This is a genomic window from Bacillus sp. AFS023182 (assembly GCF_002560575.1).
GTDB classification, from domain to species: Bacteria; Bacillota; Bacilli; order Bacillales; family Bacillaceae_G; genus Bacillus_A; species Bacillus_A arachidis.
On record NZ_NTRO01000013.1, the window covers coordinates 1 to 57671 of the forward strand.

Consider the following 57671-nt stretch of genomic DNA (forward strand, 5'->3'; position numbering starts at 1 on the left):
ACTATAGAGGGGCAAGGGGAGGAAACAGAATCTAAAGAGCAGTGGGGAACAACGGAAGAGTTAGAGAAAAACCCAACTCCAGAAAACCCAAATGTAACGGAAGAAGAAAATAATTTACACGAATCAAAAGTAAAAGAACAAGAAAAAATAGAAGAACGTAAGAAAACATTACCACAGACTGATGGGCATGTGTCATACCTACCATATATAGGTGGAATGTTGTTAGTATTTGCTTTATTAATACTAGTAATAAATAAAAGAAAATGGAACTAAAATGATGTGACTATTTGAACGGGCTATTAGAAGATAATAGTCCGTTTTTTTCAATTCACTCTATCTATCATATCTTTCGAGAGGACTCCCACCTCTAAACATATGTGAAGGTGGTGAGGTGAATCAAATGGAGTGAATAGAGAATACGATTGCTGAGTGTGTAATGTTTTTATGCGAAGGGAATCAAAAAGTGACAATGAGACAAAAATGCCATTTATAAAAATAAAGAAATTGGTATCGTACCAGCTACTCCAAGAGTCTTTTTTTTCGTCAAAACAAATAGTGCTAAACCTACTACCATACCAATTGCTGCAACGCCAAAACCAACATGGAAGTTATATTGTTGACCTAATGTACCAACAACTAAAGGAGCTACAAGAGCACCTAAATTAATGCCCATATAGAAAATACTAAAACCAGAGTCTCGACGTGTATCTGATTCATGATATAAATTTCCAACGATGCTAGAGATATTTGGTTTTAATAATCCTGTCCCAAGTATTAAAAATACCATAGAAATAAATAAAGTAATGATACTACCCGGCAATGCTAGAATAAGGTGGCCAATCATAATTAAAACCCCACCCCAAAAGACTGTTTTACTTGAACCGAGTAAACGATCAGAAACCCAGCCACCGATAACACTAGACATGTATAATAGAGAGCCGTAAATTGCCATGATGGAAGTGGCAGTAGCTTGATCAATTCCTAATCCACCTTTTGCAATGGAATAGTACATATAGTAAAGTAAAATGGCTCTCATTCCATAATAAGAAAACCTCTCCCAAAACTCGGTGAAAAATAAAGTGAATAAACCTTTAGGGTGACCAAAAAAGCCCGTTTGAGGGATATTCTCCATCATTGTTTGTTTTTCTTTCATATCCATAACGCTTTCTCCTTCGTATATTTATATATTATTTTAGTATAACGTAAATGTTGAGGATTGAAAGCAGAATATTGAAAGGTATCTCGTACTTGAATTTTGTAATTACACTTGGAAATTAGAAATTCTGCTTATCGTGAAAGGGTTGAAGGATGAGCAATATAGCTCATAAAAGAATATTGCTGATGTATAATTTTTTTCTTATATAATGAATGATGTGCCTGTAGTCTTAAAAAATCGAATCATTTTGGTTTGTTAATTGTAATCATCCCTATGTAAGATTTTATGAATATGTTATTAAAAGCATCAGGATAAGATGCCTTGTTCATCAATTATCTGAAATAATTGGTGAATGCCACCTTGTTCTACTAAATGTGGAGCGTTTTTTTCTGCAACAACGAATGCTTCGCTAGGGTAAGTCCGTATAATAGAAAGTCTATCGATTTTATCGCCAGCGTCTTCGTATAACCGAAATAATATAGCTTTCGTATGTCTTGTTTCCTTCAATAATTCGTAGTCTATGCGTGCCTTTTTTACTGAGGATTCAGTTACTTTTATCATGGTAGCACCTCTTTCAAACTAATCGTAAACGCTCATAAAGAGACATTAGATTTTTCGAAATTCATTTAATAAGCATACGTATAAAAATCAACATTAAGAGCAGTTGAATTTACATTTAACCCTAAAAGTAGGTCGTATTGTTCATTTTGTAAAGACATCTTTAACTCGTAAAGATGTCTTTTTGGTGTTCGTATTTAATCAATCAGCGGCTAATACAAAATTTAGGATCTTCTAATTTTCATTGTGTAAGAGCTGAGTGGCTTTTGCTTCCTTTTTCTGTCCTTTTAAGAAAAACGATACAACGAGGGCAATAATTATAAAGATTAACCCGAGCATGAATGCCCCTTGGAATCCCGATGTTAAGCCGTTTAACTTTTCTACTGGATTCATTGGGTTTGTTGAGTTTTGCATATATTCAGTTGTACCTGAAGACATTTTAGATATAAATATAGCCGTACCAATTGCACCAGCTACTTGCTGTAATGTATTAAAGAGCGCTGTGCCGTGTGGGTAAAGCTCTGGTGTCAATTGATTTAAACCATATGTTTGTGCTGTCATCACAAACATGAGCCCAACCATTAATATGCTGTGCATTAAGATAATTTGTGTCAATGTTGTCTCTGGATTAATGCCCTTGAATAGCCACATTGCAATAGCTACTAATACAAGGCCAGGGATGATAATAGCCTTTGGACTAAATTTATCAAATAATTTACCTGCAATCGGTCCCATTATGGCGCTAATAATACTCCCCGGTAGCATGATGAGCCCTGATTTAAAGGCTGTAACAAGTAAAACGGTTTGTAAGAACATTGGTAATAAGGTCATTGTTGAAAACAGTGACATCATGACGATGACTATTAAACCAACTGATAAAGTAAACATTGGAAATTTAAATGCTCGTAGTTCTAAAATTGGATTATCGATTTTTAATTGACGAACAACAAAAATGAATAACGATATAATCCCGATAATTAAAGTGTAATAAACCTTCGGATCTGACCATCCTAAATCACCTGAAGAACTAAAGCTATATACAATACCACCGAAACCTAATGTTGATAAAAGAATGGATAAGTAATCAACTTTTGGTTGTGTTAACTCGGTGACATTTTGAAGGTACTTCATTCCAATTAATATGGAAATGATTACGATAGGAATAACAAGGTAGAATAACCAGCGCCAGCTAAGTGAATCAACGATCATTCCGGATAATGTAGGACCAATTGCTGGGGCAGACATCATAACAAGTGCGATTAAGCCCATTGTGGCACCGCGTTTTTCAGGTGGACAAATAATTAAAATCGTATTCATTAGTAATGGTGAAATTAAACCAGTAGCGATTGCTTGGACAATACGACCGATTAATAAAACGGAAAATGTCGGTGCGAACCCAGCGATCAATGTACCGACTAAAAATGTTAACATGGCCGTTAAGAACATTTGTCTTGTTGTGAACCATTGTTGGAGTAAGGCTGTAATTGGTACTAAAACTCCAACAACTAACATGTAAGCTGTAGAAAGCCATTGAATTGTTGAAGCTGTGACATCAAATTCTCTCATTAATACGGTTAAAGCATTACCGAGTAACGTCTCGTTTAATAATGCGACCATTGCACCTAAAAGTAATGCAATTAAAATGGGGGCATGTTTAATATTAGAAGTGTCAATTTTACTACTTGTAGAGCTAGTAGTTGTTATATTCATTTATTGATTTTCCTCTCACTTTCTTTATTTTTAATACATTTGTATACAAAAGATCACATGTAATATAATATACATGTGTAGATTAAAAGATAAAGAATCAATTTTCAGTAGTTGTATAATTAATCTACAGAAAAGGAGAAGTGTAGATGAAAAATAATGAGGAACAGCTGGATTTACGTGTTAGACGTACACATAAGCTATTGTGGGAGTCTTTATTTGAATTAATGACACAGTCAAAACAGAAATATAGTTCCATTACCATCAACCAAATCTGTGATCGTGCGATGGTGCATCGAACAACATTTTATAAACATTTTGAAGATAAAGATGGGTTATTGGCATTTGGATTTAAACAATATCAAGAGAAAGCTTTTACTATACCACTTTTAGATCGATTAACTAAACCGTTTCAAGTGATGGAACAGTTCTTGCAACATGAAAAAATTGGTAAAATATTAGAGTCACAAATGGATGATGAACAATTTATTAGCTTCATAAATTATCAAACTCGTGAAATGAAGAAACAGGAGAATCAAGAATTAAATCGGATTTGTAAAAATCATACGATACCAATGGAGTTAATTATCGAATTTTATTCGGGGGTAATTACAACATTAAGTGCATGGTGGCTTCAAAATAGAAAAAATGTTTCAGCAGAAGAAATGGATAGATACTTTCATGAAATGATTAATCAAGATATTTTTCAATTGAAAGAGAATGAATGAATACTCCCCCATTTAACTTCGTTTGAAGCAGGGGTACTCTTTCGGTAAAATCTGATAGAGACATTTCTGAGACAGGGGATGTATGGAAGTATGATTTAACACTTCTAAAATTTATATGTTAGGATAATTTTGCTATAATGTATGAGTATGAGTTACATATAGAGGAGTGCTAGAAAATGCGATCATTTAATGTCGATGAATTTATTGCCAGTGTCTTACAATGGATATTAAATATAGCCCTTATCATATTATCCATTGTTTTATCTATCTTTTTAATTAATGAAACGATCACATTTATACAATACATATTTTCCACAAAAAAATATACGTCCTATAAATTAGTTGAAAGTATTATTGTTTACTTTTTATACTTTGAATTTATTGCATTAATTATTAAGTACTTCAAATCGAATTATCACTTTCCGTTACGTTATTTTATTTATATTGGAATTACAGCGCTAATTCGATTGATTATCGTTTCTCATGAGGAACCACTTGAAACATTATTATATGCAGGTGCTATTCTTATTTTAGTTATTGCTTTATATATATCTAATATGAGGGATTTGAAGAAACATTAAATAAAGAAGTAGTGCAAGCCAAGCAGTTGGTTCGCACTACTTTTTTTATTATAGTGATGAAAAGAGACAAAACGCATATTTACTTCCTCCTTGACCTTCAAGTTACTTGAAGGATTAGAATGTGAGTAGAGAGCTGTAAAGGAGCGTTTTGAAATGAAAACTGTTAAGAAATTAAGTGGAAGAATGGAGATTGAAAAATGAGTCAAGAACTTAAACTGCGCCCATTAGAACGAGAAGATTTGAAATTTGTTCATGAACTTAACAACAATGCACATATTATGTCTTATTGGTTTGAAGAACCGTATGAAGCTTTTGTGGAGTTGCAGGATCTATATGATAAGCACATTCATGATCAAAGTGAACGCCGGTTTATAGTAGAAAAAGATAATAATATGATTGGGTTAGTTGAATTAGTGGAGATTGATTACATTCATCGAAGAACAGAATTTCAAATTATCATTGATCCAAAGTATCAAGGATATGGTTATGCAGCGTGCGCAACCCGTTTAGCGATGGATTACGCCTTTTCAGTATTAAATATGCACAAACTTTATTTAGTAGTGGATAAAGAAAATGAAAAGGCTACGCATATTTACAAAAAAGTCGGCTTTATCATTGAAGGTGAGTTGCAGGATGAATTTTTCGTTGATGGTGACTATCATAATGCGATTAGAATGTGCATTTTCCAACATCAATATTTAGAAATGAAATCATAAGTTTTAATGTATGATGAAAAATAAATATTTATTTCATGTACCGTTTTAAATATATAAAAGGAAGCATAACTTAGGGTTATGCTTCCTTTTTTGATTGTCCAAGGGTATGCTTCATCGTTAGTAATAAACAAAGAAGGCTCAATCTTTATAAAAAGATGGGCTTTTTTGTCTAATCATACATCCAATTATAAGTTTTTGATAGTAGAAGGCTAATATCAAAAAGAAAGTAATGATAAAGCTTTGAATGGATTAAATTTCCGTACATCAGACATAATAATGCTTAAGAAATTCCAATTAGGGTGAGAAATCGCAGTGTCAACTGCGGATATTGGGTGATTAAAATGTGGAAAACGCTTGTTTCTTATCTTCCAGATTGGAAAGTGTTTGTGCAAACTTTTATCGTATTTTTCGTTCCTTATGTGACCTCAAGAGTTTTTAGTTGGATCCGTACATTAGAGAAAGAGTGATGAGGATGAAAGAGAAGGAATCAAAGATGGAGCAACAAACCGATACATATCAGGATAAGCCTTTTCAAAACGTAACAGATTATTTTACAGGCGATTTTACCTTGGATCTAGAGCTTGTAAAAAAAGAAGTTAGTTATAACTCGGATGCCCACTTTCGAGAGTTTAACATAGGGGGGACAAATATTCGAGCGGCGCTTGTTTTTGTGGAAGGACTGTCGGATAAGGATCTCATTAATATGCATATTTTGAAGTCATTGATGTTTAATTTTTATGAAGAATATAAGAGTGCACCATCTTATGTGGAGGGTACCATTTCAAAAGAGTTTATTAAGAATCGCGTCCTTTCTATTAGTGAGGTAGAAGAAGTCTATTCTATAAAAGAGTTGATGGCAAAAGTGTTGATAGGTTCAACTGCACTTTTAGTTGATGGATTAGCAGGTGTATTAATTCTTGGTACAAAAAAAGGGAAAACACGCAATGTTGAAGAGCCCATATCAGAGGGATCAGTTAGAGGTCCACGGGTAGGTTTCACAGAAGTTTTGTCTGATAATACCGCTCTTTTACGGCTACATGGCGAAAATGAGGGATTGTCATTAACAAAATTTCATGTAGGAGAGCGGGCAAAAAAAGAGTTGGTTATTGCCTATATGAAAGAGATTGCTGATTCGGAATTGGTAGAAGAGGTTAAGAAAAGAATTCAGAAAATCAATATTGATAATGTGCCAGAATCAGGATATGTGGAGCAGCTCATCGAAGATAATTACCTCAGCCCGTTTCCACAAGCACAGAGTACGGAGCGCCCTGATCGCGTCATCGCAGCGTTGATGGAAGGGCGTGTTGCGATTTTATTGGATGGAACACCTTTTGCCCTGATTGTTCCAGTTACATTTAGCATGCTGATGCAATCGCCGGAAGATTACTATGAACGTTGGATTCCAGGTACGTTTATCCGTTTATTGCGCTTTGGAGCAGCTATTATTTCTCTTTTTGCACCTGCTTTGTACATTTCCTTTATCTCATTTCATCCTGGATTAATTCCGACCAAGTTGGCTATTTCAATTCTTGGGGGACGGGAAGGAGTTCCGTTTCCTGCAATTATAGAGGCATTATTTATGGAAATAGCCATCGAAATTTTGCGGGAAGCAGGGCTACGCCTGCCTAAGCCGATTGGTTCAGCGATGGGAATTGTCGGTGGATTAATCATTGGACAGGCTGCCGTAGAAGCGGGAATTATTAGTCCAATTATGGTAATTGTAGTAGCGGCCACTGCTATTTCTTCCTTTGCGCTCGCTCATTATAGTGCGGCAATTCCACTACGGATCCTTCGCTTTGTAGCCATGTTTTGCGCTGCCATATTTGGACTATACGGAGTCATTCTGTTTTTTCTCGTTCTATGCAGTCATATAGCGAGATTGAAGAGTTTCGGCGTACCCTATGCCAGTCCAGCTGTTGTTTATCATTTAAGTGATTGGAAAGATTTCGTGATTCGCATGCCACTTCAAATGATGAAACGCCGTCCCAAAATGATGAATATGAAAGATTCGATACGAAAAGGAAGTGAAGAGGGGTGATTACCAACTCTAAAGATCGAATTCCGACTTCGCAAGCGGCTGTCATTCTTATCAATTATATACTCGCAGTAGGAATTCTCACCTTGCCTAGAACAGCTGCTGAGAAAGTAAACACACCAGATGTTTGGATAACCGTTATTTTAGGCGGGTTAATTGCGATGGTTGCAGGGATAATCATGGTCAAATTAAGTCAACAATTTCCTGGAAAAACATTTTATCAATATAATCAAGAAATTGTAGGGAAATGGGTAGGAGCGATACTTAGTCTATTTATTGTAGGTTACTTTTTTATGCTTTCTTCATTTGAAGTCAAAACGCTGGAAGGAATAACAAGTTTCTTTTTACTGGAAGGAACACCTGGGTGGGCTATTATCATGCCATTTATGTGGGTGAGTCTCTATTTAAACCTAGGCGGAATAAACTCAATAGCACGTTTATTTGAAATTATATTTCCAATTACAGTCTTTATTTTCTTGCTCACTTCCTTTATGAGCATTGGAATATTTGAGATAGACAATCTTCGTCCTGTATTAGGGTTAGGGATTATCCCAGTACTAAAAGGTTTAAAAACAACAACGCTTGCATATTCAGGTGCCGAAATTATGTTGCTCCTTTTGGCATTTATGAAACAACCACGCCAAGCTGTAAAAGTCGTTCTAATCGGAACTGCTATTCCCTTAATTTTTTATGTCACTACAGTTGTGATGGTTATAGGAACGTTTTCTGTCGATGGGGTATTAATGAGAACATGGCCTACGATCGATCTTATGCGAAGTTTTGAACTCCCTGGTTTGATATTTGAGCGATTTGAGTCTTTATTACTTGTGGTATGGATTATGCAAATCTTCGCGACTTATACAATTTGCTATTATGCTGCTGCTTTGGGACTGGCACAGCTCTTTAATAAAAATATCCATTCCTTCTTGTATGGGTTACTCCCGGTTATTTATATCGTTTCTCAAATTCCGAAAAACATTAATGATCTATTTAAATTGGGAGATGTGATTGGTAATGCGGCGATGATATTGTTTGGTATCCTACCACTGCTTCTCCTTGTAATTTCAAGATGGAGGAAGAGAAAGAATGAATCGAAGTGTGAATAATATACGACTTCTTTTGGCTTTATCATCAGTTCTTTTGCTTCTGGCTCTTACAGGGTGTTGGAGCAGTCATGAAATTGAAGAGCAGGGGTTCGCGGTAGGGTTGGCATTTGATAAAGGGAAGGAGACGAAAGTTGAGAAAGAGATAGAAGAACATGGAGGAGGTTATCGAAAAAGAAATCTTATAACATCGACCTATCAGTTTGTTAAACCAGAATTATCAGGTAAAGGAAAGGGTGGAGGGGAACAACAAAAAGCCTACACGAATATTTCTGAAACCGGAGATTCTCTTCATCAATCGATTCGTGAAGTCGCATTAAGAAGGCAGCGTCCTATAATCTTTCATCACACGAAAGTGATTGTTGTTAGTGAAAGTCTTGCACGAATGTATAGTTTGAAGCAGTTACTGGATATTTATATCCGTGATAATGAGATGAGACCAAGTTGCCTCGTGTTAATTAGTAAAGGACGAGCTAGTGAGACATTGAAATCGAGGGAAGCAGGAGAAATTCCAGCGTTCATTTTGCTTGGAATTGCGGATAATCAATATAGATCATCACGGATTTTACCTCCCATGCCGCTTGCTAAATTACCAGGGAAGATAAAATCAGGGGCTAGTTTTCTTTTGCCAAATGTGATTTCGGTAAATGGAGAAGTGAAATATGCGGGGGCTGCCGTAATAAAAGGAAAGACAAAAAAGCTACGAGGTTTTTTGAATGAAAATGAATTAGAAGGCTTAACATGGATAACTGGAAAAGGAAAAAGCGGTTTGGTGAAAAGTTTTGATGAAAAGACAAGAAAACCCATCTTGTATGAAGTGAAATCTATGAAAAGCAAAATCCAACCCCACGTTAAAGGAAATAACATCTCTTTTGATGTGAACATCCAATCAGAGGGACGGCTATCTGAAAACTGGGTCCCTTCAGGAGAACCTTTTGAAAATAAATTTCTAAGAAGTGTAGAAAAATCTGCGGAACAAGAAGTGAATCGATTGGTGAAGCGGACATTAAAAAAAATTCAAAAGGATTATCAAGTTGATGTTGCTGGCTTCGGTAACAGATTAAAAATTGAGTACCCAAAAGTATGGAAAAAGGTTGAAAAAGACTGGGATAAAACATTTAGTAAGCTTCCAATCAAATATAGCGTAAAGTTAACTATTGAGGACTATGGTACGGAAGGGATTTAGAAGTGAGATTCTTTATTGCATGACATAGTATGAGATAAATGAAAAAATGTTGGTGGAATAGTGAGTGACCTTCCGCCAACATGTTTTATGTTTACAATTTCCTATATGAAAGTTGAAAATACGTATATATTCTCTTTATAAAGCTATTCTTATTTCTCTACATATTTTCTTCACGCGCTCTTTATAATGTAGTTCTTTCTCAGGTATTTTCAGCCGATCAATAAAAAGGTTAGCTAGCATCACTGCTGTGTCCAGTTGATAAAACGAGCGGACAATAGGAGAAAGAGATTTGAAAATGTCCTTGTTTCCATACCCTTCTTTAAATTCCTCCCAATTGAGTTCATTCGTTTCTAATATTCTCATTAAGTCTAATAGTGGATGACCAATCAAAGCATTATCCCAGTCAACGATTGCTTTTATTTCTCCGTTATAACCAATGAGGTTCACAGGTCGAATGTCCATATGTAGCAATCTTTTTAAGGAATCTCCTTCTTTTAATATTTGTTCAATTTCTGTTTCATTTGGTAACTGAATGTTATAATTCGCGATTCGATTGAATGCTTCTATTCTTGTTACAAGGCGTTTAGCGAGTAATTTACTACAAGACTCCTCATTTTCATTTTGATAAGGTAAATCCTGAATTGATATATTGTGGAGCTTGCGAGTGATTTCCCCAATTTTGCAGGCGGAAACAGGGGTAGAATCAGTTGCTACATAATTTGAAATTAAGAAATCTAATTCTGTAGAAAGGTGTAATCCATGAATTTCTGGTACCGAAAGGCCTTTGGAAAAGCAAAAATTAGAAAGTGTAGCTTCTTTTTGTAAGGAAATTCGGCTACTAAACACCCCGTCATTTAGGTTGTTCACTTCACGCTCCCAAGGTACACGGAAAGCTAATGGGCCTTTTTCAGAATCGCCCCGAAAAACAACGTTTTGTACACCATTTCCTATGATGTCTAAATGTTTTACTGCTAGGTGTGGATACGTGTCAGCTAATATAATGTATAACTTCTCCTTTAATTCCTCTGCCTTGGACTGCGTATGAATCATTTTATCCCTCCTTATTTGCAAGAATCGAGTTTGGAGTATTCTGTTAATTTCATATTATCATATATGGTCTTTAGAGGAATGGAATATAAGTATTAGATAAAAAGGAAAAATTAAACCAATTGATTTTCTTCTCATTATCTGCCAAGCTTAAGAAGACAAAATACTTCAGAGAAAGAAATGTATAGGTGACGAATATGATTGAAATCAAGACTTCCACATTGAGCGATGGAGAATTTAATAGAGGAGTATTTGCAACACGTGATATAAAAAAAGGTGAACTTCTACATGAAGCACCAGTTATCTCTTATCCGAATGAAGAACATCAATTTATAGAGAAAACACTACTTGCTGACTACGCATTTGAGTATGGGATAAATCATTCTGCAATCCTTTTAGGATACGGTATGCTATTTAATCATGCTTACAAGCCAAATGCGACGTATGAAATTAACTTTGATAATCATACATTTGATTTCTATGCTTATAAGGATATAAAAGCAGGGGAAGAGATTCTGATCAACTACAATGGTGACGTTGATGATGATGAGTTACTATGGTTTGATAAGGAGAAAGAAGAAAACGATAAGTAATTAAGTGTAAAAAGAGCACATTCAGTTGGATGTGCTTTTTTGCATGAAATAAAAAAAATTTTGAAACCAAGCTGGCTTTTTATCTATCTAATAAGTGAAAGGAGGGGATACAATGGATGAAATAAAATTAGTCAAAAAGGCAAGGAAAGGTGACGATGCAGCTTTCGAACAGCTCATTCATCTATATCAAGATCAGTTGTACCGCACTGCGTATCTGTATGTACAGAATAAAGAAGATGCACTGGACGTTGTGCAAGAAACGGTGTATAAAGCGTACTTATCCATAGAACAATTAAAGAAACCAAACTATTTTTTGACATGGTTGACACGTATTCTTATACATCATGCCTATCAGTTATTAGGTGAAAAGAAAAAAGTGAAGAAGCTAGAGGATGGAAGAGAAACAGATACATATGGCGGGATGCCAAACAAACTACATCAAATTGAACAAAATATTGATTTGCAGGAAGCGATTCAAAGGTTGGATGAAAATTATCAAACAGTAATCATTTTATATTATTATTATGATTTTTCAATTAATAAAATTGCTTGGCAAATGAATATACCGGAGGGAACGGTAAAGACGTATTTGCACCGGGCGAGAAAGTCTCTAAAAAAATTATTAGGGGGGAGTGATGAGAATTGGATAAGCAGTGGTTTAATGACGAAGTAAATAAAATTGATGTTCCGAAACAAGAATTGAATCTGGCTATACAAAAAGGGATTGTTAGGGCAAAGGCAGAAAAACCGGTTAAAAAGATATATAAGAGAAGAAAAATTGCTGTGTTAACTGCAGCTTCAATCTGTATAGGGATACTAGGCTCAGGATTTGTATTTCCACAAATGACTCGTGTATTAGCGGAAGTTCCGATTATTGGGAAAATCTATTCGCATTTTCATGATTCAATTGGTCAAAATCTGTCAGCAAGTAAGCTTGTAACCGAACTAAACCAGCAAGCGGTAAGCAATGGGATTAGTGTAACGATGAACAGTGTGTATTATGATGGTGGTAGAATTGGGATTACATTTAAAGTAGATAATCCAGATGAAGTAGAGTTAAAGAATACTGTTGCCAATGGTTTTTACTATAATTTTAAACTAGTTGATGGAAGCGAGAAATGGGGGCGTGCAGCTTCATTTGATGGGAAAATTACAAAAGACGGTTGGTTTGGGAATATACACATTAATTATCCAGAAAAAGAGCTTCCTAAAAATACTACATTACCAATTACGATTACATCGATTGGAGACACAAAAGGAATTTGGAAATTTGATATTCCCGTACAACAATTGGAGAATAAAATGATTCATCCTCAGCAATCCGTAAGTAGTGAAGATAAAGAACATACATTGAACTTTGAAAAGATTACAGTTGGAAAAGGGTCTGTTGCCATTGATTATAAAGCGATATATCCACTTGCTGGAGAGAATGATTTGGCAAGAATTGAGAAGGTGACGGATGATAAAGGTAATGAAATGGATTTTAAAACATCTGGGATTGAATTTGGAAGAGAAAAGGTTGGAAATCAGGTTGAATCTGATGAAAGGTCTATTTTTGGACAAGTTCCAGAGAACGCAGAATTTATTACGCTACATCCAAATGTGAGGTTATCTGAAAAGCCATCTATTCAGTCTTTAAATCAAAAGACACCATTTGAAATAAAAAGTGCTCGTAGTGATTTAAAGGTTGTCGTCAATAAAATTCAGCATAAAAAACAGCGATTAATCGTGCAATATACACTTCAAAATGCCGATACAAAACATAAGTCTATGGATGAATTGATCAATTGTGGGGAAGTTATGAATTTAATGGATTCTTCATATGTAGATAAGGAATTTGCACCAATTGGTCATGTGATAAAGGGAAGCGATGTGAAGGTATTGAATAAGGAAAAATTACAATTCCAAGCAACATTTCAGCTAGATGGGGAATATGGTGTGAAGAATTTTAGTTTAAAGAATTATGTATTAGAAGTAGAGATGTCACCATATCATCCTGAAAAATCATTACCGCCAGTCAAAATTCAATTAAAATAATCGAAAAAAGGATGCCCTTAACATATAAAGCGGCATCTTTTATATTACAACAGCCTTACATTTTTATAATGCCTATTCTTGATGTGACAAAATATCGACATTTTTATCAGTTTGAAAAGTTCCTTCTTTAATCATATTTTTTCACATTGACATGCGATATAATAGAGTTTTGTAAAGGAAGAGATTAGATTTCAAGTTTCTTTGTCTTAAACTTGGTTATACCGGAAAATTTTTGAAGCTAAAGTTTTCTTCTCGATTTTTTGATAAGATAGAGACGGAAGCTATCTTACTAAACTATTTAGGTAATCTATGTGGTGGCCGATTATCTACTTATTTTCAGCATGGCATTACATGTAGTGTAGTAAATGAACTTGTAAGCGGAATGAAAGAGAATAAGGAAAATGGTTTTAAGAATGCTGGAACTATCGAGAGGATAGGCCATTAATTATTAATAGAAATAGAGGAATCATAGAATGAATATGCAGGAAGTATATAAATATTTACGTACAGTATTACCAGAAGAACATGTAAAACAAGATGAAATGTTAAAGAATCATACGCATATAAAAGTAGGTGGAAAAGCAGATATATTTGTACAGCCTACTACCTATACTGAAATTCAACAAGTTGTACAGTATGCAAATGAACATAACATTCCAATTACGTTTTTAGGAAACGGCTCTAATGTGATTATAAAAGACGGTGGTATTCGCGGGATTACAGTAAGTTTAATTCATATTACAGATGTGACTGTGACAGGAACAAAGATTGTAGCACAATGTGGTGCGGCGATTATTGATGTATCACGAATTGCGTTAGATCACTGTTTAACAGGACTTGAATTTGCTTGTGGTATACCTGGTTCAGTTGGAGGAGCGTTATACATGAATGCCGGTGCATACGGCGGTGAGATTGCGTATGTGTTAACGGAAGCTATTGTAATGACAGGTGATGGAGAGTTACGTACTTTAACGAAAGACGACTTTGATTTTGGATATCGTAAAAGTACATTTGCTAACAATCATTACATTATACTTGAAGCGAAATTTGAACTTACAGAAGGTGTACGTGAAGAGATTAAAGAAAAGATGGATGATTTAACGTTTAAACGTGAATCCAAACAGCCTTTAGAGTATCCTTCATGCGGTAGTGTATTTAAGCGCCCGCCAAATAACTTTGCTGGTAAGCTTATTCAAGAATCAGGACTGCAAGGAAAGCGAATTGGCGGCGTAGAAGTTTCAATAAAACATGCTGGGTTTATGGTAAACGTTGATAATGGAACCGCGCAAGATTATATCGATTTAATTCATTTTGTACAAAAAACAGTTGAAGAAAAATTCGGTGTGAAGTTAGAGAGAGAAGTAAGGATTATTGGAGAAGATATACAATAATCTTTGAAATAAAGGCGCATAAAAATGCGAATTATTTCAAAATACCTTTTGGTTATTATTGACAATGAATTATAAATTCAATATAATGGCTAATAATTTAACATATGAAATACGTTGAAAGAGCCCAGTAGCAGTTTGTCACTGTTATCGAGAGAGCTAGGGGTTGCTGGAACCTAGCACAAACAAACTTGTGAATTACACTCTGGAGTATCTTAGGTAATGCTAAGCGGAGTAGCAATCGATATTATTGCTAAGAGTGGTATGAATAGTAATATTGGCGCTATTCGTGCAATCTGGGTGGTAACACGGTTCATAATCGTCCCTATGTCTAGTGTAGACATAGGGGCTTTTTGTTTTTTATAGGAAATTTAAATTAAAGGGGATGGAAAGACATGAACATTATTGATGAATTAGAATGGCGCGATGCTGTTAATCAACAAACAGATGCTGAAGGGTTACGCAAACTAGTAGAAGAGAAAAAGATTTCCTTATACTGCGGTGTCGATCCAACTGGTGACAGTATGCATATTGGACACTTAATTCCGTTTATGATGATGAAACGGTTTCAATTAGCTGGACATCAACCAGTTATTTTAATTGGAGGGGCAACAGGGACAATCGGTGATCCAAGTGGACGTCAAACAGAACGTCAGTTACAAACATTGGAACAAGTACAACATAATGTGGATGCATTAACAGCGCAAATGAAAAAGCTATTTGACTTCGGTGGCAATAGTGAAGTGAAAATGGTAAACAACTATGAATGGACACATCAAATCAATATTATCGAGTTCTTACGAGATTACGGTAAAAACTTTAGTATAAATAGTATGTTAGCGAAAGATATAGTGGCTAGTCGTCTAGATACAGGGATTTCATTTACAGAATTCACATATCAAATTTTACAAGCGATGGATTTCCATCACTTATACAAAGAAGAAGGTGTCCAATTACAGATTGGTGGTAGTGACCAGTGGGGGAACATTACGAGTGGTTTAGATTTAATTCGTAAATTAGAAGGGCATGAGGCAAAGGTATTTGGATTAACAATTCCGTTATTACTAAAATCAGATGGTACGAAGTTTGGTAAATCAGCAGGCGGAGCAGTATGGTTAGATTCTGCAAAAACAACGCCATTTGAGTTCTACCAGTTCTGGGTGAATACAGATGATCGTGATGTCATTAAGTACTTGAAATACTTTACGTTCTTAACGAAAGAGAAAATTGATCAATTAGCAGTTAAAGTTCAAACGGAGCCTCATAAACGCGAGGCGCAAAAAGTATTGGCTGAAGAAATGACAAAATTTGTTCATGGTGAGCACGCACTTTCGCAAGCATTAAAAATTACAGCAGCGTTATTTAGTGGGGATATTAAATCATTAACTGCTGATGAAATTGAACAAGGTTTTAAAGATATGCCAACTTTCCATACTTCAAAAGAAACAAAAAATATTGTCGAGTGGTTAGTTGATTTAGGAATTGAACCTTCTAGACGTCAAGCGCGCGAAGATATTAATAATGGAGCAATCTTGATGAATGGAGATAAAGTAACGGATGTGAATATAGATGTTACGGCAGAAAATTCATTCGATGGAAGATTTATCATTATCCGTAAAGGTAAAAAGAATTACAGCTTGGTGAAATTAGGAGCATAGAATTTGGATATAGGGTGGAAGTGAGGAGAGATCCTTGCTTCTACTTTTCTGTATACACAATTTCGCCACAAAAAAATCAGTATATTAGGACTATTAAAGAGGTTTATCTAGCCTTTTTGCCGAATAAACATAATATAGATAATTACGGACAAAAAACCCGAATCATGTTTCATCATGATTCGGGCTAGTAGTTGGATTAGTAAGCTAAGCTGAATAATCCTTTAATGTGTGATAAGTAACGAACGTTACTTGCTTCTTTCATTAATGATGCTGGTAGACCTTTAAGTGGAGTTGAGCTTGCTCCGATTGTAGCAACAGCATCTTTACGGCCTAGACTTGCAAGTGTTCCAGAGTTTACTGGTGCGAACTCTTCGAATGCCTTGCCTTCTAGTGCTGCGTATAAGTTGTATCCAATTAACTCACCCATTTGCCAAGCGATTTGTGCAGTTGGTGGGTATGGGCGACCTTCTGGACCGAAGACAACAGCGCTGTCTCCAGCAACGAATACATCTTTGTGAGAAGTAGATTGTAGGTATGCATCAACAGTTGCACGGCCACGGTTTACTTCAAGACCTGATTCGCCGATCAATGGGTTACCTTGTACGCCGCCTGTCCAAACGAATGTGTTTGCAACGATTTTTTGACCGTCTTTTAAGTCAATCTCATTGCCTGCAACGTTTGTTACAGGAAGACCTGTTAAGAATTTAACGCCGCGTGCTTCTAAGCTAGTAGTTGCACGTTCAATTAAATCATCTGGTAATACTGGAAGGATTTTTGGACCTGCTTCAACAAGAAGTAATTTTACTTCTTTAGGATTTACGCCGTGGCTTTTTGCAAGTTTAGGCATAATGTCAGCAAGTTCACCAACTAGCTCAACGCCAGTTAATCCGCCACCACCGATTAAGATTGTAGCATCAGCCTCATTTTTTGTTTTTGCGTATTCACGAATACGATCTTCAACGTGTTTGAAGATTTTGTTTGCATCAGCAGCAGATTTTAATACCATGCTGTTTTCTTCTAGTCCTGGAATACCGAAGTAAGCCGTTTTACTTCCTAAAGCAACTACAAGTGCATCGTAAGATAAAGTAGTGCCACCAGCTAGTTTTATTTCTTTTTTATCTACAGAGAATGACTCAACAGTTGCAATTTTAAGATCGATGTCTTTGCCTTTGAAAAGTTTTGTAAGCGGCATTGCAATTGCTTGCTCAGAAACGTTACCTGCTGCTAAGCGGTGTAGTTCTGTAATGATTTGGTGTGTTGGGTATTGGTTAATCACTGTAACTTGTGCTTCTGATTTGCTGTAATATTTACGTACATTTAAAGCGGCAAGAAGTCCGCCATAACCAGCGCCTAAGATGACAATTTGTTTTGACATAGTATGATATCCCCCGTCTTTACTAATTGTTGTTATAAGATAAATTATTTATTATTGCGTTCTGCACTAATTTGAAGATAAGCATTGATGAAGCGGAACATTTTTTGTGCTTGTGGATCTTTTAGTAATTTTAAAAGACCGAAAAGGCCGATAACTTCAGTGCTTTCATCAGCACGATCTTTTGCTTCGATAGCAGTTGCTGCCATGCTTTTCACTGTATCTTTGACAGGTTCTACAATCTCTTGGATTGCGCCAACAGTGTCGCTTTTTAATACTTCATCAGTAGCAACAGTTTGAGCAAAGTCATAAGACTTCGTTAAAATGTTAACAAGCTCAGTTAATTTTGGAAGCTGTTCTACTAGTGTAGTTAATGATTCTTGTACCTCAGGTTTTAACAATTGATCAAGTACATCAAGTTGTCCTTGGCTAGCAGAAATTTGTAAAGATTCTTGTTCAGGCTTTGTTTGAGTCATAGTTTCTGGCATCTCCAATTCTCCTTTACGATAGCAATACTCTTATTTTTTTAGGAATAAAACATTCCCCAGTAACAGGTAAGCGTTAGCAAAAATTTGCAAAACTTTATACAAAGCTTCACAAAACGCAATAAAATGCCTTTAAATTTATGATTGCAAGTAGTAGATAATCATAAATCCAAAACCATAATTCCTTACCTAATTATTTATGAACTGTCCGATACATGGCTTGTCCGCATAATGGAAAGTTCCTTTATCGGAAAGTGTATATAATATATATCTTATATTATATACTATATACACCCAGGTTAACATAAAAATGATTCCTAATTATTTGACTTTGAATCCGTAACCTAGTATTTGCAAGGGAAAAAAGCATATATTTTATTTTATTATTACTTAAAATGTACTTAAATATAGAGAAAAAAAGGAAAAAATGAGCAAATAAATACTCATTTTTTCCTTTTTTGATTAGGATTGGTCTACTTGCGAGATAGGCATGGATGAATTCCCATTCTTTTCGAGATGGCATTCTCCCCATGTGCAAAGAGAATCCAAAATCGCTTCTAAGGACCAACCATATTCAGTAAGTGAGTACTCTACTTTTGGTGGAACTTGATTATATACCTTCCTTTGAATAACCCCATCTTCTTCTAATTCACGCAATTGCTGTGTGAGCATCTTTTGTGTAATGCCAGGCATTAAGCGTTTTAATTCACTTGTTCGTTTTGTCCCTTTTGTTAAGTGGCAAAGAATAACGACTTTCCATTTTCCGCCGATTACTTCTAAGGTTGCTTCTACAGGAATGTTGTATTTCTTCATATATTACAACTCCTTTAATGAGTCTTTTATAGTCATATGTTACTTTTTAGTGCCTATAGTACTTGAAAGTACGTACTGTTTTTTATGTTGAACATGTTTCATAATAGCATATGTAAGAGGCAAATGAGTAGTACGTTACTAAAAGGTGCCTATGTTACTTTTTGGTACCTATAGTACTTTAAAGTGCGTTCTTCAAAAAAAGAATGAAACCATTCATAATAGCGTTTATAGGTATTAAATATATTTTTTAGAAGATAAAAGGGCCTTTTTATCATACTATTATGATTGGATTTCTTGTGATAAGGAGGAGTTCAATTGAGTTCATATACAGTATCATCTTCGGAAGTTCAGACGAATCGAAGAAGTATGTTTGCATTATTAGCACTAGCAATTAGTGCATTTGGCATTGGTACAACTGAATTTATTAGTGTCGGTTTATTGCCGTCTATTTCAAATGATTTACATGTTTCAGTTACAACAGCTGGTTTAACCGTTTCTTTATATGCATTAGGAGTAGCGTTTGGCGCTCCTGTATTAACGTCGTTAACAGCTAGTATGTCGCGAAAGACGTTATTAATGTGGATAATGATTATTTTCATTATTGGTAATGGAATTGCGGCAGTAGCAACAAGTTTTAGTGTCCTACTTATCGCGAGGGTTGTATCTGCTTTTGCACATGGCGTTTTTATGTCGATTGGATCTACAATTGCGGCTGCACTCGTACCAGAGAATAAACGTGCCAGTGCGATTGCTTTTATGTTTACTGGTTTAACTGTTGCGACCATTACAGGTGTACCAATTGGAACATTTATTGGTCAACAATTCGGCTGGAGAGCATCGTTCATGGTGATTGTAGTAATTGGAATCGTTGCTTTAATCGCCAACAGTATGCTAATTCCGTCTAATTTAAAAAAAGGTACGTCTGTATCATTTCGTGATCAATTCAAACTGATTACGAATGGAAGACTATTACTTGTTTTCATCATTACTGCATTAGGATACGGTGGAACATTCGTAACATTTACGTATTTATCACCACTATTACAGGAGATAACAGGGTTTAAAGCAAGTACAGTTACTATCATTTTACTAGTGTATGGAATCGCAATTGCGATAGGAAATATGATTGGTGGAAAACTATCGAACCATAATCCGATTCGTGCATTATTCTATATGTTTTTTATTCAAGCGATCGTGCTATTTGTACTCACATTTACGGCGCCATTCAAGGTGGCGGGGCTCATCACGATTATTTTAATGGGATTATTCGCGTTTATGAATGTTCCAGGATTACAAGTATATGTCGTGATATTAGCTGAACGCTTTGTTCCGAGCGCTGTAGATGTTGCATCAGCAATTAACATTGCAGCGTTTAATGCAGGAATTGCTCTTGGTGCTTATTTAGGTGGTATTGTAACGAACTCGTTAGGGTTAATTCATACAGCCTGGGTAGGTGGCATTATGGTAGTAGGCGCTGTTATTTTAACAGCGTGGAGTATGACATTAGAAAAAAGAGATCAAGTGAAATAAAGGAGAGAAAAATATAATGAAAAATTTACAAAGTAAAACAGTATTGCATAATGGTGTAGAAATGCCATGGTTTGGCTTAGGAGTATTTAAAGTAGAAGAAGGTCCAGAACTTGTTAATGCAGTGAAAACAGCGATTAAACAAGGATATCGCAGCATTGATACCGCGGCAATTTATGCGAATGAAAAGGCTGTGGGAGAAGGAATACGTGAAGGTATGAAAGAAGCAGGTATTTCTAGAGAAGACTTATTTATTACTTCAAAAGTATGGAACGCAGATCAAGGGTATGAAGAAACGTTAGCTGCATATGAAGAAAGTCTAAAAAAACTCGAGCTTGAGTATTTAGATTTATATCTTGTTCATTGGCCTGTAGAAAAGAAATATAAAGATACATGGAAAGCATTAGAAACGTTATATAAAGAAGGACGAGTACGTGCAATTGGCGTGAGTAACTTCCAAATCCATCATTTGAAAGATGTAATGGAAGGGGCCGAAATTAAACCGATGATTAACCAAGTGGAATATCACCCTCGTTTAACGCAAAAAGAATTACAAGCTTTCTGTAAAGAGCAAGGTATTCAAATGGAAGCATGGTCACCACTTATGCAAGGTCAATTATTAGATAACGAAACATTAAAAGAAATAGCTGATAAATATGGAAAAACAACAGCGCAAATTATTCTGCGCTGGGATTTACAAAATGAAATTGTAACCATTCCGAAATCAACAAAAGAGCACCGTATTATCCAAAATGCGGACATATTTAATTTTGAATTAGCAACAGAAGATATGGAGAAAATTGCTGCGTTAAATCAAAATCATCGCGTTGGTCCAGATCCGGATAATTTTGATTTCTAAAATGAACAAGAGAGAAGGGCACAAAAGAATTTGTGTCCTTTTTTTTAATTGGTAAAAACTAAATATTCAAACAAAATTATTTACTCCGTATATTGAATAGGATATCTTAAATTTATAATATGAATTTTTCTGGGGAGGCACATATGAATAATCATCGTACAAATCATTTTCGCATGCTAATTGTGACTGCACTATTTGCTGCTATTATTGGTATTTTGGCTCAAGTTACCATCCCACTGCCGCTTGTTCCGATAACAGGACAGACGCTAGCGATTGGTCTTACTGCTACAATTTTAGGTTCACGTTATGGCACTTTATCTGTATTATTATATGTTTTAATTGGTGCAACTGGAATTCCTGTGTATGCGGGGTTTAGTGGCGGTTTATCTGTTTTATTCGGTCCTACAGGTGGCTTCTTATTAGCCTTCATCCCAACTGCTTTTTTAATTGGTTTGTTAACGGAAAAAACAAAACTTACATTTTGGAACTCATTAATGGCAAATATTTTAGGGATGCTCGTGACATTAACAATTGGAACTGTATTTTTAAAGTATGTAGCATCACTAGGGTGGCAAGCGGCGTTCATGGGTGGTTTTGTTCCCTTCCTTATTGTAGGTGTAATAAAAGCTGCATTAGCAGCATGGATTGGAATTAAGGTGCGAGGAGCATTAGTACGTTCAAACCTACTTCTTCAAGAAAGTTGAATAATTTTGAAATGAAAAAGCATAGGGCAGCCTATGCTTTTTTATTTTGCAGGAATCTAAGTGAATGCAATGCATAAAAAATTTTTCTAACTAAATACTATGTAGTAGTAAATTTGTTATTTTATAAGGGGTTGTGAACATGAATATGAAACCATCGTATAAATTATTGGCTGTTTTCTTTGGTCTATTATTGGTATTTGCGAACTTATTATTCCCACTTCAACAAGCATTCGCAGTAGTTATGGATCATACAAAGTATCAAATGGATTGGAGTTATAGTAAATCAAAAAAGAAACCAATCCGAACAGAGCTTATTAAAACAGCAGATGGGAAAATTGCATTCTGCTTAAATGTAGATTTGAAATCACCAAGCGGTCAAGATTTACCTGAACTCGGTAAGGTGGATATTGGCGTGTATCGTGTATTGTTAAATGGATACCCACAAAAAAGTCCACAAGAATTGGGTGTGTCTGATTGGAGAGAGGCTCACTATGCGACGCAGCTCGCTGTATGGAATGCACTGGGACAAGTGGATATTAATGATTTAGATTTTCGTAATAAAAATGTAGAAAGAGTAATGAGAGATATTGTTGCGAGAGCAAAGAGCAGTGAAGAAGTGCAAGAGATTACGATGAGTGTTACACCATCAGAAAAGCAAGAAGCAGTATTGGAAGGGGAGTTCTTCCAAACAGATTTATATACGGTTCAAACAAATGCGAAAAGTGGAACGTACCAAGTACAGGCAACTGGTGCACCTGAAGGTGTTAAATTTGTGAATGAACAAGGTGAAACAAAAACACAGTTTAATGTAGGTGAAAAGTTCCGCGTCTTAATTCCAAAACAAGCGCCATCTGGTGAATTTAGCTTTAAAGTATTAGGAACTTTAACAAAGTTACAAGGTATCGCGCATAAGGGGACACCGAAAATTCAAGATGCGGTTGTTCTATTAGAACGTAGTGAAGAAAAAGCAAGCCCGGATTTAGCGGTAAGCTGGAAAAAGGCCGGAGTTCCGCAGAAACCGAATAAACCTTCTAAACGATAAAAAAGCGCTGGCGTTTGCCAGCGCTTTTTTACTCAGCTTCTGAAACAACTGTAAAGCGTTTGTTCACATGTTTTGGATTTTCAATTTCGTCAAGTGCAGCTACAGCGAAATCTTCGTAACTTACATAGCTGTTGCCTTTTGCGTTAACAAGAAGGTGATCTTTACCTGCTTTGTAAGAACCAGTACGTTTACCTAATGAAAATAGTGCAGAAGGGCTAATGAATGTCCAAGTGATATCATTTGTTTGTTGTAAAATTTCAAGGTTTTGGCCTTGATTTTGAGCTGTTGCAAGATATTCGTTTGGGAAACCTGGTGTTTCAAATACACGCGTTGTTTTTGCATCATCTACAAATAAGCTTCCAGCACCACCAACAACAAGTAATTTTGTGCTAGGTGCACCTTTCATCGCTTCGATTAATACGTTACCTGCATCTACATGGAGATATTCTCTTCCTGCTGGAGCGCCAAATGCATTTACAACCACATCAAATGCTTGAAGATCATCAGCAGTAAGATCGAATACGTCTTTTTCTAAAACTTTCACGTTATTTTCTGTAATTTTTGCTGCGTTTCTTACGATTGCAGTAACTTCGTGACCGCGATCAAGAGCCTCTTTTAAAATGCGACTTCCAGCTTTTCCGCTTGCTCCGATAATTCCAATTTTCATAATATATACCTCCGAATGTTTAATAGAATTAATGTTAAAAATATATGTGTAATAATGAATCGATATCGTTAAGCAGAGGTGACACCACCTGTTGTAACTAGTATAGTTACAACAGGTGGTTTTTGTCAATCGCTTTGTTTATCAAAAATATTTCTTCAAGTAGCATGTAGGCTTTTAAAAATAACGAGTCATATTTCTTAACAAGTGACATGGTTGTGTTATAAAACCTAACATTTGGAAGTAATAACCTGTCGAAAAATGTTGATTTTTGGATATTTTTTAAATATAATTCAATTTATGAGGAGAAAAGGGAGGGGACTAATCGTATGAACATTTTAGAACAGTTCGTTTCATCAACGAATACGATTCTTTGGTCATATATTCTTATCGCAATGTTAATAGGTCTAGGGCTTTATTTTTCTTTTAAATTGAAATTTGTACAAATTAGCCATTTAGGCGAAATGGTGCGTTTGATGAGTGATGGATTAACTGGAAAGACACGCAAAAAGGGCAGCGTATCTTCTTTCCAAGCTTTCTGTATGAGTTCAGCAGCCCGCATTGGGATCGGTAACTTAGCTGGTGTAGCGTTAGCGATTTCTATGGGAGGACCTGGCGCAGTATTTTGGATGTGGGTAATCGCAATCATTGGGGCATCTTCAAGTTTCGTAGAAAGTACACTTGCACAAATTTATAAAACAAAAGATGGCAGTGGGTTCCGTGGTGGCCCTGCTTATTATATGGAAAAAGGTTTAAATAAGCGTTGGATGGGAATTTGGTTTTCTATTCTTATCACAATTAGTTACGGTTTAATTTTCAATTCAGTACAGGCGAATACAGTTACATTAGCATTTGAGAATGCTTTCGGTTTAGAGCGCTATGTTGTTGGGTTTGTATTAGCTGCATTAGTCGCGGTTATTATTTTTGGCGGTGTTAAAAGTATTGCACGTATGTCAGAAATGATTGTTCCACCAATGGCAATTATTTATATTGGAGTGGCTCTTTTTGTTGTTATTAAAAACTTCTACTTGCTACCAGATGTTTTTACAGAAATCTTTAAAGGTGCATTTGGTTTAGATTCAGCTGTAGGTGGCGGTATCGGAGCGGCAATGAAGTATGGTATCCAGCGCGGCCTATTTGCGAATGAAGCAGGTATGGGTAGTGCACCGAATGCGGCTGCGACAGCAGATGTAACGCATCCAGCTAAACAAGGATTTATTCAAACAATTGGAGTTTTAGTAGATACATTCTTAGTATGTACATCAACAGCATTTATCGTATTATGCTCTGGTGCATATAAGGCAACAAATTTAGAAGGTATTGAATTAACGCAAATGGCGCTAAGCTCTCAGATTGGTTCGTGGGCAAGTAGCTTCTTAGCGATTATTATTTTCTTATTTGCGTTCAGTTCACTTCTAGGAAACTATTATTATGGTGAAACGAATATTGAATTCATTAAACAAAGTAAAACTTGGTTAATGATTTACCGTATTGCGGTAGTGGGAATGGTATTATTCGGTTCTGTTGCGACACTTCAAGTCGTATGGAATATGGCAGATTTATTTATGGGGCTAATGGTAATCACAAACTTAATTGCGATTACACTTCTTGGTCGATTTGCATATGCTGCATTGGCAGACTATGTGAAACAAAAGAAACAAGGGAAAGATCCAGTCTTCCATGCAGACTCTATTCCAGGTTTAAAAAACACAGAGTGCTGGGGAGATTCTAGGGTAACAAAAGAAAAAGAAGAACAAGCTGTATAATAAGGGAAGAGCATCAGAAAAAATTTGATGCTCTTTTTTTATTTAGAATGGTTAAGGCTTGTATGTGGTGCAACGTTAGTGAGTATTTTATCAGCACTTATTGTTGGTGTTATGTTATAAGCAAAAAAAGCAGTGAGCATACGCTCATTTCTTTTTTCTTTCAGAAGGGATAAATTAACATATAATTTATTGAAAAAATTATATTGCAATTCATTTAGATAACGCTTACAATTTGATTTATAGGTGGTATCATTTTCATACTTTAAATCGAGTAGAGAAGAAGAGACTACTAATAATAAATTGCAATTTGTGTAAACGCTTACTGATTTTAGGTTACATTGTAAAGTAAATAGTATTTAGGGGTTCTTATTTTTTTTAATATCAATGGTCAGACGTCATTCGTTGGACAACCAATAACTCATAGAAAGTGGAGGATTCACATATGAAACTAGTTATGTTTCTAGTCGGTTTACTTGCTGTATTTGTACTAGGTTTCCTTGTAAGTTCAGATCGGAAGAAAATTAAATATAAACCAATTGCAATTATGCTTGTTCTTCAATTAGCATTGGCATACTTCTTATTAAATACAAAGATTGGGTATGTGTTAGTAAAAGGGATTTCAGATGGTTTTGGTGCTATTCTAAAATACGCAGAAGTAGGGGTTAACTTCGTATTTGGTGGTCTAGCGAATGATGGACAAGCACCTTTCTTCTTAACAGTATTATTGCCAATTATTTTCTTAGCAGTATTAATTGGGATTTTGCAACACATTAAAATTTTACCAATTATTATTAAAGCAGTCGGTTTCGTATTAAGTAAAGTTAATGGTTTAGGAAAACTAGAATCATATAATGCAGTAGCAGCAGCGATTGTTGGTCAAGGTGAAGTATTTATTACAGTAAAAGATCAATTAAGCAAATTACCAAAAAATCGTTTATATACGCTTTGCGCATCTTCAATGTCAACGGTATCGATGTCAATTGTCGGTTCTTATATGAAAATGATTGATCCAAAATATGTAGTAACAGCACTTGTATTAAACTTATTTAGTGGATTCATTATCGTTCATATTATTAATCCTTATGATATTAGTGAAGAAGAAGATATCTTAGAATTAGAAGAAGATAAGAAGCAAACGTTCTTCGAAATGTTAGGCGAATACATTATGCTTGGATTCTCTATTGCAGTTACGGTAGCAGCAATGTTAATCGGATTCATTGCATTGATGGCAGCAATTAACGGTTTATTCGATTCTGTTTTTGGTATTACGTTCCAGGGTATTTTAGGTTATATCTTCTCGCCATTAGCATTTATTATGGGTATTCCAACATCAGAGATGCTACAAGCAGGACAAATTATGGCAACAAAATTAGTAACAAACGAGTTTGTTGCGATGCTTGATTTAGGAAAAGTAGCTGGCGATTTATCAGCTCGTACAGTAGGTATTTTATCGATCTTCCTTGTATCATTTGCAAACTTCTCATCTATCGGGATTATCGCAGGTGCAACGAAGAGTATCGATGGAAAACAAGCGAACGTTGTATCTTCTTTCGGATTAAAACTTGTGTATGGTGCAACGTTAGTAAGTATATTATCAGCGGTTATCGTTGGGGTTATGCTATAAAATAAGGAAAGCAATGAGCGAGATGCTCATTGCTTTTTTTGTTTAATTTACTTTCTTTAACTTACGTGTAAAAGCAGGCCTTTTAAAATATGTATCAAGACGCCATACGTATTCAACTGGCCCTATGCGATACCTTTGTAACCAATAGGTACTAGCGTATAATTGGATGACGTAAATGACAACTGTTAATATAATGCTAAAGAAGTAGCTGATTTCCCCATATAAGACATATACGTTAGTAAAGGCGATGCCTTTTTGTGATGAAATACTAGCATAATCGAGCTTCCGTAAAAAAGGGCCATGCTTATTGGTGTAACATTGTCTTTTAACATAATGAGAAGCGGTTGTTTTGTTAATAGTTCTAAGATCTTTACTGTGAAATAAATATCACCTTAACAAACTAGTTAAGGTGATAAGGATATTACTCAGCAGGAGGGGTAAATGTGCGTTTTTCCAATTCCGCATCTAACATAAATAAAGCGTTAGAATCATTTGTAATGCGTTTTAGTTTCTGGATGATGCTATCGAAAGAAGCTTCTTCTTCAACCTGTTCGTCAACGAACCATTTTAAGAACGTAATTGTCGCGTGTTCACGCTCATCCCAAGCGATATCGGATAAGTTGTAAATACGTTTTGTTACTTCACGCTCATGCTCAAGTGCGATTTCAAATGCACTTAAAACAGATTTGTATTCGTTGTTTGGGTTTTCGAATCCAGTAATAATGGCACGCTCTCCGCGGTCATTAATATAATTATAAAGTTTCATTGCATGGAAACGCTCTTCTTCTGCTTGAACAAGAAAGAAATTTGCAAACCCATCATAGCTTTCCGCCGTGCAATAAGCAGCCATTGCCATATAAACATGGGCAGAGTAAAATTCAAAGTTCATTTGATCATTAAGCGCGTCGTGTAATTTTGTAGATAACATAAATTCCCTCCTTTGTATCATGTCGGGAATATTATATCACAATTGATAAATATTCTCAGTTTGTTTCTTGAAAACGTTTAGACAGTTTCTCGACATGTGCGTTCATAATATCCTGTAAGTCTAAATCATATTTTTGAGAAAGAATAATGAGATTGGCAAGTACATCCCCAAGTTCTTCTTTTAATTCCATCTTTAGTTCTTCTACTTGCTTTGTTTGTTCATCTGGGCGATCGCGTCCAATTTCAATGGCGCGTACAACGCGTGAAACTTCGCCTACTTCTTCTGTTAAGAAATTTAGGCGAATAAAAGAGTTATATTGTGACCAGCTTCGTTTTTCGTAAAATTCCTCTACCCATCTTTGAAATTCGACTATATTCACTTCTTTTTCATCCCTCCAATATGTTGTACAATATTTATTGTATCATAACAATATATAGTTTCGGGGTGTAGGTATGAGAAAGATTTGTGTGTTCGCAGGTTCTAATTTAGGAGAGAGACCTGAATTTAGGGAACAAGCAATTAAGCTTGGCGAACTACTTGTTCAAAATGATTGTGAATTAGTATACGGCGGTTCATGTGTTGGTTTGATGGGGGAAGTAGCAAATGAAGTGTTACGTTTAGGCGGACGTGTCACAGGTGTTATGCCTCGTGGTTTATTTCGCGGAGAGATTGTTCATGAAGGATTAACGGAATTAATTGAAGTGGAAACGATGCATGAGCGCAAAGCAAAAATGGGAGAGCTTGCAGATGCATTTATTGCACTGCCAGGTGGGTATGGAACATTTGAAGAGCTATTTGAGGTTGTATGTTGGTCACAGATTGGTATTCATGACAAGCCAGTTGGGTTATTGAATATTAAAGATTTTTACGGTCCAATCTTGCAAATGGTTAATCGTGCAGCAGAAGAAGGGTTTATGAATCCATCGAATAAAGAGCTGATTGTTTCGGCGGATAATGCAGAAGAATTATTGCTCCACATGAAAAATTATAAGAGACCTGTTATGGGGAATAAGTGGAAGCAGTTATCATAATAAGATGAATAAAAAAGAGGCATTCCGTTCATTTCGGAATGCCTTTAGATTTATCTCTCATAGATTTTTTATATAAGTACCAGCCACTCCAACCACCAAGTATCGCGATACAGATAAGAAAAGGATAGCTTTCTACATCTAAGTTTATGCCTAAAATATTGGCTATTATGAAAGTAATTCCAACAGCTAATGAAGCGAAAAACACTCGGATCAAATAGTCTTTCAACTGAACCACTCCCGTCATTTGATGGTGATATTACCTAAATGATGAACTTGGAAAAGTATTGTTTAGACGTAACTATTAGAATGTTATTTTCTATATTTTAACATAAATATGGTTAGGATATATCGATATAATAATAAATCCCCTCAAGTGAATTGAGGGGATTTTATCCAATCAGAGCTAAACGAGCCACCTCTGCTTTTAATAGTATCCAGCTCCAGCGGCTAGAACAGTCGGTCGTTTCACTCCTTCATCTGAGGCAAAAAGCGCCTCTGAATCAGGAGTTCCAACGCCCTCCTATTCTGACCGAGCCGCTTGCGCTTTTAATAGTATCCAGCTCCGCCTCCTAGCCCTTCGCGTCTAAGAACCTTCCGCACGAGAAAGTAAAGAACACTTTCTGTGCGGAAGAACCTTATCCGTCAGGGCTAAACAGTCGGCTCCGCTTTTAATATATTACTGATTCAAGAATGCGCGTAGCATCCAAGCGTGTTTTTCTAGTTCTGTGTAGATACCAAGTAGTAAGTCAGATGTCATTTCGTCGTCAGCGCCCTGTGCGATTTCCATACCTTTTTTCAGTTCGCCTAGCATCATTTCGTAGTCTTTCATAATTACTTCGACCATCCCTTCTGCAGTTTCTCCGTAAACCGCTTCTTGAATAGAAGATAGTTCTAAGTATTCTTTCATTGTTGCTACTGGTTTACCGCCGATTGCTAAAATACGTTCTGCAATTTCATCAATGTGTTGAGCTGCTTCTGTATAAAAGTGTTCAAATTTCTCATGTAGTGTAAAAAATTGAGGCCCTTTTACATACCAATGGAAGTTGTGTAGTTTTGTGAATAATACATTCCAGTCTGCTACCTGTTTGTTTAATACTTCGATTACTTGTGTGTTCATATGATCAATCTCCCTTTGAGTTATTATATTATATCGTTTACTAATTTATAATTATTATAATCTAGTAATTTGTATAAATCAACCCTTTCCAAACATTATTTTTGAACATTTTTTGAAACTAGATGTCATGTTACATTGCAATATATGTTTATTTTTTATCGCATTGTGGCATATGTATAGGAAAAGGGAATTTAGAAAGGAGAATGGAGGTTAATGGAACTCCAACTTCAAAACGTATATCAGCAAGCTGGAAATTGGTATGTGCTGGACTCAGAGTTTCCGTGGGATATTCAGCGGGTGAAAAATGATATATTTTCACTTATTGAGAAACGCGAAATTCCAGTTATTTTTTGCGATACGTGTGATACAAATAATGTGCTTGTAAACTTAGGGGAAGAGGAAGAAGAATTCTTATTTCCTTTAAGCGGTTTTTATCATAAAGAAAGACAAATGATTTTTATTTGTATGTGGGAACAATATGAACAAGTGCTCAAAACATTACTACATGAATTCAGGCATTCCATGCAACATGAGAAAAATGTATTATACATTGGAAAAGAAGCGTACGAAGCTCGTTGGATTGAAAAGGATGCCCGAGCATTTGCAGAGCGTAAAATGAATGAATATATGAGAAGAAAATTAGGTTAAGGCATAGTGATGGGGTGATTGCTATGCTTTCGTTTATAACTTACTAAAATAAAGTTATTGACAATTTTAAAGTTTAGTTCTAAACTAAAGACATCAAGCAAGCGAGGTGATGGAATGAAAACAGAAGAAAGACTTGGGTTATTGTTATGGTTTCGTTTGTCACGCTTTTATAATAGGAGTGTCCGAGAGACAAATCAGCATTTGAAAAAATGGGGTTTATCTGCTGCTCAGTTTGATGTGCTAGCACAAATTGGAGGACAAGATCGATTAACACAGCAAGAGCTTGGGAAAAAGCTATTTGTTACAAAAGGGAACATCACGCAACTTATAAATAAAATGGAACAGCTCGGTTTTGTGAAAAGAGAGCAAGAAGGTACTGCGAAATATCTTTCGTTAACAGAAGAGGGAAGAGCTTTATATGAAGAGGTTGTTCCAACGCAGGAGATGTTTCAAGCAAAACAATTTTGTAAGCTGAATCGCGATGAGCAAAAACAATTATTAGAATTACTTCGAAAGTTATAATAAAAAATTTAAAATAAATATCTTGAATTCGAGATAACATGAGGTGAAGGATATGTTTAAAAAAGTTGATCATAAAAATATGGGAAGAGCAAATCACGGTTGGTTAAATACACATTTTCATTTTTCATTCGCAGATTATTACAATCGAGATAATATGAGCTTCGGGGCGCTTCGCGTGATTAATGATGATTTAGTAGCAGCACAAACAGGATTTGATATGCATCCGCACCGTGATATGGAGATTGTTTCTTACGTTGTAGATGGAGCATTAACACATCAAGATAGCATGGGGAACCGCGGCACAATTGAGCGTGGACATGTACAATATATGAGCGCTGGTACAGGTGTTTTTCATAGTGAACATAATTTAGGAAATGAGACATTACGTCTATTACAAATTTGGATTTTACCAGACCGCGTAGGACACACACCAAACTACGGTGAGTTCAAGTTTGATTGGAATAAACGTGAAAATAATTGGTTCCATATGGTATCTCCAATTGATGGTGGTGCAGCAATTGAGATTCATCAAGATACAAATTTATATTCACTTTCTTTAGAAGCAGGAAAAGAAATTAATTTCCCTGTTAGCGAAGGTCGTCAAGTTTATCTTGTGCAAATTGAAGGAAGTGGTGTTATAAATGGTGAGACACTTGTAATGCGTGATGCAGCAGAAGTAGTTGAAGAAGATATTCGTATTCAAGCAAAAGAGCAATCGCATTATATAGCGATTGAGATGAAAAAACAATAAAGAATGAAGGAAAAGGGAGTGTCTAACAAGATACTCCCTTTTTTGGAATAAATTGCAAGAAAACTGTTTCTCAATATTTTTTTGAAGGAAATATATATTTTTTTTCGAAATGTATAAAAGTGTTAAAAAAATTTTTGGGGAATGGGGAGTGTTAGATTGAAAAAGCAAGTCGTTTCATCAGCATTAGCTTTATCCGTTATCGTTGGAGGTTTTGGAGCATTTGGAGCAACAAAAACACAAGCGGAAGAACAGCAAATTCAATATCACCAAGAATTTAAAACACCAGCTTACATAGGTGAGGAATGGAAAGCGCCAGAAGGATTAGATAAAAAAGAAACAGTATTTCAATATTTAGAGAGTAAGAAGGATATGTTTAAATTAGCAGGAAATATTGACAAACATTTTAATATTGTCGGGGAAGAAAAGGATGCTGAATCAGGTACAACACATGTAAAGTTAGTTGAGAAACATAATAATGTTCCTGTATATGGATCTGATCAAACAGTTACACTTGATAAAGACAATAATGTAAAAGCGTTCTTCGGGCAAGTTATCCCGAATTTAGAAGATAAAAATATTCCAGCTACAGCTAGCATTACTGATGAGCAAGCGGTAGATGTTGCGAAAGCCGATATTGAGAAAGAAATTGGCAAAGTGGATAAATATGATGGTATTAAAAAAGATTTATATGTGTATGAAAAGGATGGGCAATATTACCTTTCATACCTTGTAAAAGCATCTGTTTCAAAACCAGCTCCAGGTTACTGGCATTACTTTGTTGATGCAACGAATGGAAATGTGATTGAGAAATATAATGCAATCGATCATATTACTGGTTTTGGATATGGCGTTCTAGGAAACAAGCAATCATTTGAAATTGCTCAAGATGAAAAAACAGGAGCATTTAACTTGTTTGATGGAAAACGAGGAAATGGTGTTCATACGTTTGATGCACAAAATATGGATGAGAACTGGTTTAATATTTTCTCACAATGGTTTGGATATACAGGTGAAGAAGTAGAAAGTAAATCAAAGTTTTTTGAAGATAAAGCGGCTGTTGACGCACATGTAAATGCAGGAAAAGTATATGATTATTATAAAAAGACATTTAACCGTAATTCTTTCGATAATAAAGGTGCAAGGCTGATTTCTACTGTTCACGTAGGAGAGAGTTGGAATAATGCTGCGTGGAACGGTGTGCAAATGATGTATGGTGATGGAGATGGAAAAACATTTATTCCATTATCTGCAGGCTTAGATGTTATTGGACATGAGTTAACACATGCTGTAACAGAGCATACGGCGAACCTTGTTTATAAAAATGAGCCAGGTGCATTAAATGAATCGTTATCTGATATTATGGGTGTAATGGTCGAGAAGAAAAGCTGGCAGTTAGGTGCTGACATTTATACACCTGGTATCGAAGGTGATGCACTTCGTTCTCTAAGTGATCCAGCATCTATTCCGAATCCATTAAAACCTGGTGAAGGTTACCCAGATCATTACAGCAAGCGCTACACTGGTCCATATGATAATGGCGGCGTTCATATTAACAGTAGTATTAATAATAAAGCTGCATATTTAGTGTCTGAAGGTGGCACTCATTATGGTGTGAAAGTAAATGGCGTGGGACGCGTAGCGACAGAAAAAATTTACTACCGAGCTCTTACAAAATATTTAACAGCAAACTCTAACTTTAAAATGATGCGCCAAGCTGCACTTCAATCTGCAGAAGATTTATATGGTAAAAACTCTAAAGAAGTACAAGCTGTAACGAAGGCTTATGATGCAGTTGGTGTAAAATAGCAAAATAGTATGTGTATCGTTCTTTAATGGATAAGCTACCTTATTTCCCCTGTAAAAGCTACAGGGGATTTTTTTTATTGCGTTTTACAAGGGATAAAAACTAAGAAGGATGTTTAAATAGAAAACATCCTTCTTAGCTTGTTATGTTTATGTGATGTTAATCGCGAATACCTAGCGCAATTTTTGCCATACGTGACATACGCTCTTTTGACCAAGGTGGATTCCAAACGACATTAACCTCTATTTCATTTACTTCAGGTACATTTGTTGATAATACTTTTTTGACATCCGACACGATTTGTCCGGCCATTGGGCAACCGATAGAAGTCATCGTCATTGTAATAACGGCATTATTATTTTCATCCGCTGTCACATCATATACTAAACCAAGATTGATAATATCTACACCTAATTCAGGATCGATAACAGCCTCTAAATTGGCATATAACTTCTCTTCGAATTCTTGCGACATGCACAACACTCCTAACATTAATGATATCCATTCTCATTATAAAGGAAATAAAATAAAGATGCAGTGAAATAGCTCACAGTGTTTTTTTAGAATCTTCCCTATACTGATTATAAGTATGTAGGAAGGAGCAAGATTGAAAATGAACTATGATGAAAATCCTTTTATTGTGATATGAGAAGTTACACGAGCTTGCGAATTAAAATGCTTGCATTGTCGAGCTGAAGCGCAGTATAGGAGAGATCCGAGAGAATTAACTTTTCTTGAGGGACAGAAATTAATTGATGAAATATATGAAATGAACCAGCCGATGCTAGTCTTTTCAGGCGGGGACCCGCTTATGAGAGAAGATATTTATAAGCTAGCAGATTATGCAGTGCAAAAAGGATTACGTGTTTCGATGACGCCTAGTGCGACTCCGAATGTGACGAAAAAGGCCATTCAAAAGGCAAAGGAAGTTGGACTTGCACGCTGGGCCTTTAGTGTGGATGGTGCTACAGCTGAGACACACGATCGTTTTCGCGGCACGGCAGGATCTTTTCAGCTTACGATGGATGCGATTCAATATTTAAATGAATTACAGATTCCTGTGCAAATTAATACAACCATTTCTAAGTACAATATTCATGAAGTAGAGGAGATGGCAACACTTGTTGAACAATTAGGTGGTGTGCTATGGAGCGTATTTTTCCTTGTTCCAACTGGAAGAGGAAATATAGATGATATGATTTCGCCGGCAGAACATGAACTTGTATTTCACAAATTATATAAAATAGGGAAAAAGGCTTCATTTGATATAAAGACAACGGCTGCTCAGCATTACCGGCGCGTTGTGATGCAGCAAAAAAATAATCGGAAAATTCGTTATGAAGATGCACTGTAAAATGGTTTAACTGGAAAAATTGATGGTTTAGGACGAGCACCCAAAGGAGTTAATGATGGGAATGGTTTTGTGTTTATTTCACACATTGGCGATGTATATCCTAGTGGATTATTACCGATTCAAGCTGGGAACGTGAAAGAGCAGCGTTTACGGGATATTTATCGTGATTCTCCAATTTTTCAAGCTTTACGTGATCCAGATAGCTATAAAGGGAAGTGCGGGAAATGTGAATACCGCTATATATGTGGTGGTTCGCGCTCTAGAGCGTATGCAATAACGGGTGATTATTTAGAAAGTGAGCCATATTGTGTATATGTACCGAAAGTTTTACGAAGAAAAATATGAAAATCCTATTGTGTTTTAAAAAAACATCATGTATACTTCTAATTAGTTGATAACGATTATCAATATCAACAAAACATTACTCTTCGTTATGTTGGTCATACCCCTTTTGACTGCGTAAGTCAGAGACAAAATGTTGAAATACCTTGTGTCCTATTCTACAGAATTATGGTAATCTCCAACCTCAACTTATATGCGTTAAGCATGCAAAAAGGATCCTATCCGTGAAAGGATCCTTTTTGCATTATTTTGTAGCAATTAATGTGTACAAACCAGGGATGCGTTCTTCAATTCCTTCTGGGGCTGAAGAAGGAAAGACCCATCGTTGGTGCGGACCATGCTCTTCAGTAAACTTTTCAATGTGCAGGTTCGCTCCGGCAACTTCTGTAATAATTTCTCCTAACGTCCAGCGACGAATTAGTGTTTTGGGTAGTGTTTCTTGCTTCGTTTTATCAAGTAGGCTGCTATAAGCAACAGTATCCTCAATAATTTCTTCAAAAAAATAATCTCCGTTTGCCTTAAATTTTGGATCGTCTGTTGCTAATAATTTTGTATAAAGGGGATGATAGTCACGAAGTATAAAAGTACCGCCATTTTTTAGTAGTCCCGAGATAAGCTGAAAAAGTGGTTTGAGATCTAAAAAGTAATGAAGTACACCTAATTCTAGCAACACAACATCGAATGATTGAGAAGGTGTTATTTCTAACACATCTGAAACGATATATTCAATAGATACTCCCGCGGCATCTGCTAGTTCAGTTGCATATTTTGCGTTGCTTTCAGAAATATCTACAACGGTTACGTCAGCGCCTAATAATGCGAATGCCACAGCTTTATTTCCTTTTGAGCCGAGTAAATTGATGATCCGTTTCCCTTGGAGATTCTGTATGTAAGGTAAGTAGTAGGCTACTTCACGAGCGGGATTTTGCATTAGTTTCTTTGCGTATTCCTGTGGAGTACCGTGCCGATTCGTCCACGCTTCATAAGCAGCTGCACTCCAGCCTTTTTTATTGGCGGTGCTTAATTGTTGTTGATTCAATGAAATCACTCCCTTTTCTGAACATATAAATATTCGGAAGGGATTTTATATTTCCTTTTTTCGAATAAAAGTTTGATTTTTCTGTATTTTAGTCGTAAAATACGTGTTATATATGAAAAGCGTTGAAAAGGAAAAGTAGAGTGAAACCATTCTTTCCAGAGAGCTTCGGAAGCTGAGAAGAAGCAAGAATGTTCATTTGAACAATGGCCTTTGAGCTTCGTCCTGAACTTATCAAATGGTAATAGTAGGCGGCGACGAGAGTTGGTTCTCGTTATCAAAATCACAGTATAAGAGCATACGATTGCTCCGTACTTGATGAGGTCAGTTATGTGAATAGCTGGCGAAATAAGGTGGTACCGCGACTGTTTATACAGCCCCGCCCTTATCTTTTTAAAAGATAGGGGCGGGGCTTTTTTATATTTAAAAGGAGGAATGTAAGGTGAGTATTTTTATTGGAGGAGCTTGGCCATATGCGAATGGATCTTTACATCTTGGGCATGTTGCGTCCTTGTTATCAGGGGACATTTTAGCGCGTTATTATAGAGCAAAAGGAGAGCGCGTTCTTTACGTATCAGGAAGCGATTGTAATGGAACACCGATTGCCATTCGGGCAAAACAAGAAGGGGTTACTGCAAAAGAAATTGCTGATTATTATCATGAAGAGTTTGAGCGATGTTTTCAGCAGATTGGTTTTACGTATGATTGTTATACGCGTACAGATGCGCAGCACCATCATGAAACAGTACAAAAGATTTTCTTACGTTTATTAGAAGAAGGTTTTATTTATAAAAAGGTAGTGGAACAAGCATACTGCGAAACGTGTGCACAATTTTTACCAGATCGATATGTAGAGGGAGTTTGTCCACATTGTCATGAACCGGCGCGCGGAGATCAATGTGATGCTTGCTCGGCCATTTTAGATCCACTTGATTTATTAGAAAAGAAGTGTAAGCTATGTGGAAATACGCCAGCAGTTAAGGAAACAGAGCATTTCTATTTTGCATTGCATAAATTTCAAGAACAGATGAAAGATGTAGTAACAGCTGCAAAACAAAAAGGAACATGGCGTGATAATGCCATTCAATTAACGGAGCGTTACTTACAAGAAGGATTACAGGACAGGGCTGTATCACGTGATTTACCAATTGGAGTACCAATTCCAGTGAAGGGATATGAGGATAAGAAAATTTACGTGTGGATTGAAGCAGTTTCAGGTTATTATTCAGCAAGTAAACGATGGTCTGAAGAAACAGGGGAAGATGACGGGGAGTTCTGGAGTAGTAATGCGAAGACATATTATGTGCACGGTAAGGACAATATCCCGTTCCATTCTATTATTTGGCCAGCTGTATTATTTGGAATCGGAGAAAAGGCAATTCCTCGTCATATTGTATCCAATGAATATTTAACGGTCGAGAAACGGAAGTTATCAACAAGTAAAAACTGGGCTGTATGGGTACCTGATATATTAGAGCGGTATGATTCAGATTCGATTCGGTATTTCTTAACGATTAATGCACCAGAAAATCGTGATACAGATTTTTCTTGGCGAGAATTTATTTATAGTCACAATAGTGAGCTTCTAGGTGCATATGGGAATTTTGTGAACCGTACACTGAAATTCATTGAGAAGTATTATGACGGTGTAGTACCGAATAGAAAAGTAAATGTAGAGCTGAAAGCAAGAATAGAGGAATTATATCAGAAAGTAGGAGATGCAATTGAACAGGCTCATTTTAAAGTAGCGCTGGAAACAATATTTGAAACGGTGCGCTTTGCAAATAAATATTTTGATGAGCGAGCGCCTTGGAAACAAAGGGAGGAAGACCCTATTGCTTGTGAAGATACAATTTCTCATTGTGTATATTTCATTGTGAATTTTGCGCAGTTACTTGAGCCGTTTTTACCATTTTCTAGTGAAAGAGTGCGGGATATATTATCAATTACAAGTGTGAACTGGAAATGCGAAAATACATTGCCAGAGCGAATCAGTCATGTGCAGCCATTGTTTGAGCGAATTGATATAAAGCAAATTGAAACAGAGATAGAAAAGCTATACGGAGCATTAAAGTAAGAAGAGCACATGATGTGCTCTTTTTTTAGGCGCTTTGTTCCACGTTCCGTCTCTTTTCTCTTCGTGCTGTAAGAATTTGCGGTGTAAAAATACCAATCAATATAAAAATGATGCCGAGCCATTGCAATAGCGATACGACTTCATGAACAAGTGTAATAGAAGCGATGATTGCTGTTGGTAGTTCAGCAGCACCTAAAATCGTTCCAAGTCCTGTTCCTACTTTTGGGACACCGATTGAGAAGCAAATAACTGGTACAATAACACCGAAAAATCCAAGGAAGAAAGCATATTTCCATAATCCAGCCTGCAAGGCACCGTCTGTTAAGAAGGTTGGAGGAAAGATTAAGCAAACAATCAGTGTAGCACTTGTTGTCATAAGGAAGCTTTTTGTATACGGTGGTACAGTTGTAGCAACGCGTCCACTAGCAAAGATATAAAAAGAAAAAGAGACAGCGGCTAATAGTCCAAAGATAATGCCTTTTGTAGAGAAGTTTTGTCCGAGCCCTTCAAACACGCCACCTGCAAATAATGTTCCGGCAAATAAAATGAGAATCGAGCTTACCTTTTCCCGGCTTGGTAACGTTTTGTTAGCGACGGCTTCAATGACAACCCCAATCCATGTAAATTGAAAAAGTAAAACAACGGCGATAGAAGCGGGTAATTCTTCTACAGAAATTGCGTAGAAAATTCCGGTCATGCTCATTGTTGTTCCGACAGCTAATAAAGAAAATGTTTGTTTTTTCGAGATGTTATGACGAGAGAAGAATAGAACAAGTAATAAAAGTCCAATCCAGCCAAATACATATTGTCCACCTAATAGCTCATGCGCAGAAAAACCATTCATAAAGCCGAGTTTGAAAATTGTCGAAAGTACGCCATAGCTGCAGGCGCCAAATAAAACTAATAATGAAAACTTAAATTTCTCCATAAAAATCCTCCTTTATAAATAAAAAACGCCCGCTGTCCAATAAAGGACAACGGGCGAACGAAACAGAGTAAAAACTCTACAAAATTCCGCCACTCACAAAAGGGTGTGAGTTTGGGTATAGAATAATTAAAAACTGATAGATCCTTTTCTGCGCCATGCCAAGTGAACCAAAAAAAGAAAACGAGAGCAGGTTACAGTTTGTTCTTCATAGTCGCGACTTATACGCTTGAAAATCAAAGTAGGTCTGATTGTAGTTTATAGCAATCCCTTTTACATTTTCAATATAAAATACATGTAATGTTTTTCACAAGTCTTTGTGCTTCTTTAGAAGTTACGTGTATTCCATAAAATAAGAAGCTTTATAGAATTATCGGTGAGGAAAATGACGAAAAACGCTATTTTTTCATACATAATGAAGGAAAAATGGAAAAAAACGAAAATATATAATAGTTATTAGGGAATTTTGCATGAATATAGTTTATTTTGGTAGTTTCCTTACAAAAATGTAAGCTAAATGTAAGCTATTGTGATAGTTATTTCGACAATTTTTTTATACAATAATAATAACAGTTCGTACGTGATGGTGGATGCTGTAGATAAGAGCGAAAAGGAGAGATCGACATGGAATGGATTCATGAGTTATTTCAGCAATACGGTTATTGTGTAGTACTTTTTGGCTTGCTATTAGAGTATATTGCCCTTCCGTTTCCTGGAGAGCCAACACTAGCATACGCAGGGTTTTTGGCGCAAAAAGGAGATTTGCACTTACCTATTTTAATTATTTTGTCATTTATTGGTACAAGTGTTGGGATGACAATTCAGTACTTTTTAGGAAATAAACTAGGTATGCCTTTTGTACAGAAATATGGGAAGTATGTGTTTTTAACACAAAGAAAAATTGATTTAACAAGAATGTGGTTTGATAAATATGGATATTTCCTTATCTTTATCGGATTCTTTATTCCAGGCGTACGTCACTTTACAGGATACTTTGCAGGGATTATTAATTTGCCGTTCCGTCGCTTTGCAATGACGATTTACGCTGGTGCACTATTCTGGGTATCTTTCTTCTTAATTGGTGGTTATTGGTTAGGTGGAAACTTACATGATATTTTTGGATTGCTTGAACAGCACATTGGAAAAATTATCTTCGGAGTCATCGTTATTGTAGCGGTTACGTTAGGCGTTCGTTTCCGTAAACAATTAAAACGCGTATTTGTACAAAGTGTAAATTAATATGGAATCCATTCTATGTCGAAAATTGGAAGAACAGTGCGAGCGAGCACTGTTCTTTTTTATTGAAATCTAGCTCCATCCCCTCACATTCTGAGCGAGCCGCTTATGCTTTTTATCCTAAAATCCCCGCCTCAAGATTCAGAGAGAAATAGGGAAGCTAGGTGGGGGTAGTTCAATGTATGTTCCATTTTGCTTTTATTTTACCTGTAAGGTTTTCACCGGTAACTACAATATAATAGGTTCCTGTTTTTGTTGCTGCGAGTTGATAAGTATCTGTATTTATTTCGGAAACAGGTACGTTTTTGTTAAATTCACTAGCAAAGTGGAGACCATGACCATAGCTATTATTTCCCCCAACTAAAAATTGAACATTCATTTCAATAATTGCTCCCTCTTTAGCATAAATAGGGATTTTATGTTTCCCATTAAAATAGGAGAAGGTTGCTTCAAATTCATTTTCTGTCGTGTGTTCCACCCATTGTTCCTTCTTTGTAAAATCGATTGCTGCAATTGTAATAAATAAAATGGGAATGAGAATAGGGATACTATAGCGAAACCATTTTGCTTTTTGAGCGATATATGTGCATAAGTAAAAGAAAAGAGCACATATTGCTCCAATTGAACCTGCAATGAAATAGATGATAAATGGATCGCTACTAAACAACGGAAAAGGAAGAAAAAATAGATAACCAAAAATGATATACAGTAATGCTTTTTTTGTAATGTTTGTTTGTTTTAGAGCGAGTTTATCAATAATGAATGAGCACAAAATAGCATAGCAAAAGAGAGCATAGAACCAAGGGTTATACAGTAATGCAGATAATAACGCTGAGAGTTTATAGAAATCAAAGCTATCTTGTATAAAGAAAAAAAGTATAACAGAAAAAGAGAGAAAACAGGCGGCACAAAGTTTGATGAGAAGATCAGAAAAAATCTTTTTTTTATCCATAGTTCACCTCGCATATTATGTGTTTTAAATATATTAGATAGAACTTTTTAATATGAATGCATAATTATTTTTGATACATATCAATGTCAAAATGGAAATTATAATTGATAAAAAAGAGGCTGGAAGATTTATCTTCCAGCCTCTTTTTATTAAGAATTGCTCTCGATTCCTCGGCTATTCTCTTCTTCAGAATCTTGCAATAGGTTAAATACATCTGCCAAGCAAAAGGCGATAAACCAAGTCCAAAGACCGTGGAAGACAGCTGAGCTTAATTGAAGTGGTAATGTATAGTTTGTCATTGAGTAGGAAATACATCCCCCAACGATTCCGATCATTGTTAATAGCATTGTTTTTTGTGCATTTTCTTCTGGATTAAAGAGGAAAAAAATGTATCCGCCTAATATTGAAGCGCTTACAGCGGATTCGATTCCATTAAAAATGATATGTTCTCCAAGCTGAATGTTTGTCCAGAAGCAAATCATGCCTCCAATGATAGCAAACAGGGCAGCTACCATGTACCGTATATGCTGATTCATATGTTCATCTCCTTATGTAATAAGATGATTTGGAAGTCAAAAAGGTAGGTATAGTAAGTAAATAGAAGTTAATTTTAATTGTGTGAATCTTTTTGATAAAAGATTAATAGAAGAATAACTAAGATGGTTGTCTTTTTTTTTTACGGTGTGACAATTATAACTGAAATATACCTGACTTCTCATTTCTTTTTTTGTAAGTCTTACTGTATTATAACATATTTAGCTTAATAATAATAGAATTATCTGATTTTGTAATAAGTGTAAAATAATTTTAAGAAATAAAGTATATGGATTAATATTCCATTTTATTGTACAATTAATTTAATTGAATTTTTAGTTAATTTAAAAGGGAGGGCATTAGATGGGGACACAAAAGCAGCATATCATAGTTACACCTACGAAAAGTATAGGCATTTCTTTAGTATTAACGTTTTTGTTTGGTTCTTTTGGAATGTTGTATTCAACAATTATTGGTGCAATTATTATGATTATTATTGAGTTAATTGTTGGTATTGTAACATTTGGTATAGGGCTTTTTGTTACACATTTTATTTGTATGGTTTGGGGAGCAATTGCCGCTCATAATTACAATCAAAGATTATTGAGTGGAACGAATACTTATACATCATAATTTAGCTGGCATAAGTAATTGATATGAACGAACATGCCGGCCATTGGTAATGAGGTAAAAAAAGACGCAAGGAATTGTAATTCCTTGCGTCTTCTTATATTCGTTTGAAACGTCCAACGATTTCAACGGTTTCTGTAATATTCATAAACGCATGATTGTCTACATGACGAATGATACGCTTTATTTCTCCTAATTCGTAACGAGTTACGACAGTATAAATCATTTTTTTCTTATGGTTGGTATAGCCACCGACAGCGTCTACCATTGTTACGCCACGTATGCCGTGATGCAGTAGTGCGCTTTTAATTTCCTCGCCTTTTTCTGTAATTGTCATTATCGTTAATTTAATGTGTTTTGTATGCACAGCATCGATTACCTTGCTGGCAACAAAACGGCTAATTAACGTGTACAGTGTAATGTCCCATCCGAAAATAAAGCCAGCGACAACAAGTAAGGCTAGGTTGAAGCCAAAAATAATGGCACCAATTGAAATGTCTTTATATTTCGCTACAATCAATCCAACAACATCAAAACCACCAGTGGATGATGCAAATCGGAATATAATTCCGGATGCTGCACCACAGATAACACCACCAAATACAGATGAAAGTAAAATGTCATTCGAAACTTGATGTACTGGGATAATGTTCATGGCTGCAGATGATACTGCCACGAAGTAAGCTGTTAAGAAAGTTGTTTTCTTCCCTAAGTAAAAATGACTTAGAACAAGTAGTGGGATGTTTAATAAAAAGATAAGTGCACCGATATTATAATGCATTAAATAACCGATAATCATCCCCACACCAGCGAAACCACCGCTAATCATATTATGCGGGATAAAAAACATATTCATTGAAATAGCATACAAAATGGAAGCTATAAAAATAACAATCAACTGTATTACAAATTCTAAATGAAATGTTCTAGCTGCTGGGAAGGATAAAAAGGCGGTGTCGGGAACGTAATCGGTGTCTCCTAATTGACCCATAGTATGTTTCATCTCCATATTCATTTTTGATTACAAGAAGAGAATAATGCTTTTTTCAAAAACTGGCAATAGTTTTATGGTAATGAAAAAATGTTTTAAATTTATGAAAATTCTAACCTAATTGGTGGTATATGTGGTTATAAGAAAAGAAGTGAATACAATGGAATTTTGTATCATATTTTGAAAAGAAAAGGAAATAGAGAACATCCAAAGAATGTGCTAAAATGAGCTTATTAAGGATGTGAAGCGATGGAATTTTTATTGCAAGATGCAATTCTATATATATCTTTTGTAACGACAGCGCTTTGTTTATTAGAAGTCTTTTTTCTCACTAATGTTTCTCGTTTTGTACGTCAACAAACATCAAGTGGTAGACAAAAAGCGTTTGCACTAGTTGATACATGTGAAGATAGTCTCAATAATGTTCCACTCTTTTCTATTTTCTATAAATATGGAATGGTTCGTTCGGTTCGTAGACAAGAATCGAGCGGAGAGAGTGACGAGGTCGGTCCGTATACACCAATGTTTCGCTAAATAATTACGAAACATTGGAGGAATGAACATGTTAAAATCATACCGAGCTGTGCTCGTTAGTTTATCATTATTATTTGTTTTTGTTTTATCTGGTTGTAGTAATAGCGGTCCAATTGATGCAAATAGTGCAGGGCTTTGGGACCATTATTTTGTTTATCCAATCTCATTTATGCTTCAATTTGTTGCTCATCATGTGCCTAGCGGAAGCTTTGGTATTGCAATCATTATCATTACGCTTGTGGTTCGTTCAGCGATGATTCCATTAGCTGTTTCGCAATATCGCAGTCAAATGAAAATGAAAAAAATGCAGCCTGAATTGCAGAAGCTAAAGAAAAAGCACGGTGATGTAAGCAAAGATATTGAAAAACAAAAACAGTATCAAAAAGAAATGTCAGAACTAATGAAAGCAGGCGGTTGGAACCCACTCGCTGGGTGCTGGCCAATCTTTATACAAATGCCAATTTTCTCAGCATTGTATTATGCGATTAGCCGGACTGAAGAGATTCGTACATCTTCATTTTTATGGGTAAACTTAGGACATGCAGATCCGTATCATATTTTACCGATTATCGCAGCGTTAACCACGTTTATTCAAATGAAAATTATGCAGTCAAATATAGCAGCAGGAGAGCAGGTTTCAATGCTTAAAATGCAGCAAGTTATGATGCCAGCAATGATCTTATTTATGGGATTTGCTGCACCATCAGGACTTGTCTTGTATTGGATTACAGGTAATCTATTTACAATGACACAAATGATTGTACTCAGAAAAGTGATGGAACGTGAAGAAGGACAATTACAAAATGCATAGAAGGAAGCCACTCATTTAGGAGTGGCTTTTTTGTGCTACTGAAGTTTGCTATTACATTTATGGTTGGAAATTCTTTTAAAAGTAGTTAAGGAAAAGTTAAGAAAGCAATTTTAGTATATGCAGTGTATACGAAAGTGTACAAGTTTTCGAAATCTATGTGATACAAAATGAAGGAGGAAGTTTCCTATGAAGAAGAAAAAAACAGTTGGATATTTAGTAGCTGCCGGAGCTTTATCACTAGGAATCATGGGGGGAGCAGGTATCCCTGCTTTCGCAGCAACTAACGATGCAAATTCTACAGTAGTATCAGACCAAACGACAAAGGGGAATTCGAATCAAAAATTGGATGAAGCAACGAAACAACAAGTAAAAACAATTATGGAGAACGCTAAAAAGCAATTAGCTGAATTAGGTGTGAATCTTCCTGAAAAAGGGAAGCGAGGAGAAATGTTCGCAAACCTTGATGATCAGACGAAAGAAAAAGTAAAAGCGATTATGGAGCAGAAGAAAGCAGGAACATTAACGCATGAACAAGTAAAAACAAAATTAGCTGAATTAGGTGTGAATCCTCCTGAAAAAGGGAAACGAGGAGAAATGTTCGCAAACCTTGATGATCAGACGAAAGAAAAAGTAAAAACGATTATGGAGCAGAAGAAAGCAGGAACATTAACGCATGAACAAGTAAAAACAAAATTAGCTGAACTAGGTGTGAATCTTCCTGAAAAAGGGAAGCGAGGAGAAATGTTCGCAAACCTTGATGATCAGACGAAAGAAAAAGCAAAAGCAATTATGAAGCAAAAGAAAGCAGGAACATTAACACGTGAACAAGTAAAAGAGAAATTGGCTGAACTAGGTGTGAACCTTCCTGAAAAAGGGAAGCGAGAAGAAATGTTTGCAAACCTTGATGATCAGACGAAAGCAAAAGCAAAAGCAATTATGGACAAAGCAAAAGCACAATTAGCTGAGCTAGGTGTCGATTTTCCAATTAAGGATCATAAATTTTCGATGAAGAAAGCGAGTAACTAATTGAAATATAGAAAGTGTAAAAACTATTGATAGAGGTCTCTTTCGTTTGGGCAACCGAAAGAAACGACATAAAGTGTATTCGAGGACAGATTTCTCTCTTGAAGAAATCTGTCTTTTTTTATCGAAAATTAGAGAAATGTATTAGGTTCTGTTATAATATCAAGAAGAAATATTTTTTGTATGTTACATAAAAATATATTGATTATTTCTAAAAATTCAATATAATGAACAATAACTACAAAATTCGACATCAAGAAGTGATGATGAGGACACAATCAATTTTTTACGATTCTCAGAGAGGGAGGCCTTTGGCTGTGAGCTTCCTAATACGGAAAAATAGATTACCACCTCTGAACTGCAGCAGTGAACGAACAACTAGTAATTGCTTGCCGGCAAACACCGTTATCTAGACTTGAGAAATTGGTGAAGTATGCTTTATTTTATCAATTAAACAAGGGTGGAACCACGAATACAACACTCGTCCCTTTTTTAGGGAGGAGTGTTTTTTTATTTCATTTTTGCACCACACTAGGATTGGAAGGAGGAAATGCGGTATGCATCATGATGAGAAAAACAAAATTGGTTTAACTGTAGCACTATCTATCGTTGTTGGGACTATTATTGGGTCTGGTGTATTTATGAAGCCAGGAAGTGTATTAGATTACTCAGGGAGTTCTAATATGGCAATTCTCGCTTGGGTAATAGGTGGCTTGTTAACATTGGCTAGTGGTTTAACGGTAGCTGAAATCGGAGCGCAAATTCCAAAAAATGGTGGATTGTATACGTATTTAGAGGAGATTTATGGAAGTTTTTGGGGGTACTTATCTGGCTGGATGCAAACAATTGTTTATGGCCCAGCTATTATTGGGACATTAGGTTTGTATTTTAGTTCATTAATGATTAACTTTTTCTATTTAGATAAATCATGGAATTTACCAATTGCAATTGGAACAGTTGTATTCCTTGGTATTGTAAATAGTATGGGAACAAAATATGGGGGCATTGTCCAAACAATTACGACGGTCGGAAAGATGATTCCAATTGTATTAATTGTTGTGTTAGGTTTTTGGAAAGGGAATAGTGATATCTTTAATGTAGTTGTACCATTATCAGAGAATCAAAGTATTGGAATGGCGATTTTAGCAACGCTATTTGCATATGATGGTTGGATTTTACTGGCTTCTATTGGTGGTGAAATGAAGAATCCGACAAAGTTATTACCTAAGGCAATGACAGTGGGAATTTTAATTGTAACAGCTGCTTATGTATTAATTAACTTGGCATTATTAAAAGTGTTACCAGCAGCGAAAATTGTAGATCTTGGAGAAAATGCAACAGCGACAGCGGCTAATATGCTTCTTGGAGAATATGGCGGAAAAATTATTAGTATTGGTATTATCATTTCTATTTTCGGTTGTTTAAACGGAAAAATTTTAACATTCCCGCGCATTCCAATGTCAATGGCGGAACGTGGACAACTTCCATTTTCTAAGTTCATTGCAAAAGCACATAAGAAATTTAAAACACCTGCAAATGCAATTACGTTTGAAATTATATTAGGGATTATTTTAATGATTATTAGTGATCCAAATAAGCTCTCTGAGATTTCCGTGTTTATCATTTATATTTTCTATGTGATGACATTTATCGGTGTCTTTATTTTACGAAAACGAAATGAAGGAAAAGACCGTGCATACAGCGTGCCGTTATTTCCAATCGTACCAATTTTAGCGATTTTGGGGTCATTATTTGTAATTGGAAGTGCGATTATTAATGATCCGCTAAGTTGTTTCTTATCCATTGGAATGGTGTTTACAGGTCTTCCAGTTTATTGGTATTTAAATAAGAAAAAAGAAACTGAGATGTAAGAGTTAAAAAGCAGACGTATGATACGCCTGCTTTTTTTCTTTGTAAAAAATTGTTATTGATATGTAGGAGGATTTACACTTGATTGCAAATATCTTTTTGGTTACTATAGCTGTAGTAACTAAAAGAGAACGAGAGAAAGTGTGGGGAAAAACTTGAATTTTCGTGTATATATTTTAGCCATTGCGGCATTCGTAGTCGGGACGGTTGAGTTAATTATTGGGGGCACGCTGGATTTGGTAGCTGATGATTTAGGTGTATCCATTAGTGCAGCAGGTCAACTTATTACAATATTCTCAGTTGTATTTGCTCTTTCAGGGCCAATTCTATTAGCAGTGACAGGAAAAATTGAGCGTAAAACCTTATATATTGGGGCATTATCTGTTTTCTTGATCGGAAATATTGTTTCAGCGTTTAGTTTGAATTATACGATGATTATGTTTTCAAGGGTCATTTGTGCGGCAAGTGGATCTCTTATTATTGCATTGTCAGTAACGCTAGCTTCTAGTGTTGTAGAGCCGTATTTCCGTGCGCGTGCAATCGGAATTATTTTTATGGGAATTAGCGGATCGCTTGTACTGGGCGTACCATTAGGCCTTGTGCTTGGGAATGTATACGGGTGGCGTGCACCATTTGTTTTAATTTCGGTATTAACAGTTATTGCAATTGCTAGTATTTCTTTATTCTTAACAAAGGTTCCACCGGTAGCGATATTGTCTGTAAGAGAACAGATTGCTACCTTGAAAGATAAAAAGATCGTGAGTGCGCAGTTAACATCATTTTTATTTTTAACAGGACATTTAACGCTATATGCATATTTAACACCGTTTTTAAAAGATGTGATGCATGTGGAAGCGAACTGGATTAGCGCATTTTACTTTATTTTCGGTATTGCAGCAGTAATTGGTGGCGGCTTTGGTGGTTGGCTTGCAGATAAGTGGGGCTCTAAGAAAAGTATTATCTCTATTATTATCGTCTTTGCATGTGCCATCTTCACCTTACCGATGATGACATTCTCATTCCCGTTATTTATCATCGTGATGGGACTTTGGAGCATGTTAAGCTGGGGGATTTCACCAGCACAGCAAAATTATTTAATTGAAATTGCACCCGAATCAGCCGGTATCCAGCAAAGCTTAAATAACTCCGCGCTTCATTTAGGTATTGCACTTGGCTCAACAGTGGGCGGAGCTGTTATTGAACAATCGTCTGTTATATATAATGCTTGGGTAGGCGGAGGTTTTGTGATTTTAGCATTACTTTGCGCAATTTTCTCGATCACGAGAGGGCAATCTACTCATATGGTAAAGAAGGAATCTATCGTTTGATAGGTTCTTTTTTATTGGGCTTGATGTAAAATATTGTTAATGTGAAGAGGATTTAAATGGAAAGGCGTGATAGATATGAATATGGATATAATAACATCTAGTATAGGAACTTTTTTTGCGTTAATCCCTATTCTTTTAATTGTATTTGTTTTTCGGTGGATTCGGCTCATGTATCTCAATTCTGAAGAACAGTTAAAACAAAATGAAAAGATAATCAAATTGTTGGAAGAGATAAAACAGCAAAATAAAAAATAGCAGAGGAAGGACCTTTGCTATTTTTAATATCTCAGCTTCATTAAAATGCTTCGTATTTCCTCATCGTTCATAAAGAGGTCATGATGCTTCTCTGTAATTTTTGCAAGCGCGACATCGTGGTAGAAAAACTCTGTAAAGAACTTTACGAATGGCTGAGACATTGTTTTCATTGCTTGCCAAGATTCTTGTTCCATCCCAGCAAATAAAATTTCTCGATCATCCACGATAAGCAATAAGTAACGTTCTAATGCGTTAGGTTCTTCGGTTGGAATGAGAAAGTGAACCTTTGTCAGTTCTGTCTCCACATTGCCAACTACAAGTGCCTCAATATCAACACCTTGCTTTGCTTTTTCTTCAAGTAAAGGAAGATACCCCAAAAATGTATCATTCCAAGCGGAAATGCGAATGGAGTGTTTAGCCTCTGCTACGATTTGTTTGCTTTGAACTTGAATAGAAGATTGCATTTTTAAGCTCCAAACACGGTCATCTATAAAGGAGCGTTTTGAAATGTTTGTTTGGAGTTCTTTAATATTTGATTGGAATTCTGTCGTTAATTTTTGAATGGCAAGGTCTAGTGGCAGGGCTGTATATAGTTTTTTCTTTTCTGAGACGGAATCCATAACCATTCCTTTATCGATGAGCCGTGCTAATACTTCATATATTTTCGCTTTTGGAACACCCGAATGCTTTACAATTGTTGTTGCATCTAGTGGTTCATCGCTTGATACTACGACTTCATATGCCTGGCTTTCATATTGAGAGAAACCGAATTTTTGTAACATAATGCCTCCCGAACAAGATAGATTCTATACATAAGAATAAAGAAGTATGTCCATTTACACAAGTGCTTCACTTTTTAACCAAGAAAAAAAGAATAGAATCCGAATGGATCCTATTCTGGTGTCGGTTTAGTTATGAATCGCTTTGAACATGAGCGCACCATTGTTTTCAGTAACAGTTAATGTACCGTTAATTGCTTGAGTTGAGAATTGCTTGGTTTGAAAGTAATCTTTCGAACCAAGTCTTTCTAATATGTTATTTAAATCTTGTTCGCTTAGAGATGAATCTAGAGAACGAATAACAGTCTTTATTGTGGAATAAAAGGCATCGATTTGTTCCTTAGATGTACCTGATCCAGCGATAGCAACAGCGGCAATTCCACCAGTTGCTTTATAAATGGAAACGCCTAATCCAAATGTAGTATTAAATGTTCCATTATATGTCGCGATTTGTGTTGTTTCAGAAAAGAGTTTAATGTTACTGATGCTAATACCATTTGAACTGCCAACTGAGTTAATTGCATTTACTAGCTTTTGCATGATTTGAGCCGTATCTACTGAAGCTGGTGGCGGAGTTGGATTAGGTGGCGGAGTTGGATTAGGTGGTGGAGTTGGATTAGGTGGTGGGGTTGGATTAGGTGGTGGAGTTGGGATAGGTTGTGGGGTTGGACTAGGTGTAGGGGCTGGCTTTGGCTCAGGCTTCGCTTCAGATTTTTCTGCGGGCTTTGTGTCCTTCTGCCCTGTGTCACACGCTGTTGCTCCAAATAGAAGAGGAATAGCTAATAAAGTAAGAAATAATTTTTTCATGTGTCCACTTCCTTTCAAAAGGATAAGGTGATTAAAAAAGGATAACATCAATATATGCACAACAGATGGAGAAGGATTACTGCGAATAAGCATATTATGAAAAATAAATGAAAAGTATAGTTATGGTTAGTAAAGTAGGAGAGAGTTTTGTACAATAGAAATGAAGCAAATATAGGAGGGAAACTATCATGGCAATTGTTGATGTATCGATTATTCCAGTTGGAACAGGTAATCCAAGCGTAAGTGAATACGTAGCAGAAGTACAAAAAGTGTTAGAGAAAAATGCGGACCGCGTGAAGTATCAATTAACACCGATGAATACAGTAATTGAAGGAGATCTTCCTGTATTACTTGAAGTGATTCAACAAATGCATGAAGTACCATATACAAAAGGTGCAAAGCGTGTAGCGACAACAATTCGTATTGATGATCGTCGTGATAAAGAGAGCACAATGGAGAAGAAATTAAACTCTGTAAAATCGAAGCTATAGGATGGAATGAAAAGCAACCCAATGGGGTTGCTTTTTTTGTACGTATGAGAACAGGCACTTATAGAAAACGAGCTAATAAGATAATAAAAACTTAAAAAGAAAGGAGTGTTCTGACTTGGGATTTCCAAGTGGTGTACAATTTACGCCAGTTTTAGTGAATGGAAATGTATATACTGATATTGTCGGAGATCAGTCTCCTGCAAGTACGGATATTGTTGGTACTTCTTCGTTTCCGGCGCTTTACTACGCATACGATGGAGTAAATATATACTTTCGCTTACGCTTAAACGCAGATCCACGTAACAGTAAGCTAACAGGTTTCCAAAACTATGCGTGGGGTATTTTGTTTAATACAACGGGTACAGTGGGCACATATCAATGGTTATTAAATGTAGATGGGAATCGGAATTCAGTAAACTTAATTCAAAATGTAATAGAGGAGTTCAATTCTTGGAACGATTCTGCTGAAGGAATAGATGGGCGAGGTGCGCCTAATTTTAGTCGACCGATTGTAAACTTTGACGTAGCTCGCGTTGTACAAGCCGATTCTAGTTTAGGCGGAAATCCAGATTATTTTTTAGATTTTTTCATAGATACTTCTACTTTATTTTCTTTTTTAGGAATTACTATAAATTCAAACGTCCGTCTACTCGCCTTTACCTCTGCAAATTCTAATAATTATAATAAGGATTCTTTGCAAACAGCAGAAGGATTTCCATTTGAACATGCACAATCGAATTCACTTCTTGCAAGTAAAGGAGATGTAAGAGCGGAATTGAGCATAGAAAAAACATTAATATCTGGGCCAACTTTCATTTTAAATGGAGTGCAAGGACAATGGGCGGGAAGTATTCGAGTAACGAATGTTGGTAAAAGCACAGCGACGACAGTGTTTGTCAATGATGTTATTTCTCTAGATCTTCTTAACTCTGTTCAAATCACGAGTGTCTCACTTGGAACGACAGTAATTAATGGGGATACCATAACATGGAATATCGGGAATTTACCTGCTGGTTCGAGCGCTACGTTACAATTTGGTCAAAAAGGCAGTTTTACTATACCTGGAAGCCGTACATTAAATACAGCAACAGCTACAGGAATTGATAGTTATTCAGGTGGAGCGCTTGCTGCTGTTCAAAGCAGCCTTACAGTCACTGCTCAAGCGACTGGAGGAGTGACTGGTACTGTGACTGATAGTGTAACAGGAGTACCTATTAATGGAGCAAATGTTCAAATTTTATTAAACGGGAATCCAGTGGCAACAACTGTAACAGATGCTTCTGGTATATATAGCTTAACGGATATTGCGCCGAATACGAATTCTGTCGTGCAAATTATGACTTCAAATTATACTACCATTTCACAACCTCTCTCTATTCAATCTAATGTAACGTCGGTGTTAAATATAACTTTATCTCCTGTTCCAGGTAATATTCAAGGAACTGTTAGGAATAACCAAACTAATACACCAATCGATGGTGCAACTGTAACGGTTACAAATGTGTTAGGTGCAATCATAACACAAACGATAACAGATGGTAGCGGTCAATATGTAGTTAATTCTATTGTACCTGGAACTTATCATGTCGCGGTGTCTGCAACTACTTATCAATCTCAAGTACAGTCGGTATTAGTGCCAGCAAATGCAAGCGTAACAGTAGATTGTTTGCTTATTTCTAACCCTGGTAGTATGCAAGGGTTTGTGAGAGATAGTGTAACCAATATAGCTATAGTAGGAGCAACTGCTATTTTACGTGATAATAATGGAATCCTTGTTGGTACAACAACTACGGATGGTACAGGAGTATATATATTTAATGCATTAGCACCAGGGGCTTACTGCATTTCAGTAAATGCAGTAAATTATGATACACAAACGGTAGGGAGCACAGTATCTTCAAATCAAACAACAAATGTTGATATAGACTTAACAGCTAATCCAGGAACATTATCAGGGACTGTGACAGATTCTAAAACGGGTACAGGGGTTAACCGAGTAACAATACGTGTCGTGAATCAGTTTGGTATTACTGTTACGACAGTGCAAACAAATAATACGGGAGAATACACAATTCCATCCTTATCTCAAGGAACATACTCTGTGACATTTGCTGCAGAGGGATATGGTACACAAACAATTGGAGCTATAATTGTTTCTAATCAAGTATCAACGACAAACGTTGCTCTTTTTCCTTTAGCAGGAAGTGTAATAGGAACTGTGATTGATAGTCAAACCAATATACCAATAAGTACGGCGGCAGTTGCTATATTCTTAAATAATGTTTTAATAGCCAATACCGTTACTGATAGTACGGGTAACTATACGATGGCAGGATTGGTACCAGGTAATTATACGGTAACATTTACTGATGAAAATTATGGTACACAAACAATTGGAGCCATCATACAAGCGAATACGATAATTAATGTAAATGGATCATTATCTCTATTACCAGGTAGTTTGCTAGGTAGTGTTAGCGGAGGAAATCAACCTATGGCAGGAGCGGTAGTCGTTGTTCGGGATGGGGTTTCTGATACGATTGTAGCTCGCAGTGTAACGGATAGTAATGGAGTATATACGATCCAAAATTTAGCGCGGGGAGCATATAACGTAACAGTATCCGCTACTGATTTTCAAACGAGTATGAAAGGAACCGTTATTTCAGCAAACACTCCTTCTAATCTTAATTTTGTATTGTTACCAATTCCAGCAACGATTACAGGCACAATTACAAATGCACAAACCGGAACGCCTATTGCCAGTACGAATGTAGAAGTGCGGGTGCTTGATGCGAATGGGGTGTTAATTGCCTCTGTTTTCAGTGATAGGAATGGCATTTATTCTGTTCAAAATTTAGGGTCTGGTACGTATAGTGTTGTAGTATCCGCAGCAAATTTTCAAGTTAATATTATGACAATTAAGTTGACACCTGGAGAAATAGACACAGCTAATATAGCGTTGTTACCAGATCCGGGGTTTATTATGGGCAATGTAAAAGGTGTCATAACAAATGCTCCTATACCAGGAGCGGCTGCTAACATTTCGGATAGTAATGGAGTATTGGTAGATACAGTTCTTACTGATACAAACGGAAGTTTTATGACAGTCGGCTTATCTCCTGGTATGTATACAGTTACGGTCATTGCTCAAGATTATCAAAATCAAATCATTGGAGCGATTGTGACAGCTGATGTTACAACGCCTGTTTCAGTAGTGCTGCAACCAAATCCGGGACAAATTACAGGAGTTATAACACCTACCAACATAGACGCCATTGTACAGTTGTATACAACAGATAACTTATTTATTAATAGTATCGCAGTAGATGAAAACGGAAACTATCAATTTATGAATTTAGCACCCGGTATGTACATTATAAAGGCGGTAGCACAAAATTATGCAGTATCTCAGGCAGGAGTGACTGTTATTTCTGCTCAAACGCCAATTGTAAATTTAACAATAAATCCAAATCCGGCTCAAATTCAAGGAATGATTCAAAGTAACGCTGGAGATCCTATTGTAAATGCTACGGTCAAAATAATAGATGCTGGTGAAACGATTATTGGTATTGGCTTAACGAATCAAGAGGGACGATACAGTATTGGAAGTATACCACCAGGTAGTTACAACGTTATTGCTACAGCTCCAAAGTTTCAGAGTGAACAACGTGGAATATTTGTTAATGCAAATCAGAGCGTTACAAATTTTGATTTTATATTACAGTCAAATCCAGGGGCAATATCTGCCCAAGTTACAGATGAAATGACGGAAAATCCATTAGCAGGAGCAACAGTTTTAATTAGAAACAGCCAAGATGTGTTAATTGCATCTACTGTAACAAGTCCATTTGGTAACGTTATTGTTTCAGGATTAAAAGAAGGAAACTATACAGTTGCAGCTACTGTAACGAATTATGCTACGGAAATTACAGGAGTAATTGTAAGAAGTGATGAGATAACAGGAGCGAATATTTCATTAACAAGTACAGTAGGGAGTATTAACGGTACAGTAGTCGATGAGAATCAAAATCCAGTTATAGGGGCAAATATTCAAGTTCGTTTATTAAATGGAACGGGAATATCACTTCAATCTTTTTTAGCAAATCCAGATGGAACATTTGTTATACAAGGCTTGGCACTAGGACAGTATTTGTTAAATGTAACAGCACCTAATTATGGGGGAAGAACAGTATCTGTAATGGTAGAAGCTAATCAAACAACCAATATAATTGTTCCGTTAGCCTCTTTATTAGGTACGATTATCGGCACTATTACAGATAAACAAACAGGAGCGGGCATTAGCGGTAGTACGGTTACAGTAACATCTAATACGGGTATCTTCTTAGGAAAAGGTATCACAGATGAGAATGGTAATTATACTATTAGGAACTTACCGCACGGAATAGTGAATATTACAGTTGTAGCTCCGTCTTATGGAAGTTCAGGAACAACGACCACATTATTGGCAGATGAGATACAAAATGTTTCAATTGCTTTGCAGGAAGATGCTGGTGTAATTACAGGGTTTGTAACAGATTTCAACACCGCTTTACCACTTCCTGGTGCGAATATCGTTATTACAACATTAGGAAACATTGTAATTGCAACTACTGTGGTGGGGCAAACAGGAAGATATCATGTAGATGGATTGGCGCCGGGTTCTTATCGTGTAGTAGCAAGTGAACCTCAATATTCAACCGCTGTATTAACGGTAAATGTCATTTCGGATACAGAGGCATTGGCTAGTTTTGTATTATCTCCAGACCCAGGATATGTTTCAGGAGTTGTAACAGAAGACCTAATGGACGGGGTGCCTTTAAGGAATATTAATATTCAGGTTCGTTATTTAACAATAAGCGGCCCTGTTATTCAAACATTATTAACAGATAGTGAAGGAAGATATATAACAAGTGGGTTATCTCCTGGTACGTATGTATTAACTGCATTTAGTAGTGAATATGGTGATCAAACTTCTTCGGTTTTGGTAACAAGTGATACAACAACGATATTGAATTTTGTTCTTTCACCCAATACAGCTTTCTTGCGAGGAACGGTGACAGATAGTAGTGCGATACCGCTTCCAAGTACGATTGTTCGATTATTTGATAGTAATAATGCACTTACGCAGGCAACGGAAACAAATGCAAATGGTTTATATGGCTTTACTGGAATTACACCCGGAGCATACACAATTGTTGCTATTCACCCAAACTTTGAGAGACAGCAAATTGCTTTTACAGCAACGCCTAATGAAACAGCAACTGTAAATTTTGTTTTAAGTGGAATTCCAGGTACTCTTGTAGGAACTGTGAAGGATAGTGAAACAAATACACCGCTTGTAGGAGCGCTTGTGGAAGTATTTCCAAGTGGCGGTACACTAGCTGTAGCACGCAGAACGACTGATGGAACGGGGCAGTTTAACATTTCAAGCTTAGTATCCGGGAACTATACAGTAGTAGCGTCTAATTTAAATTATGAATCTCAAACGGTTGGAGCAATTATTGTCCCTGGAGAGATAACGAATGTCGAGGTTATTTTGCTTCTCGA

At 36.1% G+C, this 57671-nt stretch carries 52 protein-coding genes, 4 pseudogenes and 3 other annotated features (1 of these 59 running past the window's edge); of the genes and pseudogenes, 35 read left to right on the forward strand and 21 right to left on the reverse strand.

What is annotated here, in order from left to right; all coding sequences use genetic code 11:
- A partial coding sequence (locus CN288_RS06550; RefSeq protein WP_141527932.1) for an LPXTG cell wall anchor domain-containing protein occupies positions 1–273 on the forward strand: 273 nt, incomplete at its 5' end.
- 238 nt (positions 274–511) lie between these two features.
- On the opposite strand, the pseudogene CN288_RS06555 reads toward CN288_RS06550, so the two are convergent.
- From CN288_RS06555 to CN288_RS06565, 3 genes and pseudogenes are all read right to left on the reverse strand, one after another.
- A pseudogene (locus CN288_RS06555) lies at positions 512–1153 on the reverse strand (peptide MFS transporter); the annotation flags it as partial.
- Between the two features lie 309 nt (positions 1154–1462).
- Positions 1463–1717 (reverse strand): hypothetical protein, encoded by a 255-nt coding sequence (locus CN288_RS06560; protein ID WP_090694830.1) that lies wholly within the window; start codon positions 1715–1717, stop codon positions 1463–1465.
- Between the two features lie 231 nt (positions 1718–1948).
- Positions 1949–3424: an MDR family MFS transporter gene (locus CN288_RS06565; protein WP_098302006.1), complete on the reverse strand. Its 1476-nt coding sequence runs from the start codon at positions 3422–3424 to the stop codon at positions 1949–1951.
- A gap of 146 nt (positions 3425–3570) precedes the next feature.
- Here CN288_RS06565 and CN288_RS06570 point away from each other — a divergent pair, with 146 nt between their 5' ends.
- The 6 genes from CN288_RS06570 (at position 3571) to CN288_RS06600 (ending at position 9770) form a co-directional block, all read left to right on the forward strand.
- A complete protein-coding gene (locus CN288_RS06570) occupies positions 3571–4149 on the forward strand; it encodes a TetR/AcrR family transcriptional regulator (protein WP_098302007.1) in 579 nt (192 codons plus the stop codon).
- Positions 4150–4325: 176 nt separating this feature from the next.
- A complete protein-coding gene (gene psiE / locus CN288_RS06575) occupies positions 4326–4730 on the forward strand; it encodes a phosphate-starvation-inducible protein PsiE (RefSeq protein ID WP_026594104.1) in 405 nt (134 codons plus the stop codon).
- Positions 4731–4927: 197 nt separating this feature from the next.
- Positions 4928–5446: a spermidine N1-acetyltransferase gene (speG, locus tag CN288_RS06580; protein ID WP_026594105.1), complete on the forward strand. Its 519-nt coding sequence runs from the start codon at positions 4928–4930 to the stop codon at positions 5444–5446.
- A gap of 493 nt (positions 5447–5939) precedes the next feature.
- Positions 5940–7484, forward strand: coding sequence for a spore germination protein (locus CN288_RS06590; RefSeq protein ID WP_441296549.1), 1545 nt, complete (start codon positions 5940–5942; stop codon positions 7482–7484).
- On the forward strand, positions 7481–8587 hold the full coding sequence (locus CN288_RS06595) for a spore germination protein (RefSeq protein ID WP_090694840.1): 1107 nt from the start codon (positions 7481–7483) through the stop codon (positions 8585–8587). The genes CN288_RS06590 and CN288_RS06595 overlap by 4 nt, the downstream gene beginning before the upstream one ends.
- Positions 8568–9770 (forward strand): Ger(x)C family spore germination protein, encoded by a 1203-nt coding sequence (locus CN288_RS06600; RefSeq protein ID WP_090694843.1) that lies wholly within the window; start codon positions 8568–8570, stop codon positions 9768–9770. Before CN288_RS06595 ends, CN288_RS06600 begins: the two co-directional genes overlap by 20 nt.
- Before the next feature lie 135 nt (positions 9771–9905).
- Here CN288_RS06600 and CN288_RS06605 read toward each other — a convergent pair whose 3' ends face one another.
- A complete protein-coding gene (locus CN288_RS06605; RefSeq protein WP_098302008.1) occupies positions 9906–10820 on the reverse strand; it encodes a phosphotransferase family protein in 915 nt (304 codons plus the stop codon).
- A 194-nt stretch (positions 10821–11014) separates the two neighbouring features.
- Here CN288_RS06605 and CN288_RS06610 point away from each other — a divergent pair, with 194 nt between their 5' ends.
- The 6 genes from CN288_RS06610 (at position 11015) to tyrS (ending at position 16493) form a co-directional block, all read left to right on the forward strand.
- Positions 11015–11410 carry an SET domain-containing protein gene (locus CN288_RS06610; RefSeq protein ID WP_139265614.1) on the forward strand — a complete coding sequence of 132 codons (396 nt, stop codon included), beginning with the start codon at positions 11015–11017 and terminating at the stop codon, positions 11408–11410.
- Between the two features lie 112 nt (positions 11411–11522).
- Positions 11523–12083, forward strand: coding sequence for a sigma-70 family RNA polymerase sigma factor (locus CN288_RS06615; RefSeq protein WP_026594111.1), 561 nt, complete (start codon positions 11523–11525; stop codon positions 12081–12083).
- On the forward strand, positions 12053–13447 hold the full coding sequence (locus CN288_RS06620) for a DUF4179 domain-containing protein (RefSeq protein WP_026594112.1): 1395 nt from the start codon (positions 12053–12055) through the stop codon (positions 13445–13447). The genes CN288_RS06615 and CN288_RS06620 overlap by 31 nt, the downstream gene beginning before the upstream one ends.
- A gap of 232 nt (positions 13448–13679) precedes the next feature.
- Complete coding sequence (locus CN288_RS28205) at positions 13680–13892, forward strand: hypothetical protein (protein WP_141527933.1); 213 nt, start codon at positions 13680–13682, stop codon at positions 13890–13892.
- Positions 13893–13920: 28 nt separating this feature from the next.
- Positions 13921–14838 (forward strand): UDP-N-acetylmuramate dehydrogenase, encoded by a 918-nt coding sequence (murB, locus tag CN288_RS06625; RefSeq protein ID WP_026594113.1) that lies wholly within the window; start codon positions 13921–13923, stop codon positions 14836–14838.
- Between the two features lie 105 nt (positions 14839–14943).
- Positions 14944–15165: a binding site (T-box leader), on the forward strand.
- Positions 15166–15230: 65 nt separating this feature from the next.
- Positions 15231–16493, forward strand: coding sequence for a tyrosine--tRNA ligase (gene tyrS, locus CN288_RS06630; protein WP_098302009.1), 1263 nt, complete (start codon positions 15231–15233; stop codon positions 16491–16493).
- A 196-nt stretch (positions 16494–16689) separates the two neighbouring features.
- Here tyrS and CN288_RS06635 read toward each other — a convergent pair whose 3' ends face one another.
- From CN288_RS06635 to CN288_RS06645, 3 genes are all read right to left on the reverse strand, one after another.
- Positions 16690–17868, reverse strand: a complete 1179-nt coding sequence (locus CN288_RS06635) for an NAD(P)/FAD-dependent oxidoreductase (RefSeq protein WP_026594115.1) — start codon at positions 17866–17868, stop codon at positions 16690–16692.
- Positions 17869–17912: 44 nt separating this feature from the next.
- Positions 17913–18353, reverse strand: a complete 441-nt coding sequence (locus tag CN288_RS06640; protein ID WP_026594116.1) for a DUF1641 domain-containing protein — start codon at positions 18351–18353, stop codon at positions 17913–17915.
- A gap of 459 nt (positions 18354–18812) precedes the next feature.
- Complete coding sequence (locus CN288_RS06645) at positions 18813–19163, reverse strand: winged helix-turn-helix transcriptional regulator (RefSeq protein ID WP_026594117.1); 351 nt, start codon at positions 19161–19163, stop codon at positions 18813–18815.
- Positions 19164–19529: 366 nt separating this feature from the next.
- Between CN288_RS06645 and CN288_RS06650 the strand changes: the two genes are divergently transcribed.
- The 4 genes from CN288_RS06650 to CN288_RS06665 all read left to right on the forward strand — a co-directional run bounded on the left by CN288_RS06650 (position 19530) and on the right by CN288_RS06665 (position 23295).
- On the forward strand, positions 19530–20693 hold the full coding sequence (locus CN288_RS06650) for an MFS transporter (protein ID WP_170833707.1): 1164 nt from the start codon (positions 19530–19532) through the stop codon (positions 20691–20693).
- Positions 20694–20709: 16 nt separating this feature from the next.
- The gene (locus CN288_RS06655; protein WP_026594119.1) at positions 20710–21549 is read left to right on the forward strand and encodes an aldo/keto reductase; all 840 of its coding nucleotides are present in this window, start codon (positions 20710–20712) and stop codon (positions 21547–21549) included.
- Between the two features lie 143 nt (positions 21550–21692).
- Positions 21693–22253 (forward strand): biotin transporter BioY, encoded by a 561-nt coding sequence (locus CN288_RS06660; protein ID WP_026594120.1) that lies wholly within the window; start codon positions 21693–21695, stop codon positions 22251–22253.
- A gap of 139 nt (positions 22254–22392) precedes the next feature.
- Complete coding sequence (locus tag CN288_RS06665; protein WP_026594121.1) at positions 22393–23295, forward strand: thioester domain-containing protein; 903 nt, start codon at positions 22393–22395, stop codon at positions 23293–23295.
- A 28-nt stretch (positions 23296–23323) separates the two neighbouring features.
- Here the strand turns inward: CN288_RS06665 and CN288_RS06670 are convergent, their stop codons facing one another.
- Complete coding sequence (locus tag CN288_RS06670; protein WP_026594122.1) at positions 23324–23962, reverse strand: NAD(P)-dependent oxidoreductase; 639 nt, start codon at positions 23960–23962, stop codon at positions 23324–23326.
- 326 nt (positions 23963–24288) lie between these two features.
- On the opposite strand from CN288_RS06670, the gene CN288_RS06675 reads away from it, so the two are divergent.
- Both CN288_RS06675 and CN288_RS06680 read left to right on the forward strand, forming a co-directional pair.
- Positions 24289–25725: an alanine/glycine:cation symporter family protein gene (locus CN288_RS06675; RefSeq protein WP_026594123.1), complete on the forward strand. Its 1437-nt coding sequence runs from the start codon at positions 24289–24291 to the stop codon at positions 25723–25725.
- A 442-nt stretch (positions 25726–26167) separates the two neighbouring features.
- Positions 26168–27349, forward strand: coding sequence for a NupC/NupG family nucleoside CNT transporter (locus CN288_RS06680; protein WP_026594124.1), 1182 nt, complete (start codon positions 26168–26170; stop codon positions 27347–27349).
- Between the two features lie 42 nt (positions 27350–27391).
- Here CN288_RS06680 and CN288_RS06685 read toward each other — a convergent pair.
- The 3 genes and pseudogenes from CN288_RS06685 to CN288_RS06695 all read right to left on the reverse strand — a co-directional run.
- Positions 27392–27729, reverse strand: a pseudogene (locus CN288_RS06685) (DUF418 domain-containing protein); the annotation flags it as partial.
- 41 nt (positions 27730–27770) lie between these two features.
- The gene (locus CN288_RS06690; protein WP_026594125.1) at positions 27771–28277 is read right to left on the reverse strand and encodes a ferritin; all 507 of its coding nucleotides are present in this window, start codon (positions 28275–28277) and stop codon (positions 27771–27773) included.
- Positions 28278–28332: 55 nt separating this feature from the next.
- Positions 28333–28656: a MazG nucleotide pyrophosphohydrolase domain-containing protein gene (locus CN288_RS06695; RefSeq protein WP_026594126.1), complete on the reverse strand. Its 324-nt coding sequence runs from the start codon at positions 28654–28656 to the stop codon at positions 28333–28335.
- 73 nt (positions 28657–28729) lie between these two features.
- Here CN288_RS06695 and CN288_RS06700 point away from each other — a divergent pair, with 73 nt between their 5' ends.
- The gene (locus CN288_RS06700; RefSeq protein ID WP_035415749.1) at positions 28730–29308 is read left to right on the forward strand and encodes a TIGR00730 family Rossman fold protein; all 579 of its coding nucleotides are present in this window, start codon (positions 28730–28732) and stop codon (positions 29306–29308) included.
- Positions 29309–29336: 28 nt separating this feature from the next.
- Here CN288_RS06700 and CN288_RS06705 read toward each other — a convergent pair whose 3' ends face one another.
- The gene (locus CN288_RS06705) at positions 29337–29552 is read right to left on the reverse strand and encodes a hypothetical protein (RefSeq protein WP_081811126.1); all 216 of its coding nucleotides are present in this window, start codon (positions 29550–29552) and stop codon (positions 29337–29339) included.
- A 432-nt stretch (positions 29553–29984) separates the two neighbouring features.
- Positions 29985–30425, reverse strand: a complete 441-nt coding sequence (locus tag CN288_RS06710; protein WP_090694909.1) for a Dps family protein — start codon at positions 30423–30425, stop codon at positions 29985–29987.
- 213 nt (positions 30426–30638) lie between these two features.
- Between CN288_RS06710 and CN288_RS06715 the strand changes: the two genes are divergently transcribed.
- The 4 genes from CN288_RS06715 (at position 30639) to CN288_RS06730 (ending at position 34152) form a co-directional block, all read left to right on the forward strand.
- Positions 30639–31073, forward strand: a complete 435-nt coding sequence (locus tag CN288_RS06715; RefSeq protein WP_026594130.1) for a DUF3920 family protein — start codon at positions 30639–30641, stop codon at positions 31071–31073.
- A 114-nt stretch (positions 31074–31187) separates the two neighbouring features.
- Complete coding sequence (locus tag CN288_RS06720; protein WP_026594131.1) at positions 31188–31595, forward strand: MarR family winged helix-turn-helix transcriptional regulator; 408 nt, start codon at positions 31188–31190, stop codon at positions 31593–31595.
- A gap of 52 nt (positions 31596–31647) precedes the next feature.
- A complete protein-coding gene (locus tag CN288_RS06725; RefSeq protein ID WP_026594132.1) occupies positions 31648–32346 on the forward strand; it encodes a pirin family protein in 699 nt (232 codons plus the stop codon).
- A 156-nt stretch (positions 32347–32502) separates the two neighbouring features.
- A complete protein-coding gene (locus CN288_RS06730; RefSeq protein WP_139265615.1) occupies positions 32503–34152 on the forward strand; it encodes a M4 family metallopeptidase in 1650 nt (549 codons plus the stop codon).
- 157 nt (positions 34153–34309) lie between these two features.
- Here the strand turns inward: CN288_RS06730 and CN288_RS06735 are convergent, their stop codons facing one another.
- The gene (locus CN288_RS06735) at positions 34310–34624 is read right to left on the reverse strand and encodes a metal-sulfur cluster assembly factor (RefSeq protein WP_000076465.1); all 315 of its coding nucleotides are present in this window, start codon (positions 34622–34624) and stop codon (positions 34310–34312) included.
- Between the two features lie 139 nt (positions 34625–34763).
- On the opposite strand from CN288_RS06735, the pseudogene CN288_RS06740 reads away from it, so the two are divergent.
- Positions 34764–35849, forward strand: a pseudogene (locus CN288_RS06740) (TIGR04053 family radical SAM/SPASM domain-containing protein).
- Positions 35850–36064: 215 nt separating this feature from the next.
- Here CN288_RS06740 and CN288_RS06745 read toward each other — a convergent pair.
- Positions 36065–36885 (reverse strand): annotated as a pseudogene (locus CN288_RS06745) (class I SAM-dependent methyltransferase).
- A gap of 113 nt (positions 36886–36998) precedes the next feature.
- Positions 36999–37272 (forward strand) — a binding site (T-box leader).
- A gap of 52 nt (positions 37273–37324) precedes the next feature.
- Between CN288_RS06745 and metG the strand changes: the two are divergent.
- Positions 37325–38959 carry a methionine--tRNA ligase gene (gene metG, locus CN288_RS06750; protein WP_098302010.1) on the forward strand — a complete coding sequence of 545 codons (1635 nt, stop codon included), beginning with the start codon at positions 37325–37327 and terminating at the stop codon, positions 38957–38959.
- A 25-nt stretch (positions 38960–38984) separates the two neighbouring features.
- Here the strand turns inward: metG and CN288_RS06755 are convergent, their stop codons facing one another.
- Positions 38985–39887 (reverse strand): EamA family transporter, encoded by a 903-nt coding sequence (locus CN288_RS06755; RefSeq protein ID WP_098302011.1) that lies wholly within the window; start codon positions 39885–39887, stop codon positions 38985–38987.
- 621 nt (positions 39888–40508) lie between these two features.
- On the opposite strand from CN288_RS06755, the gene CN288_RS06760 reads away from it, so the two are divergent.
- On the forward strand, positions 40509–41123 hold the full coding sequence (locus CN288_RS06760; protein WP_026594137.1) for a DedA family protein: 615 nt from the start codon (positions 40509–40511) through the stop codon (positions 41121–41123).
- A gap of 172 nt (positions 41124–41295) precedes the next feature.
- On the opposite strand, the gene CN288_RS06765 is transcribed toward CN288_RS06760, so the two are convergent.
- Together CN288_RS06765 and CN288_RS06770 are read right to left on the reverse strand one after the other, a co-directional pair.
- Positions 41296–42072: a hypothetical protein gene (locus tag CN288_RS06765; RefSeq protein ID WP_026594138.1), complete on the reverse strand. Its 777-nt coding sequence runs from the start codon at positions 42070–42072 to the stop codon at positions 41296–41298.
- Positions 42073–42221: 149 nt separating this feature from the next.
- Positions 42222–42608 (reverse strand): DUF3938 domain-containing protein, encoded by a 387-nt coding sequence (locus CN288_RS06770; RefSeq protein ID WP_026594139.1) that lies wholly within the window; start codon positions 42606–42608, stop codon positions 42222–42224.
- A 361-nt stretch (positions 42609–42969) separates the two neighbouring features.
- On the opposite strand from CN288_RS06770, the gene CN288_RS06775 reads away from it, so the two are divergent.
- Complete coding sequence (locus tag CN288_RS06775; RefSeq protein WP_026594140.1) at positions 42970–43239, forward strand: hypothetical protein; 270 nt, start codon at positions 42970–42972, stop codon at positions 43237–43239.
- Positions 43240–43333: 94 nt separating this feature from the next.
- Here CN288_RS06775 and CN288_RS06780 read toward each other — a convergent pair whose 3' ends face one another.
- Positions 43334–44227 (reverse strand): YitT family protein, encoded by an 894-nt coding sequence (locus CN288_RS06780; protein WP_026594141.1) that lies wholly within the window; start codon positions 44225–44227, stop codon positions 43334–43336.
- A 249-nt stretch (positions 44228–44476) separates the two neighbouring features.
- Here CN288_RS06780 and CN288_RS06785 point away from each other — a divergent pair, with 249 nt between their 5' ends.
- The 5 genes from CN288_RS06785 (at position 44477) to CN288_RS06805 (ending at position 49792) form a co-directional block, all read left to right on the forward strand.
- Positions 44477–44761 carry a hypothetical protein gene (locus CN288_RS06785; RefSeq protein ID WP_026594142.1) on the forward strand — a complete coding sequence of 95 codons (285 nt, stop codon included), beginning with the start codon at positions 44477–44479 and terminating at the stop codon, positions 44759–44761.
- A 28-nt stretch (positions 44762–44789) separates the two neighbouring features.
- Positions 44790–45572, forward strand: a complete 783-nt coding sequence (locus CN288_RS06790) for a membrane protein insertase YidC (protein ID WP_026594143.1) — start codon at positions 44790–44792, stop codon at positions 45570–45572.
- A 186-nt stretch (positions 45573–45758) separates the two neighbouring features.
- Positions 45759–46598, forward strand: a complete 840-nt coding sequence (locus CN288_RS06795; protein WP_098302012.1) for a hypothetical protein — start codon at positions 45759–45761, stop codon at positions 46596–46598.
- Between the two features lie 251 nt (positions 46599–46849).
- Positions 46850–47087 (forward strand) — a binding site (T-box leader).
- A gap of 65 nt (positions 47088–47152) precedes the next feature.
- Positions 47153–48466, forward strand: coding sequence for an APC family permease (locus CN288_RS06800; protein WP_098302013.1), 1314 nt, complete (start codon positions 47153–47155; stop codon positions 48464–48466).
- A 153-nt stretch (positions 48467–48619) separates the two neighbouring features.
- A complete protein-coding gene (locus CN288_RS06805) occupies positions 48620–49792 on the forward strand; it encodes an MFS transporter (protein ID WP_098302049.1) in 1173 nt (390 codons plus the stop codon).
- A 278-nt stretch (positions 49793–50070) separates the two neighbouring features.
- On the opposite strand, the gene CN288_RS06815 is transcribed toward CN288_RS06805, so the two are convergent.
- Both CN288_RS06815 and CN288_RS06820 read right to left on the reverse strand, forming a co-directional pair.
- A complete protein-coding gene (locus tag CN288_RS06815) occupies positions 50071–50829 on the reverse strand; it encodes a TrmB family transcriptional regulator (RefSeq protein ID WP_026594147.1) in 759 nt (252 codons plus the stop codon).
- A 126-nt stretch (positions 50830–50955) separates the two neighbouring features.
- Positions 50956–51633 carry an adhesin gene (locus CN288_RS06820; protein WP_098302015.1) on the reverse strand — a complete coding sequence of 226 codons (678 nt, stop codon included), beginning with the start codon at positions 51631–51633 and terminating at the stop codon, positions 50956–50958.
- A 188-nt stretch (positions 51634–51821) separates the two neighbouring features.
- On the opposite strand from CN288_RS06820, the gene CN288_RS06825 reads away from it, so the two are divergent.
- Positions 51822–52124 (forward strand): MTH1187 family thiamine-binding protein, encoded by a 303-nt coding sequence (locus CN288_RS06825; protein WP_098302016.1) that lies wholly within the window; start codon positions 51822–51824, stop codon positions 52122–52124.
- A 115-nt stretch (positions 52125–52239) separates the two neighbouring features.
- A protein-coding gene (locus tag CN288_RS06830) for a carboxypeptidase regulatory-like domain-containing protein (protein WP_098302017.1) crosses the window boundary here: on the forward strand, positions 52240–57671 show its 5' portion. Its footprint extends 2287 nt past the window's final position; only the first 5432 of its 7719 coding nucleotides appear in the window; the start codon lies at positions 52240–52242; its stop codon lies beyond the right edge, outside the window.

What these genes read in the sequence shown, in the direction of transcription:
- psiE (WP_026594104.1), top strand. Translation starts at nt 4,326, where the DNA reads ATGCGATCATTTAATGTCGATGAATTTATTGCCAGTGTCTTACAATGG.
- murB (WP_026594113.1), top strand. Translation starts at nt 13,921, where the DNA reads ATGAATATGCAGGAAGTATATAAATATTTACGTACAGTATTACCAGAA.
- CN288_RS06635 (WP_026594115.1), bottom strand. Translation starts at nt 17,868, where the DNA reads ATGTCAAAACAAATTGTCATCTTAGGCGCTGGTTATGGCGGACTTCTT.
- CN288_RS06645 (WP_026594117.1), bottom strand. Translation starts at nt 19,163, where the DNA reads ATGAAGAAATACAACATTCCTGTAGAAGCAACCTTAGAAGTAATCGGC.
- CN288_RS06700 (WP_035415749.1), top strand. Translation starts at nt 28,730, where the DNA reads ATGAGAAAGATTTGTGTGTTCGCAGGTTCTAATTTAGGAGAGAGACCT.
- CN288_RS06665 (WP_026594121.1), top strand. Translation starts at nt 22,393, where the DNA reads ATGAATATGAAACCATCGTATAAATTATTGGCTGTTTTCTTTGGTCTA.
- CN288_RS06790 (WP_026594143.1), top strand. Translation starts at nt 44,790, where the DNA reads ATGTTAAAATCATACCGAGCTGTGCTCGTTAGTTTATCATTATTATTT.
- CN288_RS06655 (WP_026594119.1), top strand. Translation starts at nt 20,710, where the DNA reads ATGAAAAATTTACAAAGTAAAACAGTATTGCATAATGGTGTAGAAATG.
- CN288_RS06765 (WP_026594138.1), bottom strand. Translation starts at nt 42,072, where the DNA reads ATGGATAAAAAAAAGATTTTTTCTGATCTTCTCATCAAACTTTGTGCC.
- CN288_RS06600 (WP_090694843.1), top strand. Translation starts at nt 8,568, where the DNA reads ATGAATCGAAGTGTGAATAATATACGACTTCTTTTGGCTTTATCATCA.
- CN288_RS06675 (WP_026594123.1), top strand. Translation starts at nt 24,289, where the DNA reads ATGAACATTTTAGAACAGTTCGTTTCATCAACGAATACGATTCTTTGG.
- CN288_RS06690 (WP_026594125.1), bottom strand. Translation starts at nt 28,277, where the DNA reads ATGTTATCTACAAAATTACACGACGCGCTTAATGATCAAATGAACTTT.
- speG (WP_026594105.1), top strand. Translation starts at nt 4,928, where the DNA reads ATGAGTCAAGAACTTAAACTGCGCCCATTAGAACGAGAAGATTTGAAA.
- CN288_RS06605 (WP_098302008.1), bottom strand. Translation starts at nt 10,820, where the DNA reads ATGATTCATACGCAGTCCAAGGCAGAGGAATTAAAGGAGAAGTTATAC.
- CN288_RS06560 (WP_090694830.1), bottom strand. Translation starts at nt 1,717, where the DNA reads ATGATAAAAGTAACTGAATCCTCAGTAAAAAAGGCACGCATAGACTAC.
- CN288_RS06755 (WP_098302011.1), bottom strand. Translation starts at nt 39,887, where the DNA reads ATGGAGAAATTTAAGTTTTCATTATTAGTTTTATTTGGCGCCTGCAGC.
- CN288_RS06705 (WP_081811126.1), bottom strand. Translation starts at nt 29,552, where the DNA reads ATGACGGGAGTGGTTCAGTTGAAAGACTATTTGATCCGAGTGTTTTTC.
- CN288_RS06650 (WP_170833707.1), top strand. Translation starts at nt 19,530, where the DNA reads ATGTTTGCATTATTAGCACTAGCAATTAGTGCATTTGGCATTGGTACA.
- CN288_RS06610 (WP_139265614.1), top strand. Translation starts at nt 11,015, where the DNA reads ATGATTGAAATCAAGACTTCCACATTGAGCGATGGAGAATTTAATAGA.
- CN288_RS06800 (WP_098302013.1), top strand. Translation starts at nt 47,153, where the DNA reads ATGCATCATGATGAGAAAAACAAAATTGGTTTAACTGTAGCACTATCT.
- CN288_RS06735 (WP_000076465.1), bottom strand. Translation starts at nt 34,624, where the DNA reads ATGTCGCAAGAATTCGAAGAGAAGTTATATGCCAATTTAGAGGCTGTT.
- CN288_RS06565 (WP_098302006.1), bottom strand. Translation starts at nt 3,424, where the DNA reads ATGAATATAACAACTACTAGCTCTACAAGTAGTAAAATTGACACTTCT.
- CN288_RS06770 (WP_026594139.1), bottom strand. Translation starts at nt 42,608, where the DNA reads ATGAATCAGCATATACGGTACATGGTAGCTGCCCTGTTTGCTATCATT.
- CN288_RS06820 (WP_098302015.1), bottom strand. Translation starts at nt 51,633, where the DNA reads ATGAAAAAATTATTTCTTACTTTATTAGCTATTCCTCTTCTATTTGGA.
- CN288_RS06680 (WP_026594124.1), top strand. Translation starts at nt 26,168, where the DNA reads ATGAAACTAGTTATGTTTCTAGTCGGTTTACTTGCTGTATTTGTACTA.
- CN288_RS06815 (WP_026594147.1), bottom strand. Translation starts at nt 50,829, where the DNA reads ATGTTACAAAAATTCGGTTTCTCTCAATATGAAAGCCAGGCATATGAA.
- CN288_RS06660 (WP_026594120.1), top strand. Translation starts at nt 21,693, where the DNA reads ATGAATAATCATCGTACAAATCATTTTCGCATGCTAATTGTGACTGCA.
- CN288_RS06570 (WP_098302007.1), top strand. Translation starts at nt 3,571, where the DNA reads ATGAAAAATAATGAGGAACAGCTGGATTTACGTGTTAGACGTACACAT.
- CN288_RS06710 (WP_090694909.1), bottom strand. Translation starts at nt 30,425, where the DNA reads ATGAACACACAAGTAATCGAAGTATTAAACAAACAGGTAGCAGACTGG.
- tyrS (WP_098302009.1), top strand. Translation starts at nt 15,231, where the DNA reads ATGAACATTATTGATGAATTAGAATGGCGCGATGCTGTTAATCAACAA.
- CN288_RS06615 (WP_026594111.1), top strand. Translation starts at nt 11,523, where the DNA reads ATGGATGAAATAAAATTAGTCAAAAAGGCAAGGAAAGGTGACGATGCA.
- CN288_RS06670 (WP_026594122.1), bottom strand. Translation starts at nt 23,962, where the DNA reads ATGAAAATTGGAATTATCGGAGCAAGCGGAAAAGCTGGAAGTCGCATT.
- CN288_RS06590 (WP_441296549.1), top strand. Translation starts at nt 5,940, where the DNA reads ATGGAGCAACAAACCGATACATATCAGGATAAGCCTTTTCAAAACGTA.
- CN288_RS06760 (WP_026594137.1), top strand. Translation starts at nt 40,509, where the DNA reads ATGGAATGGATTCATGAGTTATTTCAGCAATACGGTTATTGTGTAGTA.
- CN288_RS06715 (WP_026594130.1), top strand. Translation starts at nt 30,639, where the DNA reads ATGGAACTCCAACTTCAAAACGTATATCAGCAAGCTGGAAATTGGTAT.
- CN288_RS06785 (WP_026594142.1), top strand. Translation starts at nt 44,477, where the DNA reads ATGGAATTTTTATTGCAAGATGCAATTCTATATATATCTTTTGTAACG.
- CN288_RS06825 (WP_098302016.1), top strand. Translation starts at nt 51,822, where the DNA reads ATGGCAATTGTTGATGTATCGATTATTCCAGTTGGAACAGGTAATCCA.
- CN288_RS06780 (WP_026594141.1), bottom strand. Translation starts at nt 44,227, where the DNA reads ATGGGTCAATTAGGAGACACCGATTACGTTCCCGACACCGCCTTTTTA.
- CN288_RS06725 (WP_026594132.1), top strand. Translation starts at nt 31,648, where the DNA reads ATGTTTAAAAAAGTTGATCATAAAAATATGGGAAGAGCAAATCACGGT.
- CN288_RS06795 (WP_098302012.1), top strand. Translation starts at nt 45,759, where the DNA reads ATGAAGAAGAAAAAAACAGTTGGATATTTAGTAGCTGCCGGAGCTTTA.
- CN288_RS06720 (WP_026594131.1), top strand. Translation starts at nt 31,188, where the DNA reads ATGAAAACAGAAGAAAGACTTGGGTTATTGTTATGGTTTCGTTTGTCA.
- CN288_RS06640 (WP_026594116.1), bottom strand. Translation starts at nt 18,353, where the DNA reads ATGCCAGAAACTATGACTCAAACAAAGCCTGAACAAGAATCTTTACAA.
- CN288_RS06775 (WP_026594140.1), top strand. Translation starts at nt 42,970, where the DNA reads ATGGGGACACAAAAGCAGCATATCATAGTTACACCTACGAAAAGTATA.